Here is a 57,671-nt window from a genome sequence, read left to right as displayed (position 1 = left end):
TCTCGACGGGTCGTATATGAGGCTGTTCAACGCCCACCCCTACATTCAGGACGCGCTGGCCCGCGCCGATCTCGCGAATCGCAAGGTGTTCGTTCTCGACAATCCATACCTTTCCGAAGGGGATCGCCAGATTCCGGACCGGTACTGGATGGGTTGATGCTCGCATGGGTGCGTCCGGTGCCGGCATTCAGGATTTCCTGACGGTATATTCAGCAGAGCGGAAGTGGATTTTTCCGGGCTTCCTGACTGCGTGGTGCCACCGGCCTCCCTACGATGATTTATCGTCGTCTTTATCAGCGGGCTTTTGATGAGCGGTCATTCAGAAAACCACGAACGCGTGTTTGAACGCCTGAACGCCGCGTGTCAGCACCTGTTCGAGTCGTGGTGCGAAAGCAGAAGTGTCGTTCCGCTCGGCTACCTGTTGCACAGCTGGCCGTTGCCGGATAAGGGGCACGCCTCCGTGAAACGGTTGGCGGACGGCTTGCGCGAACTCGGCAGGTCGGATCCCGATGCGCTTGGCGGCCGCATCTGGCCGGTCCTCTGCGAGCTGGTTTCATGTATCGATGAGATCGTGCTGTATCCCCGGATCTATTTGCAGAAGGCGGTAGCCGATGCGCCGCCGGTGGTGCGGGTCCTGTACGGGATATAAACGCTCTTCTTCGGAGGAGTCAGCGCGCGTTTCATTCCGCGTGAGCGCTGCTAAAGCCCGGGGGAAAACCCCGAACGGGCTAACCATCGACTGGCCAGGCAGGCGCAAACATTGAATGCCACCTGCCGACGCGGCGCCCGACGTGTCGGTATTCCGCTGCGGCAACGAGTGCAGAATAGACGAAACTAGAACCGTAGCACTCGCGGGGATGTATGAAGCACAATCTGTTCGACACATGGTGGAGTTTGATCGGCCGCTTGCGGGGCAGCCTTGTGTTGCGGCTGCTCGTGACGGTGCTGCTGGTCAGCTGCGCCGTCACTGTGTTGTTGACCGGCTTGCAGTTGTACCGTGACTACCACCGCGGGGTCGAGCAGATCGAAAGCCGGCTGGCGGATATCGATCGCAGCAATCGCGACAGTCTCGCGGAAGCACTCTGGCGATTGGACCATGCCCAGCTGCAACTGGAACTGAACGGCATTCTGCGTCTCGCCGACATCCGCGCCGTGGAAATTCGCGAGGCGGGGGCCACGGGGCAAGCCGCCTACATGAGCGCCGGCCAGCGCTCGGCCGGTCCGGTCGTCGCCCGCAAGTTTCCGCTGGTCTACAAAGTACAGGGCAAAGAGCGGCAGATCGGCGAGCTCTACGTCGAGGCGACACTGCTCGATCTGTACGATGAGCTGCAGCGAACCGCCGCGATGATTCTGGTCACGCAAGCGGCCAATACCTTTCTCGTCTCGCTGTTCATCGTCTACATCCTGTCCCGTCTCGTGATGCGGCACGTCGCTGCGATTGCGCGCACGGTGGAAAACTACGACTTCCGTAAAACGCCCCAGCCATTCACGCTCCAGCGGCGCAAGCCCCGCGAGCCGGACGAACTCGACCGTGTGGCGGCCGCATTCAATGCGATGAGCGCGCGCTTGTACTACGCGTATCGCGACGAGCGCGATGCGGCGGCTGAACGCGAGGCCCGCAATCTGGCCGAAGCAGCCAACCGGGCCAAAGGCGAATTCCTGGCGAACATGAGTCATGAGTTACGCACACCGCTGAACGGTATTCTTGGCTATGCCCAGATCCTGGCGCGCGATGCCCTGCTGAGCGAGCGGCAGCGCGAACGCGTCGAGGCGATCCGCAAAAGCGGCGAACATCTGCTGACCCTGATCGAAGACACGCTCGATTTCGCGAGAATCGAAGCGGGCAAGCTGCGGGTCGAAATCTGCGACGTGCGTCTGGCCGGGTTTGTCGATGTGATTCGGGAAATCATTGGCGTGAAGGCGGAGCAAAAGCGTCTCGGCTTCGTCTGCGAGGTCGCCGGGGATGCGCCTGCCGGCGTGCGTGCCGATGAACGGCGATTGCGCCAGGTAGTGCTCAACCTGCTTGCAAACGCCGTGAAGTTCACCGATTCTGGTTACGTCGGCCTGTATATCTCGAGGTCCGCGTCGAGCCGTGTCTGTTTCGAGGTGCACGATACCGGGATCGGTATCGGTCCCGATCAGTTGAACACGATCTTCGAGCCCTTCGAGCAATTGGGCGCAGCGGAGCGGCGGGCCGGCGGGGCCGGCCTCGGTTTGGCGATCAGCCGGGAGTTCGTGAGTGCGATGGGCGGCCGGATCGAGGTCGAAAGCCGCATCGGGCAGGGCAGTGTTTTCCGCTTCGAACTGCCGGCGGCGAACGTGCTGCCGGTATCGCATACGGCCAAGGCGGCGGCGTCGCGCCCGGATGCCGTGCAGGGTTATGAGGGGCCGCGCCGCAAGGTGCTGGTGGTCGACGACGTCGAGATCAATCGCGCGATCGTGGTGGACCTGCTGGGCCGTCTCGGCTTTGCCACGGTCGAAGCGGAAAACGGTCGTGAAGGGTTTGAGAAGGCGCAGCACGAACACCCCGCACTCATTCTCACGGACATCGTGATGCCCGAAATGAATGGACTCGAGCTGACCCGCAAGCTGCGCCAACTGGAGGCGTTCGCCCAGCTCCCGATCATTGCCATGTCCGCCAGTCCTTCCGGAACCAACCGGGCGATGAGCATGGATGCGGGCGTGAACGCCTTCCTTTCCAAACCGCTCGATCTCGAAGCGCTGCTGACCCAGATCGCCATGTTGCTCGGACTGACGTGGGTTCAGGCGACGCCAGCAGCGTCCACCCGCCCTAATATGCCCGAGCTGAACCTGGCGGCCGTGCCCAGGCAGCAGATGGAAGAGCTGCATCATCTCGCCCGCCTTGGCGACATGCATGAAATCATTGTCTGGGCCGAGAGAATGGCGGCGCGCGACCCGCGTTACCACGCGTTCACCGCGCCGCTGCGTGCGCTCGCCCGGGACTATCAATCGAAGGCTATTCTTCAGTTGGTCGAACGATACCTGAATGTCGAGCCCAAGCCATGAACGAAGCCAACGCAGAGGCCGGCGAACGGCCGACGATCCTTATCGCGGACGACACACCCGCGAATTTCGGTGTGGTTGTCGATAGCCTGACAGAGCGCGGTTTTCGGGTACTCGTTGCACTCGATGGCGAAGAGGCGCTCGAACGCGCGCTGTTTTCACAGCCCGACCTGATCCTGCTCGACGTGAAGATGCCGGGTATCGACGGCTTCGAGACCTGCCGGCGGCTCAAGGCGAATGAGCGCACGCGCGATATCGCCGTGATCTTCATGACCTCGTTGACGGGCGGCGACGACATGGTCGAGGGCTTCTCGGCCGGTGGTGTCGATTATGTGGCGAAGCCCGTGCGTGTCAATGAAATGATGGCACGAATCGAAACCCACCTCGCGCTGCGTGTGATGCACCGGCAACTGGTCGCGCAGAACCGCCAGTTGCTCAAAGAGGTGGCGGTGCGCCAGCAGGCCGAGACCGAACTGTCGCTCGCGCGCGATGTCCTCGAACAGCAGGTCGAGCAGCGCACGAGGCAACTGGCGGAATCGAACGCGAGGCTGTCCGCCCAGGTCGACGAACGCCGCCGGGCGGAAGCGAAATTACAGGCAAGCGAAGCGCGTTTTCGCACGATTGTCGAAACCAGTCCCATCCCGTTGTGCATCACGTCGATGCCCGAAGGCGTCATTCTGTACGCGAATGAACCGCTGCGCGAACTGTTCGGTCTCGACGCGCGCGCGGGCATGCTGACCAATATCGTCGATCTCTACGTGGATGCCGACGATCGCGACCGGCTGGTCTCGCATCTGCGCAATGAAGGCAGCTTCAGCAACAGCGAAGTCCATATGCGGCGAGCGGACGGGTCGTCGTTCTGGGCCATGGCGACCGCGCGCGTGGCGACCTTCGACGATGCGCCGGCGATCTACGTGGGCCTGAACGACATCACGGCGCGCAAGCGTATCGAGCAGGAGCTGTTCGAATCGCGCAATCAGCTGCGCGAACTGTCCGCATACATGGAGGCGATTCGCGAGGAAGAGCGCAAGCGTATCGCGATGGAAATTCACGATGAACTGGGCCAACTGCTGACCGCCTTGAGGATGGATGTTTCGCTGCTTAAAATGCGCCTCGGCCACGATTCCGATGCGATGCGAAAAGCCGACGACATGCGTGAACTTGTCGAAAAAACGATCTGGATGGTCCGCAACGTCGCCAACCATCTGCGGCCGGTGGCGCTGAACTTCGGGGTGGTTTCGGCGCTGGAGTGGCTGGTTGAAGATTTTGTGCGCCGTAACGGCATTCCGTGCCAGTTGCACATCAACGGCGGCGAGCCGGTGTTGCCGGAGGCTTGCGCTACCGCCGTGTTTCGCATTGTTCAGGCATCGCTCACCAATGTTGGGCGCCATGCGAATGCGGCGCGAGTCGACGTAACGCTGACCAGCACCGCGGCCGCGCTCGACCTCCACGTGAGCGACGACGGCTGCGGTTTCGATCCGGTCGTGGCGAGCAGGGGCTATTCGTACGGTCTCCTTGGCATGCAGGAACGTGCCCGCCTGATCGGCGGCGTGATGACGATCGACAGCGCACCCGGCATGGGCACAGCCATTTCCATTCACATTCCGCTCACAGGCGGGGAAAACACATGATTAACGTTCTGATTGCTGACGACCATGCTGTCGTGCGGGGCGGCCTGAAACAGATTATCGCGACGACAACCGACATCGTTGTCGCCGCCGAGGCCGCGCAGGGTTCGGAAGTGCTCGAACGGCTGCGTACGAAGCGCTTCGATCTGGTGTTGCTGGACATGACGATGCCCGGGATCAGCGGGGTCGATCTGATCCGGCGCGTGCGTGCCGAGCAACCCCCTTTGCCCATCCTCGTGCTGAGTATCCACAACGAGGCGCAGGTCGTTTCGCGCGCGCTGCGAGCCGGGGCAACCGGCTATGTGACGAAAGACAGCGATCCCGACGTGCTTCTCGCGGCGATCCGCAAGCTGGCGGGAGGCGGCCGCTTCATCGATCCGAAACTGGTCGATGCGATGGTCTTCGAAACCCATTCCGGCGACGCGCCGCCGCACGAGGTTCTGTCCGACCGTGAATTCCAGGTATTGCAAATGCTGGCGGCCGGCCAGGCTATCAACGAGATCGCCGAATCGTGCTCGCTCAGTGCCAAGACCATCAGCACCCATAAGATGCGCTTGATGCAGAAGCTCGGCCTCAACAACAACGCCGAGCTGATCCGATATGCAATCAGGCACGGTTTGGTCACGGAGTAAGGCGCGCCATTCAGGAAATCCTGAGCCTCGAAGCAGAGTTTCCTGAATGCACAATCCATTGCTCCTGACGGAAAAAAATATCCCGTTAGCCCACGATTGTCATACGCGAACGAGTTGTGCGAGGGGCAGAAGTGATGGCAACGAAAGACTCATTGCGCGGCTTGCGCGAGAAATTGCAGGCAACCGCGGGCGCACTGCCGGCCCGTTTGCTCGCGCTGCATGGCTCGCACGATGGTACGAGCTGCCGGGTCTGCATCGAAGTCAGCCGGCCCGACGGTCCGCTCGTGTTGTTCTTCTACCGGCACGGCGACGGCACCTGGCATGTATTCCCGCCCGTGGACAATCTTGGCAGGATGGGCTTTGAGCGGCTCGTGGCGTGATCTGACGGCGCCGGACAAGGGAGATCGTGAATGAGCGCGGAGCACTCGGCGGAGTTGTCGAAGCACGAGACGGAATTGCGTGTGTGGATGAGCGAATGGTATGACCATGCGTTTTCGATCGGCTTCATCCGGCCACCTTTCATACTCGACGACGTGACCGCCTCGAGGCTGGAAGGCTATTTCAACGTAGGACTGACACCCGTGGAAGGGGTCAACGCAGTGTTCGGCGCGGTTCATTGACCACGCCGGCGCACTGAAGCGCCTGCTGCGGCAGCGGGAAAGCACGGTTTGCCAGTATGCGTTGCGCATGGCACGATGAAACACCGTTCAGGTGCGCACCTGAGCGGCGATGCGCCAATCCGGGCGCACCATTCCGTGTCGAGAAACCTTTCCATTCATGCATCGCAGGCGTTTTGTACTGGCCGCGCTGGGCGCCGCGGGCTTGACGCTTGGCACGCCTGCCGCGTCGGCCGGGCCTTTCCACATCGTCTATCCACGCATTCGTCCCGGCGGGGACGTGCACGCTGCGTTTGCACTCGCTGTCCTCGATCTGGCGATGAAAACGGCGCAAGCCGCCTATACGGCGCAGCAGACCGACATTGTCATGGAGCGTGGCCGCGCGCTGGCCGAACTGGCAAACGGCAACAATACGATCAATCTGCACTGGACGAGCATGGAGGCGAGCTCCGAACGCGGCCTGAACGTGGTGCGGATTCCGATCCATCGCGGGCTGATCGGCTATCGGATATTCATCATAAGAAAGGACCGGCAACGCGATTTCGACAGAGTCGAGCGCTTTTCGGATCTGAAAGCGTTCACGTGCTGTCAGGGGCTAGGATGGATCGATACCGACATCCTGCGGACAACCGGTCTGGATGTTCAAACGTCGACTTACGAGTCACTGTTCGAAATGACCCAGAGCGGGCGGGTCGACTATTTTCCAAGAGGCGTGGTTGAAGCGTTCGCCGAGCTGGAGGCTCGGCGGCATCTCGAACCTGACCTGGTTGTCGAGAACCGGTTGATGCTGAAGTACCGGTCCGATTTTATTTTCTACGTCGCGACGGGCCACGCGGCGCTCGCGGAGACGATCGAGAGGGGCCTCGTGCTGGCGTATCGCGACGGGACTTACATGAAACTGTTCAATTCGCATCCCTACATTCAGAATGCGCTGGTCCTCGCAAAACCCGCGTTGCGGAAGACCTTTCAACTGGATAATCCCTACCTCTCCGAAGCGGACCGCAGAATTCCAGACGAGTACTGGATGCTCTGAGAAATCGAGGTCGTGCGGGCGTGCCTTTAATGGATCGCTGTGCACCCGCTTACCCTGACCGGAGTTTTCGCTGCCAGAGATCGTTCTCGAGCTCGGCGTCCTCGCTATTGTTGCCGAGTGCTTCGTCGATCCAGCGCCGCGCCCATTCGAAGGCATATTGCTGGGCCGCCTCGCTGTTCCTGAAGCTTGGGCCAATCAGTCCGGAGCGGGCCATCCGCCGGGCATCCCGCACGATCTCGGCCCAGCCGCGGAAGCGGCCGTTGGCGACGGGATCGGCGACGAGATAAATGACGTAGCCGCGCGGATCGAGTTCGCATCGGCCGTTCGACGCAAGGCCCATCCAGGGCGAGACAGTCCGATGAATGCTCTGCGGGCGCTCGGCCGGCCCGCCGGAGGAGACATGCTCAGGCCGGGTGTGCGAAGCATTCGGCAACTGCTGTGCGATCCGGGTGAACGTATCCATCGTGAGACGTGGCCGCCGTGTGCCCTGCGGTGCCTGCCATGCCGCCTGATCTTTCCAGAATACCTGCCGAAGGCCCTCGTCCCTGGGTTGACGCTCAATGGTCCGCGGCGCGGCGTGGCGGAGTTCCGGCAGCCCGTCCGGGCCGCAGCGAAACTTGCGTCCGGCGTTCGAGAGAAGCCGGTGCATTTCCGCGAGGGCGCCGGTCGACCGCCATTTTTCGAGGCTGCGCCGGCATGTCGGCACGGACGGGAAGGTGCCCGGCAAGCGTGACCACGATTCGCCGGTGGTGAGGATCCACAGCACGGCATTGGCCACGAGTCGAACCCGCACACGAGGCCGGCCGCGTTGCCCATGAGCGATGATCGCATCCGACAGGATGGGCGCTAACTGCCGCCATTCCTCGTCGCTGATTTCGTTGAAATGCACGCTGTCCTCCCCCCACCTGTTGCCTGTTGCCTGGCCCGGCTTCTCCGGTCGCGCTACGCGTTGCCCGTCGCCCACGTCGACTGGGACGAGAGCGACGACAGTGACGAGAGGGCAAGCAGATCCTCGACGCAATCCGACAGTTCGCAGAGCTCCTCAAACGAGGCGCCCCTGGCATCGAACAGATGATGTCGTCGGAGATCGCGCAGCGCGGTGGCGAGACGCCGAAGGGCCTCGGGGTCGCTATTCGTCAACGGCCAACCGCTTAGCAGATGCCTCAACGGCACCACGCTTCTGCTTTCGCACCACACGTCGAAAAAATTCAGGCACATCGTGTTGATATGCTCGACGGAATTCTCGCGCTCGGACAGGTAAGGGAACATGACAGCCCCGGGCAAATGACGATAGACGATGCATGCATCGTATGCGGTCATTTATTCCGGGGCTGTCGGGACATCGAGAAAAAATGGACGGTCGATGCTGAACTTCGGGTCAGGAAATCCTTAAGGGTCGCTTCGTTGAAGCTGGCAAATGGCGGAATCGGCGACTAGAACAAAGGATGGCATAACGATCGTCAACACACGGAGGAATCCATGTCCGCGCTCACCGCCGATAACGGCATTGTCAACGTACCCACGCAACGCACGGTCGAGCAAGCCGCCGACGCGTTTGCGTCGCTGATCGAAGCGAAGCACATCATCCTGTTTGCCCGCATCGATTTCGCCGCGGATGCGCAGCGCGCGGGGCTGGCGATGCCGCCGTCGCAATTGCTGGTGTTCGGCAATCCGCGGGCCGGGACGCCGCTGATGCTGGCCGCGCCGAGCGTGGCGCTCGATCTGCCGCTCAAGGTGCTGGTGTGGCAGGACGAAGCCGGCCACGTGTGGTTCTCGTATAACGCTACGAGCTATCTGCAGGCGCGGCATGGCGCGCCTGCAGAGTTGATGAAAGCGATCGACGGCATCGGCGCGCTTGTGCAGGCCGCCGCGGCCACCTGAGCGTACGCGTTACTCGGCGCCGCGAACGATGCGCAGATCGCGCTCGGCGCCGTCGGCCAGGGCCTCAAGCGCTTTCTTGTAGGCGTCGCTTTCATAGGCGGCGATGGCCTGTTCGTAGGTCGGAAACTCGATCACGACAGTCCGCTCCTTCAAACCTTGCTCACGAACTTCTTCGGCCGCGCTGCGTACGATGAATTTGCCGTTGGCTGCGGCCACCGCGGGTGCTGCCAGCTGTGCGTACGCGGCCAGCTTCGACGGGTCCTTGATCGCGCGGTACGCGGTCACCCAATATCCCTTGCTCATCTGAATCTCCTGGTTTTGCGGCGTGAAAGTAGTGGTCGCGTTGCAAAGCAACGACGCGGGAATTATGTCACTTCGAGCAACCCCCTACCCGATAGCCACGTCACGCCAGCTGGTTTTGTCTCCCCCTACATCGGCTGCGTGATCGGTTGACTTAGAACTGATCGATTCAATCGTTTTCATGATTGATTCGAAAAAAATTCTTGCAAACGACTGAATCGATCATTATATTGACCGAATCGGTCGTTTGTATTGAGCGAAACGCTCACGTCAGCAGGCCTCGACCGTCTGCAAGTGGCCGAAGCGCCATGGCCTGCCATCAAGAAAAATCACGGAGACACAATTGAAGAAACGTTCCTTCCAGGTCCTGGCCACATTGGGCGTACTCGGTGCGGCCACGACCAGCGCGCACGCGCAAAGCAGCGTTACTCTGTATGGATTGATCGACACGTCGCTCGTCTATTCGAACAGCCAGAAAGGCCACTCGAATCTCCAGATGTCGAGCGGCACGTTGTCTGGCAGCCGCTGGGGATTGCGCGGTCAGGAGGATCTGGGCGGCGGCCTGAGCGCGCTGTTTGTCCTTGAGAATGGTTTCAGCAGCACGGCCGGCACGCTCGGTCAGAACGGCCGTGAGTTCGGGCGCGCCGCTTATGTGGGTTTGAGCGGCGGTTTCGGTAAGGTGACAGCGGGGCGGCAGAACGACACCTCCGCGGATTTTCTCGGTGCACTGACGGCGGCCAATCAGTGGGCGGGCGGTCTTGGCGCGCATCCGGGCAATACGGACAACCTTTACGTGAATGAACGGATTAGCAATAGTGTGAAGTTCACCAGTAACGACTATGCTGGCTTTCGCTTCAGCGGCTTGTACAGCTTTGGCGGCACCGCCGGCGACTTCTCGAATAACCGCGTCTGGGGGCTCGGCGCCACCTATGCGAACGGCCCGTTGGTGGTTGCGGCGTCCTATATGAACGCCACTACGCCGAACACCGGACTGTTCGACGGCACTGCCGGTACGGCGGCGATCTCGCCGAACAACACCCCGATCTACTCCGGCTACGCGTCCGCGCGTACGCTTCAGATCGCGGCGGTGGGCGGCGCGTACACGTTCGGGGCGGCCACCTTTGGGTTGATCTACTCGAATTCGAAGTTCAAGGATCTGGGGTCGGGCGCGGCGTCCGCACCCGTGGCGCGTTTTGCCGGCGATACCGCGACCTTCGATAACGTCGAAGCCAACTTTCGCTATCAGCTGACGCCGGCCACGCTGCTCGGTATGGCCTACAACTACACCCGTACGCACGGCGCCGGCGACGCGCACTACAACCAGGTGAACGCCGGCGCTGACTACTTCCTGTCGAAGCGTACCGACGTGTATCTCAGCGCCGGCTGGCAGGCGGCGAGCGGGATCGATTCGACGGGTCGCGCGGCAACCGCGGCGCTGTGGCCGATTACGGCGTCGAGTACCTCGCATCAGTTCGTCACGGCGCTGGGCTTGCGTCACAAGTTCTGAACGATTCGAGCAGTCTGATTAAACAGGAAGGCCTCGAGCCAGAACCTCGAGCCTTCCTTCGTAGAAGTGGAGTCGAGCATGACAGTCTTGTTCAAAGGGATCATTCCCGCCCTCATCACGCCGATGACGGCATCGGAAGAGGTCGATGAAGCGGGTTTGCGCGCACTGATCGAACGCCTGATCGAGGCAGGTGTGCATGCGCTGTTCGTGCTCGGCACCAACGGCGAATTCATCGCGTTGAACGAAGCGGAGAAACTGCGGATCGCGAAGATCGCCGTCGACCAGGCGCGCTCGCGCGTGCCGGTGATTGCTGGTACCGGCGCGTATGCCACGCGCGACGTGATCGATTTGAACAGCAAGATGCTTGATGTGGGCGTGGATGCGGTATCGGTGATCACGCCGTACTTCAACGGCGCGACGCAGCCGGAACTGTTCACCCACTATGAACGGATCGCGCGGGCCACCACCTTGCCGGTGATGCTCTACACGATCCCCGCGAAGGCCGGCATCACCTTGACCGTGGACACGGTACGCCGCCTGGCCGAGATCCCCAACATTCGCGGTATCAAGGATAGCGGTGGGGATTTCGACCGTTTGCTGCAACTGATCAATCTGCGCCGCGACGATTTCGCGGTGTTCACCGGCACCGACTCGATGATTCTGTGGACCCTGATCGCAGGCGGCGACGGCGCGGTGGCCGCGACCACGAATGCGGTACCGGATGTCGTCACGTCGATCTGGAAGCACTTTCAGGCTGGCGATATCGCGGCCGCACGCAAGGCGCAGGAATCGCTGCGCGCGCTGCGTGACGCCTTCGCGCTCGGCACGATGCCGGTGGTGCTGAAGACCGCGGCGCAAATGCTCGGCATGCCGGCCGGTCCGGCGCGTTCGCCCGCCCAGCCGCTCGATGCCAATGCCCGCGCCCGTCTCGAACAGGCACTCGCGGTGTACCGCGACGCGTCACGTTAAAACACCTCGGCCACGCCACTCTATCGCCAACGACCTACCGTCATGACCACGACCTATCACTTCCAGACCGTCAAGCACATCGTGCACGGCGCGCACAGCCTTGACCTGCTGGCTGACAAACTTGCCTTGCTCGACACTCCGGTCAAACGGATCGCCTTGATTACCCAGCCTGCGATGGAGCAACTCGGTGTGATCGATCGCGTGACGGCCGCACTTGCGCAGAAAGATGTCGAAGTGCTGATCGTGCGCGATGTCGAACCCGAGCCGACCATCGGCAACGTGGAAAGCGTGTTCAGCGAGCAGATCGCACCGTTCGCGCCGCACGCGATCCTGTCGATCGGCGGCGGCAGCGTGCTCGACGCAGCCAAACTGTTTGCCGTGCGCCTGACCAATGAGCAGCCGCTGCGCGAATGGCTCGGTATCGATCTGATCAGGAAACCGGGTGTGCCCTTGATCCTCGTACCGACCACCGCCGGCACCGGCTCGGAAGTCACGCCCAATGCAATCGTCACATTGCCGGACGAGGCCCTGAAGGTCGGCATCGTGAGCCGTCATCTGTTGCCGCAGCTCGTGATTCTCGATGCCGCGCTGACGCTGAAATTGCCGAAAGCGATTACTGCGGCGACCGGCATGGACGCGTTCGTGCATTCGCTCGAGTCGTATATCTCGACCAAGGCCAATCCGGTCAGCGATATGTTCGCGATGGAATCGATGCGGCTGATCGGCGCGAACATTATCGAAGCGTACGAGCACGGTGAATCGATCAAGGCGCGCGAGGCCATGATGCTTGGCTCGATGTACGGCGGCCTCGCGTTGACGGCGGCCGGCACGGCCGCGGTGCATGCGCTCGCGTATCCGCTCGGCGGCATGTTCAATATCACGCACGGCGTGGCGAACGCGATGCTGTTGCCGCATGTGATGGCCTTCAATATGGATGCCTGTGCGGGCCGGCTCGCCGACGTCGCGCATGCGCTCTCGCTCTGCGCGCACGACGACAACGAAGAGGCCGCCGCGCGCAAGCTGATCGAGCGGATCAACGAGTGGACGGCGGCGGTCGATATTCCCCAGGATCTGCGCAAGTTCGGCGTCAGCGAAGACGACCTCGATGCGCTCGCGGTGGCGGCGGCGAAAGTCAAACGGCTGCTCGGCAACAACCCGAAACCGCTTTCGCTCGACGACATGAAAGCGATCTATCGCCGTCTGCTGCCATGAAGCTTGCACGCGAACGCCGCTTGCGGCTCCTGATCATCGGCGACGATCTGTCGGGCACAGCCGACTGCGCCGTGACAGGCGCGCGCCTCGGCTTGCGCAGCGTCGTGATGCTGGATGCGCGCGCGTCTTCGGCGGCTGCAAGGCGCGAAGCGAACGACCCGCACGATGTGACCGACGCGGTCGACGTCCTGGCTGTCGACGCCGATTCGCGCCGGCTGGACGCTACGTCGGCGGCGCACCGTCATGCGGACCTGTGGCGCGAACTGGGCTGCGCGCAGACGAAGCTCTACAAGAAAGTCGATTCGACGCTGCGCGGCAACTTCGCGGCGGAGGTGGCCGCGCTTGTGCCGCTCGCCGGCATGGCGATCGTGGCGCCGGCGTTTCCGGCCGCCGGCCGCACGACACGCGACGCACGCCAGTGGCTGAACGGGCTGGCGGTGGAAGACACCGAGGTATGGCGTAACGAAGGGATCGGTGGCGAAGCGAATCTTCCCGCGATGCTCGGGCAATACGGCGTGCGCGCGGTTGCGCTCACGCTGGCCGAGGTTCGGGCGGACAGCGCCCTGCTGGCCGAACGGCTCGACACGCTGCGCCAGGCCGGGATTCAGGCCGTGGTGTGCGACAGCGAAACGGCGGACGACCTGCAACGGGTCGCCCGCGCGTCGGCAACGTTGCGCGGCGTGTTCTGGGTCGGCTCGGCAGGGCTCGCAGGTGATCTGATGTGCGCATTGAATCTGGCCGATGCGGTGCAGCTCGCCACACCGGCACAGCACACGCCGGGTCAGCCGGTACTGACCGTGGTCGGCAGCATGTCGAGCGTGTCCCATGCGCAGATCGAGCGGCTGAAAACAGAAGCGGGCAGCGCGCTTGTTGCGTTCGAAGTCGAGACGCGGACGCTGCTTGCCGAGCCGCCCACAGAAGCGAATGCGAATCTTCCGCGCAAGGTGAGCGCAGCGCTGCAACAGGGGCGCCACGTCGTCGTTTCGCTGAGCCAGTCCGATCGCAGCAGCGTCGCCGACGGCCTGCTGTTCGCCCAGCGTCTCGCAGCATTGCTTGCGCCCACGCTGCCGTTCGCCGGCAGCGTAATCGCCACCGGCGGCGAGACCGCGCGCGCGTTGCTGTCCGCTGCCGGCATCGGCCAGTTGCGGATTGTCGAAGAAATCGAAAGCGGTGTGCCGCTGCTGCACGCGGATCACAACGGGCGCCGCCTTTACGTCGTTACCAAAGCCGGCGGCTTCGGCCATCCCGGCACGCTTCATCTTGCCTGGCGAAAACTCGCCGGCGTTCAACGCGTTGCCCGGCCTATCGAGGCCACCCTCAAAGGACTTACCACCATGACCTATCGTCCAGTTATCGGCATCACCATGGGCGATGCTGCCGGCGTCGGCCCCGAAATCGTCATGAAGGCTCTGGCCCATGCCTCCGTCTACGAACAGTGCCGACCGCTCGTGATCGGCGACGCCGCGCGTTTGCGCGATGCGGGCCAGCGCGCGGGCGTCGCGCTCGAAGTGCGCTCGATCGACAGTCCCGCGGACGCCGGTTTCGAGTGCGGTGTGGTCGATTGCATCGATCTCGGCCTGATTCCGGCGGATCTGCCATACGGCAAGCTCTCGGCCATCGCAGGCGATGCGGCGTATCAGTACATCGCGCGTACCGTCAAACTGACCTCGGCCGGCGAACTGGACGCAATCTGCACGGCGCCGCTGAACAAGGAAGCGCTGCACGCAGGCGGCCACATTTTCCCCGGGCATACGGAGATGCTCGCGCATCTGACGGGTATCGACGAAGTGTCGATGATGCTCGTCGCGCCGAAGCTGCGCGTGATTCACGTGACGACGCACATCGGCCTGCTCGATGCGATTCGGCGCATTGAACCGGGTCTCGTGCAACGGACCATCGAGCGCGCGCATGAAACGTTAGTGCGCGCCGGAATCGACAACCCGCGCATCGGCGTCTGCGGGATCAATCCGCACGCGGGCGAGAACGGCTTGTTCGGCTACGGCGAGGAAGAGGAAAAGATCATTCCGGCGGTGCAGGTGCTGCAGGCGCGCGGCTGGGATGTCGAAGGTCCGTTGCCCGCCGACACGCTGTTTTTCCGCGCCGGCCGCGGGGACTTCGATGTGGTGGTCGCGATGTATCACGACCAGGGCCACGGCCCGGTCAAGGTGATGGGCCTCGAGGCCGGCGTCAACGTGACAGTCGGCCTGCCGGTGATCCGCACCTCGGTCGATCACGGGACGGCCTTCGACATCGCCGGCAAGGGGATCGCCGACGAACGCAGCATGCTCGAGGCGCTGAAGCAGGCACTCGATCTCGCGACGCGGCACTCCGAGCTGGAAGCCTGAGCGCGGGCCGCAAACCGGTAACAACCGGCAACACCTTGCCGCTCATGCGGTGGAAACAGATTCTCGGCCGGCGAGAAGGCGGGGACACGCCCGGCGGCCGAATTTTTCGATGCGAAGACGTCGTCAAAATACATTGGAGACACCATGGCAACTTTTAGCTACTGGGACACAGCGATCATCATCGGGATGGTCGTGCTCTACATCCTGCTGACCAGCTGGTTCAGCATCCGGCTGCGCAGCCGCAATTCCGAGCAGTTCATGGTGGCGTCGCGCTCGATGCCGGCCATGGTCGTCGCGGTATTGCTGATGTCGGAGTTCATCGGCGCGAAGTCGACGATCGGCACCTCGCAGGAAGCGTTCAGCGCGGGTATCGCGGCGTCGTGGTCGGTGATCGCCGCGTCGATCGGCTTTCTGTTCTTCGGCCTGTTCATGGCCAAACGCCTCTACAGTTCGGGTGAATTCACGATCTCCGGTTTCATCGCAATGAAGTACGGCAAGCGTGCAAAGCTGGTCGTCTCGGCGATCATGATCTATGCGCTGTTCCTCGTGAACGTGGGCAACTATGTGAGCGGCGCGGCGGCGATTTCAACGGTGATGCGCATCAATCTGCCCACTGCGGCGGTGATCACGGCGATTGTCAGTACCGTGTATTTCGCCTGGGGCGGCTTGAAGAGCGTCGCCTATCTGACCATCGTGCATAGCGCGGTCAAGCTGATCGGCATCGCGATTCTGGTGATCGTGGCGTGGCAAATGACCGGTGGCATCCAGCCGATGATGGCGCAGATGCCCGAGCATTACTTCACATGGAACGGCTCGCTGAGCAACGGTACGATCGGCGCGTGGATCATCGGCACGGCCGGCGCGATCTTCTCGACCCAGTTCATCATTCAGGCGATTTCCGCGACCCGTTCGCCGGCGGCGGCGCGCAATGCCTCGCTGCTTGCCGCGGCGTTATGCGTGCCGATCTCGATCGCGCTGGGTTTTCTCGGCGTGGCTGCCAAGTTTCTGTTTCCCCACATCAAGAGTCTCTATGCGCTGCCGGTGTTCCTGCAGCATATGAATCCGCTGCTGGCCGGCGTGGTGACGACTTCGCTGGTGGCGTCGATTTTCGTCAGCGTGTGCACGGTGGCGCTTGCGATCGCATCGCTGGTGGTAAAGGACTTCTATGTGCCGCGTTACAACCCGACGCCGGACGTCGAATTGCGCATGACGCGCTGGATTTCGCTGGGGGTCGGACTCGTGCCGCTCGTGTTCGTGCTGTTCGTTCCGCAGATTCTCGCGCTGTCCTTCTTCACGCGGGCGTTGCGGTTGACGGTCTCCGTGGTGGCCTTGATCGGCATCTATCTGCCATTCTTTAACAGCAGCCGTGGCGCAATGGCCGCGCTGATCATCGCAACGATCTCGACGACGGTCTGGTATCTGCTCGGCAATCCGTTCGGCATCGACAATATGTATGTGTCGCTGGTGACACCGGCTATCGTAATCGTGCTGGAAAAGCTGCTGTTTCCGTCGGGTTCCAAGCCTGTCGGCGCGAGCGGGGAGCGGCTTCAGCATCGTGAATCACATTGAAGTGACGTATTCAGGAGAACTCCGGATGACTTCCATCCTCGCAGAGACCCCGGCCTCGACGGCGTGGGACAGCCACGTACGCGTGACCTACGCCGACGCGCAACGCCGCGACGCGTATTTGCCGTCTCCATGCGTGCAGAATCACGCGGCCAATCTGCATGCGCTGCCTGATGGCGACCTGCTGTGTGTCTGGTTCGGCGGTACGCAGGAAGGAATTCCCGACGTGTCGGTCTACATGTCGCGCTTGCGTGCCGGTACCGGCGTCTGGTCCGAGCCCGAGAAACTGTCGAACGACCCGACGCGCTCCGAGCAGAATCCCGTGCTGTTCACCGCGCCCGATGGCCGCTTGTGGCTGACTTATACCGCGCAGTTGTCCGGACATCAGAACACGGCGATTGTGCGGCGGCGCATCTCGTCCGACGGCGGGGTGAGCTGGGGGCCGATCGAAACGTTGTTCGACCGTGCGGGCACCTTCGTGCGCCAGCCGATCGTCGTGCTGCCGGACGGCGCGTGGTTGTGTCCGGTGTTTATGTGCCGCACCGAACCCGGCGAGCGTTGGGTCGGCAACAACGATATCAGCGCCGTGCTGATTTCCGCGGACGAAGGACAGTCGTGGCGCGAATATGAGGTGCCCGATAGCGTGGGTTGTGTGCATATGAACGTCCAGGTGCTCGCAGACGGCTCGTTGCTTGCGCTGTTCCGCAGCCGCTGGGCGGACTTCATATACGCGAGCCGCTCGAAAGATGGCCGCACGTGGAGCGCGCCGCAAGCGACCACGTTGCCGAACAACAATTCGTCGATCCAGTTCGTGTCGCTGAAAAATGGCCATCTCGCGCTGGTGTACAACGAGAGCGACGCGTCGCATGCCACCGGGCGGCGCGCCTCGCTGTACGACGATATTGAAGACTCCGAAGACAGCGGCGCGTTGCGCGACCAGCGCGCGTCGGCACGCGGCAGCGCGTTCTGGGGCGCGCCGCGAAGCCCGATGTCACTGGCGATTTCCGAAGACGGCGGCCACAGTTGGACACGTCGGCGCACTCTGGAAATCGGCGATGGCTACTGCATGACGAACAACTCGGCCGAGCAGCGTAACCGCGAGTATTCGTATCCGTCGATTGTGCAATCGGCCGACGGTGCATTGCATATTGCTTTCACTTACTTCCGTCAACGGATCAAGTACGTGAGCGTCGACGAAACGTGGGTGCGCGGTTGAAGTCGTAAGTCAGGCAGCAGGGGGAGCAGCCGGTTTTGAGCGAACCGGAAAGGGACGCGGCGTACGAATGGAAATTCGCTACACTAGGCACACTTTTTCGCGCGCTGCTGGCGCGCTGTCGCTTAACCGGTTCCTCCGATCCAAGATCATGAAAGTTGCGAAACGCCGCGAGGCGATGCTTCACGCTGTACTGGGCGGGATGACAGATGTCGGTACGCTGTGCGAGCACTTCGGCATGTCCGAGGCGACCGTGCGGCGGGATTTGCGGGCACTCGCCGACGACCGCCAGATCCTGCGCACCTATGGCGGCGCGGCAGCGGTCAGTGCGCATGAACCGGAAGCGTCGCTCGACGAGCGCAGCGAGAGCTTTCGCGAGCAGAAGGATGCGATCGCGCGCGCCGCGCTCCTGCATGTCCAGGAGGACGACACGCTGTTTCTCGACGGCGGGACGACCACGGCAGCGCTGGCGCGGCAATTGATCGGGCATCGTTCGATTCACGTCGTGACCAATAACCTGCTGGTGGTCGGCGCGCTCGCCGCCAGCAAGGTGCGGGTGACGCTGATCGGCGGCGATATCCGCTCGTCGAGCATGAGTACGCTCGGGCCGCTCGCACAGCTTGCGCTGAGCCGCCTGAGTTTCGACAAGGCGTTTCTCGGCGCGGACGGCGTGACAGCAACGCGTGGCCTGTGTGAGGCGACGGCCGAGCAGGCGTATCTGAAGGAATGCGTGATCCGTCAGGCGGCCAGCGTGTTCGTGCTCGTCACCGCCGACAAGCTCGGCCGCGCCAGCCAGCAGCATTGGACGCCGCTCGAGCGCGACTGGACCTTGATCACCGATAACGCGGCTCAGCCGCAGGAACTGGCCTTGTTCGACGAACGGGGCGAGGTGACGGTGGAGACCGTGGCGGTTCGATAGGCATTCGCGACGTCTCTCCGTGACCGATTCTCAAGGAGAAGCGGAGTGACAGCGAAAGCAGGTGAGCAACGGCATGCGGTGGTGACGGGTGCGTCGTCGGGAATCGGCGAGGCGATCGTTCAACGTCTGCTGGAGGATGGGTGGCGTGTAACCGGCCTGTGCCGGACACCGGCAACGCATCAGGTCGAGCGCCTGACCATCGTCTCCGTCGACGTAACCGATTTTGCCGCGCTGGGGCCAGTGGTCGACGCTATCGGCGCTTGTGACGCGTTCGTGCATGCGGCAGGGTTCATGCGCACGGCGCCGCTCGGCGAACTCGCCGCCGAAGACGGCGCGGCGATGTGGCGAATTCATGTCGACGCAGCGGCATATCTCGCCAATGCGTTGTTGCCGAACCTGGCTGCAGGCGGCCGCATCGTGCTGGTCGGCAGCCGGACCGCGAACGGCGCCGTCACCCGCAGCCAATACGCGGCGACCAAAGCGGCGCTGGTCGGCATGGCCCGCTCCTGGGCCGCCGAACTTGCTCCGCGCGGCATCACCGTTAATGTGGTGGCGCCAGGCGCCACCGATACGCCGCTGCTCAGCCATCCCGCGCGGGCCGGTACCCCGCCTAAATTGCCGCCGATCGGCCGCTTCGTCAAACCGTCGGAAGTGGCGGCGCTGACCGCCTTTCTGCTCGGCGCCGAAGCGGGCGCGATTACCGGGCAACAGATCGTGATGTGCGGAGGAGCGTCGCTCTAAGCGCGCATGACGTCGATCGAAGGCGCGTTGCCGGCCGGATTCGCACCGTGCCCGGTCATCCCATGCCCGCCGGCGCTAATTGACAAGCATCGCAGTCGTTTCTTCCGCACGGATCCCCTTGCGATACCGTCCAAGCCCCACGATTCCAATCAGCGACACGGCCGAAAGCGCCGTGAAGAATAGCGCCAGCGGCAGCCACTCGCCCTTGTAATTCTGCGCGAGCATCGTGCCGATCAAAGGCGTCGTGCCGCCGGCAATCGTCGCGCACAGTTGATAGGCGATCGAAATGCCGGAGTACCGGACCTGCGTGGGAAATGCCGGCGTCATGAAGCCGGCGATGACGGCGTAGGTCGCGGACAGCACCACCACGGCAAGTGAGATACCTGCCACGATCGCGGCGGGGTTTTGCGTCTTGACGAGCAGGAACATCGGGTAAGGCGTGAACATGGACACCAGGGCGGCCCAGGTCAGAAAGCGGGTTTCTCCAACGCGTTGGGCCAGCAGGGCTGAAATCGGTTGCGATGCCAACTGGATGAGGGTGACGACAAACAGGCAATCGAGAATGAACGATTTCGACATGCCGAGATAACCGGTGACATACGAAATCATGAACGTGTTGGTGAAGAAGAATCCGGCGGAGCCAATCGTCGTGGCCATCGCCGCCATCACGATCGGATACCACGCGGTGCGCAGCACTTCCTTGACGGGCGACTTCAGCACCTCGCGATTCTTGCGAAGCTGCTCGAACTCGGGCGACTCCTTGACGCCGAGACGGATCGCCATGCCTATCAGCAGCAGCACGAAGCTGGCCAGAAACGGCAGGCGCCAGCCCCAGGCCACGAAGCTGTCGTGATCGAGCGAGGTGACGAGCCTGAATGACACCAGCGAAAGAATCAAACCGACCGGGCTGCCCATCTGCGGCATGGACGCGAAGAACGTCTTGCGTCCCGCAGGCGCGTGCTCGCTTGCCATCAGCACCGCGCCGCCCCATTCGCCGCCCACGGCAATTCCCTGGAGAATCCGCAGCAGCACCAGCGAAACCGGTGCCCAGATGCCGATGCTGCTATAGCCCGGCAGCAGGCCGATGCCGGTCGTGGCGATCCCCATCAGGAACATGGTCAGCAGCAGCATCTTCTTGCGGCCGAGCTTGTCGCCGAGATGACCGAAGACGGCGCCGCTCAATGGGCGCGCAATGAAGCCGACGAAGAACGTGCCGAACGAGGCCATCGTACTGAGGAAGTGATTGCTGCTCGGGAAGAACACGTCGCCGAGAACGAGCGCGGCGGCAGTCGCATAGGTGTAGTAGTCATAATATTCGACGGCCGTGCCGATAAAAGCGGCGGTGGCGGCGCGCACAGGCTGATGCGTCTGTTCAGAATGGGACATGGGGAATCCTGTTGATGGACGGCAGCGTTGGTTTGATTAGCGTTCTTATCGGTCGCCGAAATGCGCGTGCCAAATTCGGATTTTTAATCTTCACTATCAGAATGACTAATGTTGGCCGGCCCTACCCGTTGCGGCTGTCGTCGAAGGCGCGCAGCAGGGCGTCACGGGCGATCAGGCGTTGCGCGTTATTGCGCTCCGGGTAGTCGATCCATATCGACCCATCAGCGGCAGGCGGGTTCGCCTGCTGGGCGGTATGCGCGTCGATGAGCGCATGCGCCGCCCGCACGTCTTCCATGGAGGGTGTCAGCGCACGGTGAATCGCCGGCACATGTTCGGCAAACACGACGCTTTTCGAAGCGAAGCCGAGTTGCGTGGAGATGTCCAGGTCCTGCTCGAGTACCTGCGCTGAGCGGTACGTACAGGGAAGGTCGATCGGCACGCAACCGGCCGCAACGCACTCGATCAGAAAGCGGCTGCGTGCGTAAAGCAGTTCGTTGCCGCCAGGCGTGCGGCGTGCGCCGAGATTCGCCGCGAGGTCTTCGACCGCGAGCATGCAGCACTTTATGCGTGCTCCCACGAGCAGTAGCGCGCCCAGATTGACCAGACCCTGCGCGGATTCGATAACTGGAACCACCTCCGTCGAGCCCGCCGGAATGCCCAGCTTGCGCTCGATGACGGCGAGCGCATCGTCGAGCGCGGCCAGTTGGGCCGTGCTTTGCGCGTGCGGCAGAAAGATTGCCCGTGGCTTGCCGGGCATGATGCCTTCGAGATCGGCATGGCCGTCGTGTTCCAGTGTGTTGATCCGTACCGAGCCGAATGTGCCGGCGCCGGCTGCTTCGCGCAGCAGCGTGACAATGCGCTCGCGTGCTTGAGGCCGCTCTTGTGGCGAGGTCATCTCTTCCAGGTCGGCGACCACGGCGTCGGCGCCGCTGCGCAGCGCAGCGGCGTGGGCTGCCGCATTGTTGCCGGGTACGAAGAGCCATGTGCGCCGGACGCCTGGCGCACGCACCGTTTGACGGGCGTTCATGCGGCTTGTCCGGCGCGTGCCAGCATCGCGTGAAGCAGTACGTCCGTGCCCCGTCTGACGTCTTCCGGCAACGCGTCTTCGGCTTCGTTATGACTCAGGCCGTCGACACAGGGAATAAAGATCATCGCCGTCGGACAATGTTTGGCGAGATGGATCGCATCGTGCCCGGCGCCGCTGATGATGCGCTGATGCGGATAATCCAGCGCCTCCACCGCGTTGCTGACAGCCGCAATGCACTGCGGGTCGAATGGCGTGGCAGGGCTGACCCAGTGCTGTCCAATTTCGACCGTGAGGCGGCGGCGCTTCGCAATCGCGTCGAAGCGTTCGCGCAGCGCTGTTTCCATGTTGCCGATGAGTGCGTCGTCCGGGTGACGCAGGTCCACCGTGAAGGTCAGGTCGGCGGCGATGGTGTTGCGCGAGGCATTGCGTATGTGCAGTTCGCCGATGGTGGCGAGGCCCAGCGGGAAGAATTCCGCTGCGATGCGCTCCAGTTCCGCAGCCATTTCCGCGCTCGCGAACAGCGCATCGCGGCGGTACTGCATCGGCGTCGTGCCCGCGTGCGCAGCCTGCCCACGCACGTGCACGTCGAGCCAGCGAATCGCCTGGCCACCTGTCACGACGCCGATCGGTACGCCGCTTTCCTCGAGCACGGGCCCCTGTTCGATGTGCGCTTCGAAATAGGCGTCGAAGACGATGCCGGGCACGGCGCGCGTGCCGGCGTAGCCGGTGGTTTGCAATGCCTGTTCGACCGAGGTGCCGCTGGCGTCACGCGTGTTCAACGCCTGGGCGAGCGGCATGACGCCGGTGAAGGCCGCCGATCCGAGCATGGCCGGCGTGAAGCGCGCGCCTTCCTCGTTGGTCCATACGACGATCTCGATCGGCTTCTCGGTTTGAATGCCCGCATCGTTCAGCGTGCGTACGACTTCGAGCGCGGCGAGCACGCCGTAGACTCCGTCGAAGCGGCCACCTTCCGGCTGGGTGTCGAGGTGGCTTCCACTCGCGACGGGTGCCGCGTCGTTCTGTTTGCCGGCGCGCCGCGCGAAGAGATTGCCCACCTGGTCGACCGACAACGTGAGCCCGGCCTCGACGCACCATTGCGAAAAAAGCGCCCGGCCGGCCGCGTCCTGCTCAGTCAGCGCGAGGCGCCGCACACCGCCCGCGGGCGTGGCGCCGACAGCGGCCATGTTCATCAGGCTCGTCCAGAGCCGCTCACCATTGATTTTTAGCATCACATACTCCTGAAGCCGCGGCGCAATTGCCACGTCGGGTTCGTCGTGATGCCTTTATCGGTAATCAAAAATGATAAGTCTAATTTCTAATTCTAATCCTCAGTATAATTTTCGTGGATGATGTGAACAGTGAGGCTCATCGTGAGCAAAGACCGCCCGGACACTTACCTGAACGACCGCCTTGACTGGAACCTGCTGCGCACTTTTCTCGCCATTGCGAAAGAGGGCAGCGTGAGTCGCGCGGCGACGCGTTTGCATCTGACGCAGCCCGCCGTGAGCCAGGCGTTGCGCCGTCTTGAGGAGCAGTTGGGGTTGCGCCTCGTAGACCGCCACGGTCCGCGTATCGAGGTCACGCAGGCCGGTATCGAAGTGAAACAGATTGCTGAAGACGTGTACGGCACGATCTCGCGCCTGTCGCTTGCCGAGGTGGATCGCGATCACGATATCTCCGGCATGGTGCGCGTGAGTACCGTCAGCGGCATCGATTTTCCGGCTTACGACACGTTTCTTGCGGAGTTCCATCGCACGTATCCGCGCATCGAACTCGAAAGCCAGGAAATGCGCAGCGCCGACGTGGTGAACAGCCTCCAGCAAAAGTCCGCAACGCTTGGACTGACGCCGCGGCGCGCGTTACCCAAACGGCTCGACAGCCGCGTGTTTTTGCGGCAACGGTATGCGCTTTTCTGCGGGCGTCATCATCCGCTCTTTGGACGCAGCGACATTCAGGTGGCCGACCTGGCCGGCGAAAAATTCGTCTCTTTCACCGGCGACAAGGTGGGCGACCACATGTCGCCACTCACATTCTTTCGTGACGAGATGGGTTTTACGGGGCGCGTGGTCGGCTCATCGTCGAGCATGACCGAGGTGCGGCGTTTCATCTTCGCGGGCTTCGGCATTGGTTGCCTGCCGGAACACGTGGTGCGCGACGACATCGCTCAGGGCCGCTTGCAAAGGCTGCCGCCGGACGGCGGCGTGGCCGACCTCGATATCTACATGCTGTGGTCGCAGGACCGCAAGCTGAGCATGGCCGAAGCCGCGTTTATCGATGCGTTGAATGTGTTCATAGACGGCCAGACGGAAGGCGCCGAACTTTAGCGCCTCGTCTGGCAGCCGAACTCAATAACCGCGCTCGACAACCGTGCTCAATAACCGCGCGTGACGTCGACCAGGTTATGCAGCGGTTCGCCGTGGATCAGCCTGCGTGCATTGTGCGCCACCTGCGTGCCGATCGTCGCCGAGCTTGCGACCGACGCCATGTGAGGCGTTACGATCAGATTCGGCGCGCGCCATAAATGATCTTCGGGCGGTAACGGTTCGGTCGGGAACACGTCGACGATCGCACCGCCGATCTGTCCGCCCGTGAGTGCCGCGATCAGATCCGCTGGCACCAGATGCTCGCCGCGCCCAACGTGAATCAGTTTCGCACCCGGCCGCAGGTGTTCGAAGGTATTCGCGTTGAGAATCCAGCGGGTTTCGGGCGTGAGCGGCAGGAGGCACACGAGGATGTCGGTCCCCTGCAGAAATGGCTTGAATTGCTCGGGACCGGCGAAGGTCGTTACGCCGGGCAGCTCACGGGGCTTACGCGCCCAGCCGCGCACCGCGAAACCGAAACGCTGCAGGTCCGTCGCGACGCGGCTGCCGATTTCGCCCAGTCCCATGATGCCGACCGCGCATTCGGACGCATCGCGCTGGTCGTGGCGAAACCAGCGGTCGAGGCGCTGATTGGCGAGTACGCGGTCGAGTTGACGATGAAAGTGCAGCACCCCCCACGTAACGAATTCGCTCATTCCGCGTGCGTGTTGGGGATCGACGACCCGGCATAACGGTACGGCAGGCAGGGCAGGGTCCGAGAGAATGTTGTCGACGCCCGCGGCGATGCTATGCACGAGCCGTAGTTTCGGCAGCGCTGCCAGCGCACCGGCCGGTGGATTCCAGCACACGGCGATTTCCGCATCGCCGGCGGATTGCTCGCCGTGCATCACGACGTCGAGGTCAGGCGCAGCGTCCTGAATCGGCTGCACCAGATGTGACATGTCGTAGTCACGGCTCATCAGAACAAGTTTGGTCATTGCATTGAATCGGAAAGCGGGCCTAGTTGCGGTAGTCGGATTGCGGATCGTCGATCAGCCGTAATGCCGCGCGCCACGCCAGCTCCGCAATTTCCGCGGAGTCTCCGCGGGAAAACTGGCTCGCGGTCAACTCGCACACTTCTCGCGGCGGAATGCGCAGCGCGCTGCCGCCGGCCAGCGCCTGGATTTGCGCCTGACAGGCCCGTTCGAGGAAATAGATCTCATGGAAGGCTTCGGCTGCCGTGGCGCCGGCCGCCAGCAGGCCGTGATTGCGCAGAATCATCGCCTTGCAGGAGCCGAGATCGCGCACCAGACGCTCGCGTTCGCCGAGTTCGAGCGCGATGCCTTCGTAATCGTGGTAAGCGAGCTTGCCGTAGAACTTCAACGCATGCTGACTGATCGGCAGCAGCCCCTGTTCTTGCGCCGATACCGCTGTGCCGGCAGCCGTATGCGTATGGATCACGAAATGCAGGTCGTCGCGCGCCGCGTGAATGGCGGAATGAATCGTGAACCCGGCGGCGTTCACGCGAAACAGCGCGGGCTCGCTGTGCGCGCGTTCGTCGATGACCTTGCCGAGATGATCGATCTTCACGAGGTCCGACGCGCGCATCTCATGGAACAGCACGCCATAGCGGTTGATCAGAAATGCCGGTGGCTCGCCCGGCGAGCCGGGCAGGCGCGCCGTGATATGCGTGTCGATCATGTCGGTCATGCGGAAATGCGCGGCCAGCCGGTACAGCGCCGCCAGTTCCTCCCGTACCTGCTGTTCGGCGCCCAGCGGCGCCTGATTGTCGCTTATGCGATCGGATGTTGGCGTGGATTGCATTGCAGAAGTCTCCGAGAGTCTCACTTACTGTATGTAGCTGGATGTCGCTATATGTCGCGCACGTAGTGTTCTAGTGTTCGTTAGCGTGCCAGTATCCGTCAATTTCATTGTTCTAATGCTGATCATTAGCGGCGCGAATATTTGACGGCATGAAGCATTGCAGAACCGCGTGAACCGGTTCTTTGGCGTTAAGCCGGGCAAGGATCGCGGGCTCCGCGCGATCGGACGCGAGCGCGAGGTCGATCACCGCGGCGAGGGCCGGTGCCGGCGCGAACAGCACGCCGTTGTCGTCGGCCAGCACGATGTCGCCCGGGCGCACCACGATCCCGCCGCACACCACCGGTTCGTTGAACAGACTCGACGCCGTGTCGCGTTTCTTGGTCGTCAGTAACGAGGTGCCTCGCGCGAACACCGGCAGCCCCGTGCCGCGTAGTTCGATGAGATCGGTCACCACGCCGTCGACAATCACGCCGCGCGCGCCGGCGTTGAGCGCCGCGCATGCCGTGACCGCGCCGACCGGCGCATGCGTGTGGTCACCGTTCATGTCGATCACCAGCACGTCGCCGGGTTTGAGTTGCGACAGCGCGCGGTTCACGGGAATGGCGTCGGGCGACAGCAGCTTGAGCGTCACCGCGCGGCCGATCACCTTCACGTTGGGGACCATCGCGCGCAGGCGATGATCCGCGAAGCCGTTCTCCAGGAAATGCCCGAGCGTCGGGAAGCTGACGGCTTCAAGGCTGCGCAGCAAGGGTGATTCCGCGGTGGCTGGCATGAGCGAGATCTTTTCCGTTTCCATATCAGGCCTTCACGAAAGGCTCGCCGTGGCGGCACGGGCGCGCGCCGTCGATGAGATATCGCGGCGCAGCGTCTCCGTGAGCAGCAGGAGCGCGAGTACCGAGACGGCCGCCGAGCCCATCATGTACCACGCTACCGACGAACCGCGGCCGGTGGCGGACAACAGCGCGGTGGTGACAATCGGCGTAGCCGCGCTGCCGAGCAGCCCGGACAGCATATAGCTCACCGAGAGACCGGAGTAGCGCACCTCGGTACCGAACAACTCTGCGAGGAAGGTGGCGATAGGGCCGTAGTTCGCGGCAAAGGCGGTCATCATCAGCAGATAGCCGAGCAATGCAAACGAAAATTCGCGCGTATCCAGCAGCCAGAAAAGCGGAAAAGCGAGCAGGGCTTCCGCGACAATGCCGCCGATAATCACCGGCTTGCGGCCCACGATATCGGAGAGCTTGCCGAACGCCGGCAACAACACGATACAGAGCGCGCAGGCAATCAAGGCAATCGAGAGCATCGCGTTACGCGAAAAGCCCAGCGTCTGCGTGCCATAGGTAAGCCCGAAGGCAACGATCAGGTTAAACGAGGTACCCGTCGACATGGTCGCGATGCCGCCGAGCAGAACCTGCTTCCAGTAGCGCGTGAGTACTTCGGCGATCGGCAGCTTGACCTGAGCGTCCGCTTCCTTGACCTTGCGAAAAGACGGCGTCTCCGATGTATTCAGGCGGATATACAGACCGACCCCCACGAGCAACGCGCTCGCGAGAAACGGAATACGCCAGCCCCAGGAGAGCAGGGCTTCGTTCGACAGCATGGCATTGCTGACCAGAAACGCCAGATTGGCGATCAGGGTGCCGGCGGGCACACCGATCTGCACCCACGAACCATACAGTCCACGCTTGTTGGCCGGGGCGTGTTCCACCGCCATCAGCACGGCGCCGCCCCACTCGCCGCCGAGCGCGAGCCCCTGGATGACGCGCAAGGTGAGCAGCAGAATGGGCGCCCAGATTCCGATCGACGCGTAGTTCGGCAGCAGGCCAATCGAGAACGTCGCAACGCCCATGATGATCAGCGAGACCAGCAGCATGGCCTTGCGTCCGAGACGGTCGCCGAAATGCCCGAACAGCGCGGCGCCGACAATTCGCGCCAGATAGGCCGAGGCGAACGTGCCGAACGCCAGCAAGGTGCCGACGAGAGGCACAAAGCCGGGAAAGAACACCTTGTTGAAGACGAGTGCCGAGGCGGTGGCGAAAACGAACAGGTCATACCACTCGACGGTCGTGCCGATCACACTCGCTACGGCGATCCTGTTCATGTTGGCAGGGGCGCTGTCCGAAGGCGGTGGTGGCTCCGCGGGGCGATAGGACGTCATGGGTTTCTCCTTGGGGCATGGCGGTTGCAGTGGATGAACGCAGCCATTGCGCGCATGGCCTGGTGCCTTTATCGGAAGCCAAAAACAATAAGTAAAAGTCTGTTTTCTAATCCTTTGTATTAATGCCGCGAATGATCGCAGGGTGGTCTCGTCCTGTGCATAGAACGGTACCTTGCATTAAACAATACTGGGTGCTAGAGTTCGTTCATCATTTGGCGGACAGGTGCGTTCAGCACCAGTGCATAGCAAGGTACTGTGCTATGCACACTAATATGTAATGGAACTGAATGAAAACGCAGCTCAAGAAGGGAACCCTCGACATGTGCGTGTTGGCTGTCCTCGCCGGCGGCGACAGCTACGCCTACGAGCTCGTCTCGACGCTCTCGGAAACCATGGAAATCAGCGAGGGCACGATCTACCCGCTGATGCGCCGCTTGCAAGCCGAGGCATGGGTGTCGACGTATTTCGTGGAGTCCAGTTCGGGGCCGCCGCGCAAGTATTACTCGCTGACAGCGGCGGGCCGCAACAGTCTGGCGGAGATGCGAAGCGAATGGCGCAGTTTTGTCGATGAAGTCAATGGCGTGCTGGCCTTGTCCGGTACGTCCTCAGGAACAGGGGAAAAGTGATGACGCAGGACGCATTCATCCAGCAATTGCGCCACGAACTGCGGAGTCTGCCGAAGCAGGTGGTCGACGAAATCGTCGCCGACTATCGCGAGTACTTCGGCGACGCGCTCGCAGCGGGCCGCAGTGAGGCGGAAGTGGTTGCGGCGCTTGGCGACCCGGTCAAGCTCGCCCGCGAACTGAGGGCGCAGGCTACTTTCCGCCAATGGGAAACGCGGCGCTCGTTCGGCAATCTGTTGCAGGTGATCGTCTCGATCGCGGGGCTCGGCTTGTTGCAATTGCTGCTGCTGATCCCGTTCATGGTCTATCTGCTGATGCTGACGATCGGCTATGTGGTTTCGAGTGGGCTGACCGTTGCCGGGCTCGTGACGGTGATCGCGCTCGGGAGTCACCACGTGTTCGGGTGGCCGCCGTTTCATTCGGTGCCGTTCAGCTTCGAGAGCAGCGACGTGAGAACGGATCAGCCGGCGAGCGGCAACGCAAACAGCGGCGGGGCGAAAGACGATGGCGGCGCGCGCCTCGCCATCGCCAACATGAAAGCATTTCAGGTGGACGGTGACCATTTTGTGCTGCGGCCCGATGCAGCCAGGCGGATTTCCATCGTGACGCTTGCCGGTCCGATCGACATCAGGAATGACGACGGCAAACTCAAAATCGATTCTGTCGGCGGCGCGCGCGATCTGTTCAAAGTCGGCCCGGACGGTACGTGGTCCATTGCTTCCGCCGACATCATTGCGCTCGATCTGAGAGATGACGAAGGGGATAAAGTTTCGGTCGCCCGCATCGGAGCCGGTGCGAAGTCGATGGCGTGGGATATCAGGAACCATGGCGACCATGTGTCCTTCGTGCAGGGCGCGGACGGCAGCGGTAAGAGTCTGGTGGTCCGCAGCGGCTCGGAATCGGTGGTGATCGATCGCGACCACCTTGCGATCCGGGGCGGTTCGGACGGCGCCGTGATTGTCGGCTCGCATGGCTCGGGCATCGGCGCGATGATCTACGGATTCGCGATGCTGGTGGCGGGCATCGTTGGCTTGTGGCTGTGCTTGTGGTTGACGCGCATGACATGGCGCGGTCTCGTCCACTACGTTCAGCGGCAACTCCATCTGATCACGGCAAGACTCGACGAAGGGCACGCCGCCTGAATCATGGCGCGGATTGGCTGACGTCTCTATTCCCATTCGATACCACGTTCGATGCACTTTCGTGAAAAGGAAGCGGTCATGAACATGCGCTATTCAGGCAGTACGGCAATTCCGGCACACCCGCGACATGCGTCCGGGCTGACCTGTCCAGACAGCCACGCGGTCAGTGTCCGGAGTGCGGCCGGCTGGCTTGCGGAAGGATTCCGTATCGCTCGCACAAATCCGGTGCTGTGGCTCGCGGCGGTTCTCGCGTGCGCCGATTTCGCAACGCTGTTCGACCTGGTGCCGCCGTTGCGCGTGCTCGCCGCGCTCGTCGCATCGATTCTCGCCGCAGCGCTGGTGCTGATGCAGGAACGATCGAGCAATGCGCGCCCGTGGGCGATTCGCGAGACGCTCGAAGCCGTCAACGTGCATCGCAATGCGTTGATCGCGATCGGGGTATGCGGCGCGGCCGCTGCGTGTGCGGGCCAACTGATTTCGTTCGCGGTGTTCCACGTATCCATGAAGGCATCCGTTACGACCAACGGCATGCATGATTTGACGATTGTCTACGGCGCGAGCAACGGTGCGGCTAATGCGCTGGAGCCGCTACTCAATTTTCTCGGCTACGCGCTTGCGGTTTCGCTTGTCTGGTTTGCGCCGACGCTGGTTGTGCTGAACAACCTTTCGCCACTGGGCGCGATGGCGGCAAGTTTGCGTGCTGTCATGCGCAACTGGCGGATTGCGTCGCTATACGGAATCGTGATCGCGGCGGTGCTCGCGGGTACCGCCTTGCTGGCCAACCCGGCGGAGATGCTCGTGCGTGCCCTGGTGGCGATGCCGCTGATCAGTGCGTTGATCGTTCTGTCGAGGTACGGCGCGTATCGCGGCATATTCGAGCAAACCTGAGAGAGAGGGTTTTGCGCGGCAGTGAAAAAGATAGTGGCCCGTTCGATCGCCGAGACCCACATCGCACGGGTCGGAAGGCCGACACTCCGGGTCAACCCGAATTGCCACGTGGCGTTTCCATCTCTATCTTTCTACATCATACGTATGACTTAGAGAGCAAATCGTGGCAACGTTGCACAGGCAGGTCCTGAATCAGATGGGTGAACAGATTTGCTCCGGCAAATTCCTGCCCGGCGACATTCTTCCTGCCGAGCCGGTGCTGGCCGAGCAGATGCAGGTGAGCCGCATCACTATCCGCGAGACGATGAAGTCGCTCTCGGCGAAGGGCATGCTGCAGGTGCGCCGCCGCTACGGCACGGTTGTGCTGCCGCGCGCGCAGTGGCAGTTGTTCGACCCGGACGTGATCATGTGGCGCGCGCGGGCGGGCGCTGCCGAGCCTGGTCTTATCGAAGATCTGATGGAGTTGCGTCTGATCATCGAGCCGAACGCCGCGAGGCTTGCCGCAAAACGCGCGACCGACGAAGACCGCATAGCAGTCCGGCGCGCGTTCAAGGCCATGGAACGTGCGGTCGCCGGCCATGGCGAGTACGTGCCCGCCGACCTCGCGTTTCACGGCGCGATCCTTGCCGCGTGCCACAATCAGTTCGTTCAGCAGATGCAGAACGCGCTGTCGGCGATCCTGCGCACCAGTTTCGAACTCAGCTCCGAAATCGCCGGCGGCCCGGCCCGTTCGCTGCCGATGCACGAGGCACTGTGCGTGGCGATCGAACAGGGCGACCCCGAGGCGGCGGAGCAGGCGGTGCTTACACTCATCAAGCGCGCCGAGCAGGATTTCGAAGACCGCGCCGCACTGAACCGGACCGCAAACGAGCAGGCCTTGTAGCGACTACGTAGCGACTATGTAGCGATCAACGTAACCCATTTCATCGCGACCGCCGTCGGGATCGCGAGGGGCGCACTCGCGCCTCGTTTCTGAACATCGAGAGGACACACATGACACAGCTATTCGATCTGAGCGGCCGCACGGCGCTCGTTACCGGCTCGGCGCGCGGCATCGGCTTCGCGCTGGCCGAGGGGCTGGCCGCAGCCGGTGCGAACGTCATTCTGAATGGCACGCGCGCCGATACGGTTGCGCAGGCGGCCACCCGTCTGAGCGACAAGGGTTTCAATGCGCAAGGCCGCGCGTTCGACGTGACGGACGAACAGGCGGTTGCCGAGGCATTCGCGCAGTGGGATAAGGACGGCGTGCAGATCGATATCGTAATCAACAACGCCGGTATCCAGTTTCGCAAGCCGCTTGTCGAACTGGAGTTGAGCGACTGGCAGCGCGTGATCGACACCAATCTGACGAGCGCCTTTATCGTTGCCAAGCAGGCCGCACGCCGCATGATTGCGCGCGGCGCGGGCGGCAAGATCATCAATATCGGCTCACTCACGAGCGAGGCCGGACGCGCGACAGTCGGCGCCTATACGGCGGCGAAGGGCGGCATCAAGATGCTGACCCGTGCCATGAGCGCCGAGTGGGCGGCCTCGAACATTCAGGCGAACGCGATCGGGCCGGGCTACATCCTGACCGACATGAACAAGCCGCTGATCGAGAATGCCGCTTTCGACGCATGGGTCAAGAGCAGCAATCCTTCGCAACGCTGGGGCAAGCCGGAAGAGCTCGTCGGCACGGCGGTGTATCTGGCTTCGGCGGCGTCGAGCTATGTGAACGGGCAGATCATTTACGTCGACGGTGGCTGGCTGGCCGTTCTTTAGATACCGATTCGCGCAAGTAGAGAAAATCGGATCGTCATTCGAACTGGATTGTTCGTACACCGTATCGATGCGGAGACATCATGGAAAGCGTCAAACCCGTAGCAACTCAAAGATGGTGGTATCTCATGCCCATCATCTTCATCACGTATAGCCTCGCCTACCTCGATCGGGCGAACTATGGTTTTGCCGCTGCCGCGGGAATTGACCGCGATCTTGGGATCTCGCACGGCACCTCGTCGCTGATCGGTTCGCTGTTCTTTCTCGGTTACTGTCTGTTTCAGGTGCCCGGCGCGATTTACGCACAACGCAATAGCGTCAAGAAGCTGATCTTCTTCAGTCTGATTCTGTGGGGCTTGTGCGCGGCGGCAACCGGCATGGTCAGCAATATTCCGATGCTGATGGTGTTGCGCTTCGTGCTTGGCGTGGTGGAGGCCGCGGTGATGCCCTCGATGCTGATGTATATCAGCCGCTGGTTCACACGCAGCGAACGCTCGCGTGCCAACACTTTTCTGATTCTCGGTAACCCGGTCACGGTGCTGTGGATGTCGGTGGTGTCCGGTTATCTGGTGCGTAGCTTCGGCTGGCGCGAGATGTTCATTCTCGAAGGCCTGCCCGCGCTTGCGTGGGCGGTGGTCTGGTGGTTCACCGTGAAGGATCGCCCGGCCGACGCCCCCTGGATGAGCGCCGCTGAAAAGACCGAACTCGAAGCGCGTCTGACGGCCGAGCAGGCCCACATTGCGCCGGTACGCAATTACAAGGCTGCGTTCCGTTCGTCGATCGTGATCAAGTTCTGCTCGATTCACGCGTTATGGAGCATCGGTTTGTACGGCTTCATCATGTGGCTGCCGTCGATCCTCAAAGCCGCCTCGACAATCGACATCGTGTCGGTGGGCTGGCTCGCCGCCGTCCCGTATCTCGCTGCGATCATCCTGATGCTGCTCGCGTCGTGGCTCTCGGACAAGACCCGCAATCGCAAGCTGTTCGTCTGGCCGCTGCTGCTCGTCGGGACCATTGCGTTTGTCGCGTCCTATCTGATCGGCGGCTCGCATTTCTGGATCTCGTTCGCGCTGCTGGTGGTCGCAGGGGCAACGATGTACGCGCCGTATGGCCCGTTCTTCGCACTCGTGCCGGAACTGATTCCGAGCAACGTGCTGGGTGGCGCGATCGGCCTCATCAACGCGTGCGGCGCCTTGGGTGCGTTCGCGGGATCGTGGGTGGTGGGCTATCTGAACGGCGCGACCGGTAGCCCGGCGGCTTCGTACATTTTCATGGCGGCCGGTTTGCTGCTCTCGGTGATCCTGATGATGACCGTGCCCGCGAACGCGGACGAGAGCGCAAAGCGTGACGCTTCGCTGGCGCTACGCCGTACGTGATGCAAGGGGGAACGGCGCGTACCGATCCGATTTTCCCCACGTTGGACATTACGTTTGGACGTCACGTTTTGACGAAGACGCACGCAATCCGGCTTCGTTCGATTGATTCGATTTTGGCAGATGGACCATGGCAACCCTGATTACCGATGTAAAAGTCATCCTGACCGCGCCGGAAGGCATCAACCTGATTGTCGTGAAGATCGAGACCAATCAGCCCGGCTTGTACGGCCTCGGATGCGCGACGTTCGCCTACCGGCACGTGGCGGTGAAATGCCTGATCGAGGAATATCTGCGGCCGTTGCTGATCGGCCGTGACGCCGAGGCGATCGAGGAACTATGGCAATTGATGCATCAGAACGCCTACTGGCGCAATGGTCCGATCGAGAACAACGCGATCTCCGGTGTGGATATGGCGCTGTGGGACATCAAGGGCAAGATGGCGAACATGCCGCTCTATCAACTCTTCGGCGGTAAGTGCCGCGCAGGTGTGCCGATTTATCGCCATGCGGACGGGCGCGACCTGAACGAGTTATGCGAGAACATCCAGAAGTATCGCGAGCAGGGCATCACGCATATTCGTTGCCAGAGCGGCGGCTATGGCGGAGGCGGTTTCGGCAAGGCGCCCGCGAGCGCGCCGGAAGGCGCCGCGGATGGCGTCTATCTCGACAGCAGAAAATACATGCGGGAGACACTCAAGCTGTTCGACGGCATCCGTAGCAAGATCGGTTTCGACGTCGCGCTATGCCATGACGTGCATGAACGGCTGAAGCCGGTGGAGGCGATCCGCTTTGCGTGCGAACTGGAACCGTACGAACTGTTCTTTCTCGAAGACGCAATTGCGCTCGAGGAAGGCGAATGGATGCGTCAGCTACGCGCCAAAACCACCACGCCGTTGGCGCAAGGCGAACTGTTCAACAACCCATACGAATGGCGATTTCTGATCACTGAGCGCCTGATCGATTTCATCCGCGTGCATCTCAGCCAGATCGGCGGCATCACGGCAGGACGCAAGCTGCAGATATTTGCCGAGCAGTTTGGGGTGAGGACCGCATGGCACGGCCCGGGCGATATGTCGCCATTGGCGCACGCGGCGAACATTCATATCGATCTTGCGGCGCGCAATTTCGGCGTGCAGGAATGGTCGGGCACCGAGCCGCCGAATTTCGTGATCCAGGAACTCAAGGGGCCACATGAGGCCTTGCTGGATGTTTTCCCAGGCTTGCCCGAGTTCAGGAACGGGCACGTTTATGCTAACGACAAACCGGGTCTCGGCGTCGACCTCGATGAAACCGAGGCCGCGAAATATCCGTGCGAAAACACGGTGACGACGTGGACGCAAACGCGCCTGAAAGATGGCACGCTGCAGACGCCGTGATGGAACGGGGGGAGTTCCGGCGTCGGAAACGGGTACAACTTACCCGTGTCCGACAAACCGCAGGCATTCAGTGAAACATGAACGCCTGACGCACCGTGTCCTCAGTCATTACAGCGAGGGTCCCATCGAGGCTCGCGAGTTGCCTCGCTCCTGGGCAAATACTCCCCTGTTTCCGCAAATCGGTACGGAGAATACCCTGCCTGGAACCACCTCATCGTCGACTGACTGTGAAGCGATTCCAGTTCGTCACGCGTATGGTGCCAATGCGGCGGGATCAAGGCAAAGAACAGGTCATTGCCGACTCGCCTGGTACGAAGTGGCAGCGCCGCCGCCATATGCTTCAGCGTTCCACGCGGTGCTGCCAGATCTACATCGGGATGCGTAAGCAGAAAGCGCAATCCTTGTACTGCCTGGCCAAGATTGAGCGCGGAATGCTTAAGATATTCCTCTAAAAACAAGCGCATTTGATACCTCGAAATGATCAATTGGATGGTTCGATTTCAAATGGTCATTTCGGCGCATGGGTATTCTCCCGGGTGGACAGCACGGCTGCTCACGTGCAGCCGGTGAAGCGCATGATACCAAACGTAAAACAGCGCCTAGCCCGCGATATGTACCTGGAGCATGGCTGGCAGGCTCGCACTGAGTTCGGACACGCCGAGCAGCAGCAAGGCCCCGCAAAGTAATAGAAGCAGCGGGTTGATTCGGGTGCTGAGCAGCGTTACGACTGAGACAATCGCAATCGCTTTGGCCGGAAGGCCGCCGTCGAGCGACTTCAGTAGAACCCATCCGGCGGCGAGAATCATGCCGGAGGCGACGGGGCGCAACCCACGCTCGAGCGCCAGTTGCCAGGCCGCGCCCTGATAGCGTGCCCAGATGTGGGTTACCCCGTAGATCAGGAAGCCGGTCGGCGCGAGCAAGGCCAGCGTGGCCACCACGGCGCCCCAGAACCCGGCGATCTGCCAGCCGATCAACGTGGCCAGCAGCGAGCCCGGGCCTGGCGCCATGCGCGAAATCGCGAAGTCGACACCGAACTGCGCATGTGTCATCCATCCGTGCACGTCGACAACTTGCCGTTGAATATCGGCGATGATGGCCTGCCCGCCGCCGATCGTTACCAACGACAAGGGCGCAAAAACTGCGGCAAGCTGTAGAAGAACGCGATTCGACATGGCTATGCTTTGCGTAGTTTGATGTATTCGACCAGCACGCTCAGACCGCCTGCGCCTATCACGACCCATACCAGCGGCAGGCGCAATATGCCGACCGCGACGAAGGTGCCCGCGAGAAAGAGCAGAGGGAGGAGTTTGCGTGGCACCCGCAGCGCGGTCGTCACGCCCATCGACAACGACAGGCCAGTGGCCGCCGCGGCCGCACCTGCGAGCAGGATGTGAGCGAGCGGGAAGTGCAGCAGATGCTCGAAAACCGTGCCGAGAACAATAATCAGAATGGCGGGCGGAACGATGATGCCGGTGACGGCCAGCAACGCGCCGCGCCAGCCGAGCAGACGGTGGCCGATCCAGATTGCCATATTCTTGACGTTGATGCCAGGCAGCGCCTGCGAGATGGCCAGGCCGTTCAGAAAGTCTTCTTCGCTGATCCAGTCGCGATCCTGGACGAATTCGCGCAGCAGCCAGCCGCTCAGCCCGCCACCGAAACTGGTGAGCCCGATACGGCTGAATATAAGGAAAAGCCCGGTGAGGGTGGGCGGTCGACTCGTGTTAGCAATTTGTTGGGACATCGAATCTTCCAGTCAGATTGACGGTTGACGGGCGAAATGGATGTTTTGCCAAGGCATGCCCGTTGCCGTACGCGCTGAAAAATTATATCAACGGCCAGTCTCTTTCTGGACGGCATCTTGAGGGCGAATCAATCCAGGTCTCGCAGTGGCCGAGAGTCCGCAGGCAATCCCGCAACCACCGGAGCGATCAATCAGGCGCGCTTGCAGCGATAACCTGAGGTGATCGCTGTATCGAAACAATTCATTAGTCAGATATCGCCTCCGTTCAGATAATGGGCCCACAAACATAACGCCGTATTCAAGCCATCCCGGCCGGCGGACGGAGACATTCATCATGCCATTCATCTACCGCGCAGAAGGCGGCAGCCTCGCCCCTCGCGCTTCGTACAGCGTTTGCGCCGGGTTGCCGATGATCGTGCGGGCCGATTGGCTGTCGGATTGAATGGCGAGGGCGTGCATGAACTCGCGAGACACGGAGCGTGTCGATTCTCTCTACATCGTCGATGCCCATCATCATCTTTGGGATTTGCAGAGCGGTCACTATCCGTGGTTGCAGGATGAATACCTCGGTGCGGGTTTTTTCCTTGGTGAGTATGACAAGCTCCGGCAGAACTACTTTGACGACGCTTACCGCAGGGATACGGCGCACTACCGGGTAGTGGCGACCGTTCACATCGAGGCCGAACGCTCGCGCACGCAGCAAGTCGATGAAACACGCTGGCTCCACGACCTGGGCGCGCGCACCGGCTTGCCATCGGTGATCGTGCCGCATGTCTGCTTCACGCAACCGGACCTCGACGCCGTGCTTGCGGCTCACGTGCGATTCCCCGCGGTTCGTGGGATCCGCTCCAAACCGGTCACCGCTGCGGACCCGCACAGCGAGGTGGCCGGCCAGCCCGGTACGCTGCAAGACCCTGCGTGGCTCGACGGGCTCGCACACCTCGAAGGCTACGGGTTGTCGTGGGATTTGCGTGTGCCCTTCTGGCATTTGTGCGAAGCGGCGGAGGTCGCGAAGCTGTTTCCCGGTCTTGCCATCGTGCTCAACCACACCGGCTTGCCGCTCGATCGTTCGGAAGAAGGCCTGTCGATCTGGCGCAAGGGCCTGGCCGCTCTCGCGGACGCGCCGAATGTCTTCATCAAACTCTCCGAGCTCGGGCTGCGTGGCGGGCAGTGGGACCCAATCAGCAATCGCCGCGTGTTGCGCGACGCGGTGTCGATCTTTGGCGCAAAGCGGGCGATCTTCGCGAGCAATCTGCCGGTGTCGGGATTGAGCGCGAGCTTCGAACAGATTGTCGACGGCGTACTCGATGCGGTCGCGGATCTGGGTGACGAGGCCGTTCAGGACATCTTCGCCAACAACGCCCGCCGGTTTTATCGCATGAATGACACGTTCCCGAAGCACGAGCAACTTTGAGGCGCACCGATATGAATACCACGCAGAGTCTCTCCGCACCCGCCGCGGTACTCGGAGCGGCGACCGAAGCAGAAAACCGGCTGTTCCGGAAAGTAGCGCTGCATATCCTGCCGGTTCTCATGCTCGGCTATCTGGCGGCATCGGTCGACCGGGTCAATATCGGTTTCGCCAAGCTGCATATGGCAGCGGATCTCAACTTCAGCGATGCGGTATACGGCTTCGGCGCCGGGATATTCTTTCTCGGATACTTCATTTTCGAGGTGCCGAGTAATGTCATTCTTCATCGCGTCGGGGCCCGAATGTGGATCGCCCGCATCATGGCGACCTGGGGCATTGTCTCGGCGTTGACGATGTTCGTCAGCACGCCACTGCAGTTTTACGCCGTGCGCTTTCTGTTGGGCGTGGCCGAGGCCGGCTTCATTCCTGGCGTGATCTACTATCTGAGCAACTGGTTTCCCGCTCAAAGACGCGGCCGCGTGATGGGCGTGTTCTATATTGCGCTCGCTCTTTCGGGTTTTATCGGCGGTCCCGTGTCGGGCCTGATTCTGCAAACGCTTTCGGGTGCCGGTGGCATGGCGGGCTGGAAATGGCTGTTCCTGATCGAGGCGCTGCCGACTCTCGTGATCGCCGTGCTGGTGTACGCGACGCTCGACAAGGACATTGCCTCTGCCCGTTGGCTGGACGATAGCGAGCGCGCCACGCTGCAAGGCATGATCGACGCGGAGAGCCGGAGTAAAACGCATCTTTCGTTGCGCTCGATGATGTTCAATCGCCATGTGCAGATCATGAGCGTGATTTTCTTCTGCGGCATCTTCGCGATGTACGGACTCGGTTTCTGGATGCCCACTCTGATCAAGAACATGGGCGTCAAAAGCGATCTGTCGATCGGCCTGATGTCGGCCGTGCCCAGCCTGTTTGCAATCGCCAGCATGGTGGGGTTTGGCCGCAGCGCCGACCGGATGCGAGAGCGACGCTGGCACCTGGCGACCCTGTATTTGCTGGGCGCCGTGGGCCTCGCCCTTTCCGTGCTCTGGGAACATGATCCTTTGCTCGGTATTGTCGCGCTGTGCATCGCCAATATGGGCATTCTCGCCATTCCGCCGCTGTTCTGGAGCCTGCCGACCGCCATCCTCGGCGGCGCTGCCGCTGCGGCGGGCATTGCCTGGATCAATTCGTTCGCGAATCTGGCGGGCTTTCTCGGGCCGTATGTCGTGGGCTACGTGAAGCAGTCGACAGGAACGACGGAAGCCGCTGTGTGGTTGCTGGCCATCGTATTGATTGCCGGTGCGGCCTTGATTCTGACGTTGCCGCGGCGCATGGTGAACCGTTAGCCGCCGGCACCTGATAAGCGAAACCGCAAACTTGCCCATACCCACAGTGACAGGGTGAATAGAGGCAAAAATGGAGGAGACAATGTTCCATCGACCGAAAGTCAGCCGGGCGATTCTCGCGATCATGTGCGCGATGTCGTTCATCATGTATCTCGACCGCGTCAACCTGTCGGCGGCTGCGGGTCTGATCCGCGATGACCTGCATCTCACCAATACCGACGTCGGCCTCGTATTCGCCGCGTTTGCCTACACGTACGCCATTTGCCAGGTGATCGGCGGCTGGGTCAGCGACCGCTTCGGCGCGAAATTTACATTGATCACCTGTGCGAGCATCTGGATCGTCGCCACAGTTGCGACCGGTCTCGCGGGCGGTATCGTGTCGCTGTTCTGCGCGCGAATGCTGCTCGGTATCGGCGAGGGTGCGGCTTTGCCGGCGCAGGCGCGGGCGCTCACCAACTGGTTTCCGTCCAGCAAGCGCGGCTTCGTGCAAGGACTCACGCATTCTTTCTCGCGCCTCGGCAATGCCATCACGCCGCCGTTTGTCGCCTTGCTCGTGGCGTTCTCGTCGTGGCGCGCTTCGTTCCTCGTGGTCGGCGCATTGACGGCGGTGTGGGTCGTGGTCTACGCATGGTATTTCGCCGACAACCCACGCAAGCATCGTCACATGACGGCGCAAGAAGAGGCCGAACTGCCGCCGGCCGGCAAGGTGGTCGTCGAGAAGACGCGCGAGCCGACGCCGTGGCGGCGGTTGCTCAAGCGTATCGGGCCGACCATGCTGGTGTACTTCTGCTATGGCTGGACGGGCTGGCTGTTCTTTACGTGGTTGCCGACTTTCTTCATGCATGGCCGGGGTCTCGATCTGAAAAGCTCGGCGCTGTTTTCGGCCGGCGTGTTTCTGTCCGGCGTGGTCGGTAATACAGCGGGCGGCGTGATCAGCGATCGCGTGCTCAAGCGGACCCATAACGTGGTTGCCGCGCGGCGTAACGTGATCATCTGCGCGTTTCTCGGCGCGCTCGTGTTCCTCGCACCGGTGATGGTCGTGAAGTCGTTGCCGGTCATGGCGGCCTGCATGAGTCTTTCGTTCTTCTTCCTCGAAATGACGATTGGACCCATCTGGGCGGTGCCGATGGACATCACGCCGAAGCACGTGGGCGTGGCGAGCGGGCTCGTGAACGCGGGATCCGCGGTGGCGGGAATTTTTACGCCGATCGTATTCGGTCTCGTCGTGGATCGTACCGGGAGCTGGACGCTGCCGTTTGCCGGTTCGCTGGCGCTGCTCGCGCTCGGCATTGTCGCGACGTTCTTCATGCGGCCGGATATCCCGCTCGACGCGGCGATCTCGCCTGCCGATGCGGCAAACACCAACGATCTGAAGCTCGCCGAACGGCCGGGCCGCTAAGGCACACTATCGCCGCAAGCCGCCGAAACACGGCAGGCAGCCGCTGCATGGCTCACGCTGCCGCGCGGATCGAGTCGATGACGAGTTGCGTGGCCGGCGTAATGCGGCGATTCTTTCGCAGGATCAACCCGTACGGCGCAAGCCGTCCACGCAGCGGCGTGGACACCGCCGCGATGGCGTTGAGCGCGACGTAATATTGCGCCACCGAATTGGGCAGCACGGCGAGCATGTCCGAGTCGCGCAGCAGCGACAACGTAGTCAGAATCGACGACGTTTCAACCGTGCTGACCGGCGCCGCCACACGCGATTCGCGAAAGGTCTGGTCGATCACTTGCCGCATCGGACTCGGATGCGGCTGGACAATCCACGGGTAACGCGCGAGATCCGCAAGCTTTGGCCGAACCGTTGCGTGCGCAACCGGATGGTCCGGTCGCACGACGATCGACAAGGCTTCTTCCGACAAGGTCTCGAAGCTCAGGTCGAGCGCCGGAAAGCCGTCCGGAATCCGCCCGATCACGATATCCAGCTGATCCTGCTGCAGGGCCTGCACGAGCACGTCGCTGGTGTCGATCGTTACTGTCATTTGCAGGCGTGGATGCGCCTCTTTCAAAGTCACGATGGTATGCGTCAGCAGCTCGGGCGACGGCGCCATCACCGCGCCGATGCGTACCTTGCCGATGTCGCCGGCTTCGATGGCGGCCAGCTCCTCGCGCAATTCGTCGAGATCCTCGAACACCACCCGGGCGTAGCGCATGACGGCCTCGCCAAAAATCGTCGGCTCCATGCCGCGCGCGTGCCGCACGAACAGCGAAACACCGATCGTGTCCTCCAGTTCCTGCAGTGCTTTGGTGGCGGCGGGCTGGGTCATGGCCAGGTCGTCGGCGGCGCGCCGCAACGACTCGGTCTCCGAGAGCGCCACCATCAGTTGCAGGTGGCGCAGACGCAGACGTTTGCGAATGGTGGAAGCGGGCGCGATCATGTGAGCGATAACTCCAGGGAATCAGCCGATTCGATTTATTCAGTGGTCAGTTATTGCATAGTTTCGCACACTAGAGGCTATCGAACGACACTGGAGACACGTCAAATCATGAAGATCAAGCACATCCGCACGCGCGTTTTTGAATGGAAAGGCAAGGTCGTGCCACCGCAGGCGCATTTCTGCACGAACGCGGTGGATATTCTTTACGAGCGTGGCGACGCGATGGGCTCGTTCCGTTTCCACGGCTGGCTGGTGGTGGAAATCGAATGCGACGACGGCACGGTCGGTATCGGCAACTGCGCGCTCGCGCCGCGTGTCGCCAAGCAGATCATCGACGACTATCTCGCGCCGATCGCGATCGGTGAAGATCCGTTCGACAACGAATACATCTGGCAGAAAATGTATCGCCGCACGCTCGCGTGGGGCCGCAAGGGTATCGGCATGGCGGCGATCTCCGCGGTGGACATCGCGCTGTGGGACATCATGGGCAAGGCCGTGAAGAAGCCGGTGTTCAAGCTGCTGGGCGGCCGGACGAAAGAGAAAATCTGGTGTTACGCCTCGAAGCTTTACAACAACGACGATCGCGACGCGTTCCTCGGCGAGGCCCAGGGTTACCTGGACGAAGGTTTCACGGCGATGAAAATGCGCTTCGGCTATGGTCCCAAAGACGGCCCGAAAGGCATGGCGAAAAATATCGAGCAGGTGCGCCTGTTGCGTGAACTGGTCGGCGACGAGGTCGATATCATGCTCGAATGTTATATGGGCTGGACCCTCGAGTACGCGCGGCGAATGCTGCCGCGTCTGGCCGAATTCAATCCGCGCTGGATCGAGGAACCTGTAATCGGCGATGACGTCGAGGGTTATCAGGAACTGAAGAAGATGAACCTCATGCCGGTATCGGGCGGTGAGCACGAATTCACGAGCTACGGGTTCAAGGATCTGCTCGAACGTCGTGCGCTCGATGTCATTCAGTACGACACGAACCGCGTCGGCGGCATAACGGCGGCCCGCAAGATCAACGCGATGGCCGAGGCGTGGTCGGTACCGGTGATTCCGCATGCGGGGCAGATGCACAACTATCATCTGACCATGTCGAGCACCGCGAGCCCGATGTCCGAATTCTTTCCGGTGTTCGACGTCGAAGTCGGCAACGAACTGTTCTACTACATCTTCGAAGGCGAGCCGCGCCCCGAGAACGGTTTCCTGCAACTCTCCGACGAGACGCCAGGCCTCGGCATCACGCTGAGCGACAAGCATCTCGACGACTTCAATATCATCGAATAGAACGTCCCGCCATCGAAGCGGGCGCCAGAATAACTCAGGAGACAAGCATGCAGACGCGTATCGAAGCACGCGAGCCGTCGCGCAATCCGGCATACGCCGGACAGGCGAGCAGTGTGCGCTGGCGTATCTTCGGTGTGGTGTTCCTGATTACGCTGATCAATCTGGTCGACCGGATTTCGCTGTCGATCGCCATGCCCACCATCGCCCGCGAGTTTGCGCTGTCGCCCACCATGCAGGGCTTGATCCTGAGTAGTTTCTTCTGGTCGTACGCGCTATTGCAGATTCCCGGCGGCTGGCTGATTGACCGTTTCGGGCCGCGTCGCGTGGTGGCCGGCGCAACCTTGCTGTGGGGCGTGTTTCAGACGCTGCTAGGCGTCGCCTCAGGTGGCCTGTCGCTGTTGTTGTTACGCGTGGGTCTCGGCGGTGCCGAAGCGCCGTTGTTTCCCGCCGGCAGCAAGCTCAATGCATTGTGGCTCTCGCGGCACGAGCGGGCTCGCGGCGCGGTGCTGATGGACGCGGGCTCGCCGCTTGGCGCCGCGATCGGCGGGCTCGCGATCTCCAACCTGATCCTCGCGTTCGGCTCATGGCGCATGGCCTTCATTGTGGCCGGCCTCGCGACGATTGCCTGCGGCTGGCTCGCCTGGCATTATCTTCGCGACAACCCCGCACTGCATCCGGGCGTGAATGCGGCCGAGCTCGAGCATATTCGTGAGCGTGGCGCACCGCTCGCGAGTGCTGCCGCGATGAGCGTCCCCGAAGCGAAACCGTCCACGCGCTCAACGGTTGCAATGTGTATTGGCCGCATGAGCTGGGCCATGATTTTTTTCGGTCTGCTCACCTGGGGGCCAAGCTATCTGACGCAGGCACGCGGGCTGAGTTTGCAGCAGATCGGCACGTCGACCTTCTTCATCTTTCTGTGCGGTGCTTTGGGCTCGCTGGCGGGCGGATTCCTGTGTGACGCGCTGTGCCATCGCGGTCTGGCGCGCGGCAGGGTGGTGAAGGGCATGATTATCGTATCGGGCCTCGCGACACTGGCCGTGCTGGCCGCGTTGCCGTCGATTTCCTCGGCGTTCGAGGCAGTGGCGGTGCTGTGTCTCGCCGCTTTCTTCCTGATGTGGGGCAGCCTTTACTGGAGCCTGCCTTCCTTGCTCGCCACACCGCAACGAGTCGGCCTGCTGGGTGCGCTGATGAACTGCGCGGGCAGCGTCGGCGGAATTTCCATTCCGCTGATAACCGGTTTTCTGCTGCAGCGCACCGGCTCGTTCGACGTGGTTCTGCATTTCTACAGCGCCTGCGCGCTTGTCTATATCATCGGCTCAGTCGCCATCGATCTGCGCCGGACTTTCTGAACCCGAATTGCCTGCTTACTGGATGAACACCATGAACCCACGCATTGCAGTCCTCCTCGGCGATCCCGCCGGTATCGGTCCCGAGTTGATCGCACGTTTGCTCGCGAAAGCTGAGAATCGGGCTCGCGCCGAGCTTCTGATCATCGGCGATCGGCGCGAGCTCGAAACCGGTATGGAGATCGCGGGCCAACGCTTCGAGTATCAGGTGGTCAAAGACGCGGACGAGGCGTTCCGTCAAGCGGGCGTGCCGTCGCTGATCGACTTCCGCTTACCCGGCGACGCACTGTACGAGCGTGCCGTTTCCACCGAGCGCGGCGGACGCTACAGTCTGGATGCGTTCAAACAGGCGCTGGCGTTGACGCGCAATAATGTCACGCAGGGCATGCTGTTCGCGCCCGTGAACAAGACGTCGCTCCATATGGCCGGCATGGAAACCGGCGACGAGATGGAATGGTTCGCGAAGCAGCTCGACTACACCGGCAGCTTCTGCGAATTCAACGTGCTCGACGAACTGTGGACGTCGCGCGTCACGTCCCATATGGCGTTGAAGGACGTCAGCGCGAAGCTCTCGGAAGAACGGATCGTCGGCGCCGTGCAACTGATCCACGACGGTCTGAAACGCGCCGGCAATCCGAAGCCGCGCATCGCGGTGTGCGGTTTCAACCCGCATAACGGCGACAACGGTGCATTCGGCCGCGAGGAAATCGACGTCATCGCGCCCGCGGTGGAGGTGGCTCGCCAGCGCGGTTACGACGCACAGGGGCCGTTCCCCGCCGATACGATTTTTGTGCGGGCGCGCGACCAGAAAGCGTTCGACGGTGTCGTCACGATGTATCACGACCAAGGCCAGATTGCGATGAAGCTGATGGGCTTCTGGCGCGGCGTGACCGTGCACGGCGGTTTGCCGGTACCGATCGCCACGCCGGCGCACGGCACGGCGTTCGATATCCACGGTAAAGGCAACGCAGACGTTGGCGCGACGCAGAAGGCCTTCGACATCGTCACGCAGATGGCACTCGACCGGCTGGGCTGAGCGCATGCCGACCGATATCGACGCCGCGCGTGAACGTTTCCTCGCCAGCGGCGACGACGGCGAGTTGCCGATTGTCGACGCGCATCATCACTTCTGGGATCTGGCGCATAACTATCATCCGTGGCTGTGCGACCGCCCGCGCATTGCGTTTCGATATGGCGATTACGAAGCCATCTGCCGCGATTTTCTGCCCGGCGACTACTTTGCGCTCGCCGCGCCGCACCAGGTAGTTGGAACCGTCATGATGGAAGGCGAGTGGGACCCGCGCGACCCCATCGGCGAAGCGCGTTGGGCGACGGCGCTACACGCGCGCTGCGGCGTTCCGAATGCGATAGTCGGGCAAATATGGCTCGACCGCGCGGACGTTGCCGACGTGCTGCACGCGTTTCAGCCGATGCCGCTGGTGCGCAGCGTGCGCCATAAACCCAAGGCGGTGCCGCGTGACGAGTACCGTGCGTCGTTTGCGGCTGCGGGCTCGATGCGATGCGACCGGTGGCGCAGCGGCTATGCGTTGCTGGCCAGAACCGGTTTGATGTTCGAACTGCAAACGCCGTGGTGGCATTTCCCGGAAGCAGCGGAACTGGCGCGCGATTTTCCCGGTGTCACTATCGTAGTCAACCATACAGGTTTGCCCGCCGACCGTAGCGATGACGGCCTGCGTGGCTGGCGCATGGCGATGGAGACGCTGGCGGCATGCCCGAATGTGCACCTGAAAATTTCGGGGCTCGGAGAAGCCGGTATGCGCTGGACGGTGGAACGCAACGCATCGATTGTCCGCGACGCATTGAATATTTTTGGGGTCGAGCGTTGCATGTTCGCGAGCAATTTCCCCGTGGACAGTGTGGTGGTGTCGCTCGATGCACTGTTCTCAGGCTTCAAACAGATGGTCGCAAAGCGTTCGCCGCGTGAGCGGCTCGCGCTGTTTCACGACAATGCGACCGCACTTTACCGGCTCTGAGCTGCCTCCTCAGTCGCGGTCCGGCCCCGATTATCCTGATTATTCCGATGATTCAACCTGCCGAGGGCATTTTTGACCAAGACGGCCTCCCGCGAGACTGAGTATGCTGGGCGTCATCAGTCATTTCCTGCGGGGGACTTCAAGGTGGCGCACTATCTTTGCCATGAGCAGCCGGACCTGCTCGAATTCGAAACGAGCGTGATCGCCTCGCGCCCCGGCGCGGTCGTGCTGGGTCGCACGGCCTTGCATCCGGGCGGCGGCGGCCAGGTGTCGGACGCGGCGATGCTGACGCACGCGCAAGGCGTCGCGCACATTACCGGCGTGGCGCCGGAAGGCGGCATGCTGTGGCATCTGCTCGACGAGCCGCTCGAACTGAATGGCAACGTGCACGTGGCCGTCGACGCGGCTCGGCGTGCCACCGTCGCCCAGCTTCATACCGCCACGCATATTCTTAACGCTCTCGTCTATCAGCGCTTCGCCGGGGCGCTCGTGACCGGCGCGCAGATCAATGCCGACGGCACTGCCCGGATGGATTTCGATCTGCCCGAAGCGGACAACGACGCGCTGCGCCTGCTGGAGGAACCTGTCAACGAGGTGATCCGCAGCGCCATGGATGTGCGAACCTATTACGTCAGCGCAGCGGAAGCGAAGTCGACGCAGGGTCTGATTCGCAGCCTCTCGGTGGCGCCCCCGCCGACCTCCGACGGCACCGTGCGAATCGTCGAAATCGGCGACCTGGACCGGCAGGCCTGCGGCGGCACGCATCTGACCAATACGGCGCAATCGAGACCGATCCGCATCGTGAAGATCGAGAACAAGGGGCGTCGCAATCGCCGGGTCAGAATAGAATTGGTTTAACAGGCATCCCGGAGAGTTGAGAGCGGCCATGGATACATCGGATAAAGGCGAACCGGAGGTAGTGTGCTGGCGGGACGGCGCGCTGGACGGCGCCTGTCTCGCGATCGCCCGCTACGGCGATCACAAATTCGACCGGCATCTGCATGACGAGCTCGTGATCGTCATGACGCAAACCGGTGCGGGGCAATGTCATACGCGTACCGGCACCGACGTCGCCGGACCTGGCAGCGTGCTCGTGTTCGGCCCCGGCGAGTATCACAGCGGGGAAGTATGGGAAGGCCGCGAATGGAACTATCGCGCCATCTATCTCGACATGGAAGGGCTGGGGGCACTAGGCGCGGTGTTCTCGCCCGATTCGCGTGACGACACACCGCTGCTGATTCCACCAGGGCTCTACCAGGACGCGCATCTTGCCGGTCTGCTGACCAAGGCGCATGCCAGTCTCGACGAACACGGTTCGGTCCCGATGATGGAGCGGCAGGCAAACTGGTGGGCCGCGATGGGAATGCTGGTCGGGCGCTATGGGCAATCGCGGCACGAACTCCGCGAGGGTCGCCGCGAAGCCCGCAAGATGGCGCAAGTGCGCGAATACGTCGCCGCCAACTATGAGCGCGATATCCCGGTCGACGAACTGGCGGAACTGGTGGGGCTAAGCCGTTATTACCTCACGCGCGCCTTCTGCAAGGAGTTTGGACTGCCACCGCATGCCTATGCGACGCAGGTGCGGCTGCTCGCCGCCAGACGCATGCTTGCGGCGGGGCAGAACGCGGCAACGGCCGCGGCGGCCGTGGGGTTTTACGATCAAAGCCACCTCAACCGGCTTTTCAAACGGGCCTATGGGATCACGCCGGGGACATACGCGGCGCTAAAGCCTGGGCATTAGGCCAGGTGTGCGTTGCCGGCATTCGGTGCCGCAAGCTTTAATCAGGAAGCGCGACGTCTTCGATCAGCGCCGACTGTACGGCGCGAATCCTGCGATCGACGAAGTAGCCGCCGCCTTCCGTGTAGCGCAGATAAAGCCGGCTGCACAACGTGCACTGCCAGACAGCGCAGCGGTTGTACGGGAAGTACCGCGGCGCGATGGGAGCGTCGGCCGACCAGTAGTTCGTCTTGCCGGGCAAGTACTCGCTGAACGTGGGTTCCGGATCGTCTTGCGGTGCAAGCGTGCCGACTTCCTCGAACTGCGTTTCGTCGAGTGACAGCGGCTGCGATTGCCAGCCGTCCAGCGGTGTCCTGGTACACGAGCATGACGCGGCAGCGCGCTGTTCTGCACGTTGTGCGAGTTCAAGGAGCGTTGCAGCGTTCAGATATTCCGCCATGGAGTACACAATTCCTGCAGGGTTGAGCCGATATTGAATTCTTCCGCCAGAATCACAAAGCACTGTAAAGCCCGAAGATTCATACAGGTCTCATCTCGGTGTCGGCCGACGGCCGATGGAACAGGGTGTATATCACGTCGAGGAGCCATGCAATGCCCGGGTCCGCCGCGAATTGCGAGTGCGAATGGACCTGAATTTCGATCGGCGGCAGCGAGAACGGCAACGGCAGAATGCGAAAAGCCTTGTTGCGGTTAAAACGCTGCGCGATGCTCCTCGGGAAAATGACCGCGAGATCGGTATGTTGAACGATTTCGGGCGCCACCACAAAATGCGGCAGGCGCAAGACGATATCCCGGCGCAGATTCAGCTCTTCCAGCCATTGCTCGACCATTCTGTGCCCGGTCGCGTTGGTGCTGGCGTAGACGTAGCGCAAGCCCGCGAGGTCCTCCTTGGTCGGCTTCTGTTTGCGTAGCGGGTGGCCTGCCCGCACCACGCAGACATGTTCGTCGACGAAGAGCGTCCTGCTTACGCAACCTGGATCGAGACCCGGCACATAGCCGAGCGCCAGATCGATCTTACCGCTGCGCATGGCGGCGCTGACCGAGTCCACCGGGAAGTTCGCGATCTCGATGCGGATGCCGCGCGCGTTCTGTTCGAGCATCGTGAGAAGCGGCGGCAGGAAATAGAACTCCGACATGTCCGACATGGAAACGTGGAAGACCCGTTGCGCTGTCGCGGGATCGAATTTCGCGAGTTGCTGGACCGCTTCGTTGATGATGCCGAACGCCTGCGTGAGAGGCGCGTGCAGGCGCAAGGCGGCGTCGGTCGGCACCATGCCGGTGGGCGTTCGAACGAACAGCGGGTCGTCGAACAGGACACGCAATCGGCGCAGCGCATGGCTGACCGCTGGTTGCGTCAGGCTGAGTCGCTCGCCCGCGGCGGTCAGGCTGCGCAGATCGGAGATGGCCAGAAACACGCGCAGCAAGTTCAAATCCGTAATGCCGGGATGCGACTTTGTCATGACGTTCCGAGCGCGGCGATGAGGGGCGTTTATGTCGATTCCAGATTACCGTAAATGCTGCGCATAGGGAAATGCGGGGTGGCTCCGCTATACGGGGGAAATGCGTTGAAATCCTGCTTCATGCTGGCGCGGATCGGCGACGCCAATGCCGCGGCGAGTGCAACGGGATCGTCGAAGACGACCTTGTTACGCTGCATGGCGGTGGCGCGCGGAATCGTCAGGCCGGAGCGGAAATCGAGCCGCGTGTAGATTTCCAGTTCGCGAATCGCGGGCAATTGCGCCATCAGCGGGGGATGATGCGTGAGGTAGTGCGTCAGCCATAGGTTGAAATTTTCCGCTTCGCCTTCGTAGCTGACGAGGTAGGTGCATCGTTCGGTGTGCCGGCCCATGTCGCTGTCACCGGGATGCGGTGTGGCGAACGCTCTGACCGCCATGGCTTGCTGGGCGAACGTGAGGTTGGCGCCCGCAGTGTTCGCTATGCGATCCACGATGTTTTGCGTTACGCCGTCGGTTTGAAGCGCGGTTTCGAGCAGGCCGAGATCGTCGAAATACCACTGCAGCGCGAAGCGGGGGCTCGAAGCATGGGTCTTCGGCAGAGGGGCACTATCAGGCGCCTCCACAGGCAGATGGATCGCGAAACGCTTCAAGCCCTGTACTTCACGCGATACCGTTTCGAGCCAAGATGGGTTGATAAGCGGCTGCGTTTTGTGTGCGTATTCGCAGTGAGCAAGAAGAAAGAAACAGACTTCCACGTTTACCTCGCGGTATGCGCGTGAGTACCCGGCGTTATGGCAGCCGGCCGCGTCAGGCGATGAAACTGCCGCCCGAAATAGATCAGCCCGTCGCCGTCGGATCGCAGCGCAATGTGCTGGATCTGCACGAACATCACGGAGTGCGAGCCGACCGTCTTGATGTCGACGATTTCGCCTTCCAGACTGGCAATCGCATCCGAGAGAACGGGCGCCGAAGTCTGTCCGCTCGCCCATGCATGACGTTCGAACCGCTCGTCCATCGAGCCCGCTGTCATGCCGGCGAAATCGCGCGCGAGTTCCTGGTACTCGGCGGCGAGCACGTTGATGCACACGTTGCGGTTGCGATGAAGGATATCGTGGGCGTAGCTGGCCTGATTGATACACACGAGCATGGTCGGCGGCGCGTCCGTCACTGAGCACACGGCGCTTGCGGTGATACCGCAGCGGCCGCCTGGCCCGTCCGTGGTGATGACGTTGACGGCGGCGGGCAGGCACGCCATGGCGTCGCGGAAACGCTTTCTGGTGTCTTCGATCGTCATGTTGTCTGCCTCATGGCGGGGGAGTGCGATTGGTGTCAGGGGCATCGAGGGATCACGGCATCACGGCGTCACGGATAAGGCGTGACCGGCGGTACGCCTGCGAACAATGCACCGGATGCGTCGTAAGTCCCTTCGCCCAAAAACGCGTGCTGGGTCACAACGATCGAATCCCGCACCAGACGCTGCAGCCGGTTCTCGCGATAGATCGCCGCGACGCCAGCCATCTGATAGGCCTGCATCACGACCTCGGCGCAGACTTGCGCAGCGTGGGTCGCGCTGAGACGCAGCAGGTTGGCCTGTTCTTGCGTGACGGGGTCGCCGGCGATGATCGTTTGCCATGCTGCCTCTGCGGATTCGTAGAAAAACGCGCGGGCACTGCGCCAGTTGGCTTCGGCTTTCGCAAGACCGGAGCGGTAGTAAGCGCGGTCCGCGAGACGCGGTGCACCCGTGGTAGTTTTTGTCGAACCGGACATGCCGGTCAGCAGATCGAGCGCCGCGCGCGCGAGGCCGATATTGACGGCGGCGTGTACCTGCGCCTGATAAGGGACGGCGGGATAGCGGTAGAGCGGTTCATCGATCAATGGCTGGCCGCCGCGTACGAACGTCCATTGTGTGTCGACGAATTTGTCGTGCAGCCGCAAGTCATGGCTGCCGGTGCCCTGCATGCCGACAACGTTCCAGTTCTCGACGATCTCGACCTCGTGCGCGGGAAATACTGCGGTGAACGGCTTGCCGGCATTCGCATCGCCCGAATTGGCCGGCGTGCCGCCAATCCCCACGCCGATCCAGTCCGCACCCTTGCAGCCGCTGGCAAAGCGCCATTGGCCGCTGACCGTGAAGCCGCCGGATACGCGTGTGGCCGGTTGCAGCGGATAGAGGCCGCCGGAGAAGACCTGGTCCGGGCCGGTGGCGTAAATGTGACGCTGCGTTTCGATCGGTAGTGAGGCGAGATAGGTGTTGGCCGAGCCGAACGCGGCGACCCAGGCGGTTGAACCGTCGGCGCTGGCAATGCGTTCGAGAATGCGCAGGAATTGCGGCGGCGGCAACGCGTCGCCGCCGAAACGTTGTGGCGTGCTCGCGCGAAAAATGCCCGCACGTTTCATCTTGGCGACCATGTCGCGCGGCACATGCGAAATCTGATCGAATTCGTCGCGGCGCCGCTCGATCTCGACGATCAGCGCGTCGAGTGTGATCGGGCCTGCATACTCAGGATAAGGATGCACGTGATCGATCGCGTGAGGTTCGTAGGCGTACGTCGAAAGGCTATTGCTTTGAAGGCTTTGCATGATGACAACGTAGGAAGAGAGATGAGGGGGGATGGCGCGCCGCCGGTTGCACGTTCAGGTGTGGTCCTGTTCTTTGCGTTGCGCTTGAAGCCGCAGTGCTTTGGGAAAGGTCTCGGGTGCGAGACACGTCGCGAGCACGGTGATCAAACCAAGCACGACGAGGTAAATAGCGACCGGCGCGGCACTCCGGTAATGGGCGAGCAGAGCGGTCGCCACCATCGGCGAGAGGCCGCCGCCGAGCACCGACGAGATCTCGCGTCCGATCCCCAGGCCCGAGAAGCGCAGATGCACCGGCAGCAATTCGCTGATGAAGGCAGGCTGTGCGCCTTCGAGAATGCCCAGCGTGATGCTGTTGGCAAGCACGAGTGCCGCGATGACTTTCCACAGCACACCGGAGCCGAGCAAGGTGAAGTACGGATACGCGACCAGCACCATCGCGATTGCGCCGGCGAGATAGACGGGCTTGCGGCCGATTTTGTCGGTGAGGCGTCCCATCAGCAGCGAAACGGGGATCATCAGCAACATCGACAAGGTCAGGCCACCGAGTACCCAGCTTGATTTGATGCCGACGAACTGGCTATAGGCGATCGAGAACGCGAAGAAGATATAGGACGCGGCGCCTTCGCCGAAGCGCAGGCCGAATACCGTCAGCACTTCGCGAGGACATTGACGCAGCACCTCGACGACCGGCATGCGGCTGTCGCGGCGCGTGGCCTTCACTTCGGCGAACTCAGCGCTTTCGTCGACGGAGCGGCGCATCCATAGACCGAGCGCCACCAGCACGGCGCTGCAGAGAAACGGCACGCGCCAGCCCCAGCTGTGGAAGTCGGCAGGCGACAGCGTCTGCGCGAACAGGAAGGCAGCGGTCGAGAGCACAAAGCCGAACGCCGCACCGCACGGACTCCATGCTGCCAGCCCGCCGCGTTTCGAGGCCGGGGCGTTCTCGTGAATCAGCAGAATGCTGCCGCTCCATTCGCCGCCTGCCGCCAGGCCTTGCAGAATGCGCAGCAGCACGAGCATGACGGGCGCGGCGATGCCGATTTGCTGATAGGTCGGCAGCAGGCCCATGCAGACGGTTGCGGTGCCCATGACCAGCAGCGTGAGCATCATCACGGTCTTGCGGCCGTAGCGGTCGCCAATATGGCCGCACAGCACGCCGCCGATGGGCCGCGCGATGAAGCCCACCGTAAAGCCGCCGAACGCTGCGATCGTGCCGGTCAGCGGATCGCTGCCGACCGGAAAGAACAGCTTGCCGAACACCAGTGCGGCGGCGGTTCCATAGAGAAAGAAGTCATACCATTCGAGAATCTGACCCAGCACGGCGGTCGTCACGGCGCGACGAACCTTGCTGGTTGGCAGAGCAGCGGGCAGAGGAGAGAGAGCGGCGGTTGCGTCGGCGTTCATGGCATGGACAGGTCACGGTGTTGAGAGTCCGCATCCCGGCCTTGCTGAGTGGAGGGAGCGGCGCTACGAATCCGGCAGGCATGGCCGAACCATAGAACCGCGAGAAAACCCGGTCAAATTAGGGACAAAAATGAGCGTCATGAATGGGGTTCATGACGAGAAGAGGGAGAGGGCGGGTGCTGACTTGACGCTCACGCCCCGCGTGAAGCGAGGCGTGATGTCGGATGGGATGGCGCGTAACGTGCAGGAAGCCGCAGGAACCTGTTAATCCAAACCGCCCTGACACATGTACTTGATCGACATGTAATCGTCGAGCCCGTACTTCGAACCTTCGCGACCATAACCCGATTCCTTTACACCGCCGAACGGCGCGGCCTCGCTCGACACCGCGCCTTCGTTGATGCCGATGACGCCTGCTTCGAGCTGACTCGCAACGCGATTAATGCGCCGTACGTCCTGCGTATAGAAATACGCCGCGAGGCCGAACGGCGTGTCGTTCGCGAGGCGGATCGCTTCGGCTTCGTCATCGAAGCGGAACAGCGGGGCGACCGGACCAAAGGTTTCTTCGCAGCAAACGAGCATGCTGTCCTGTGCCTCGGTCAGCACGGTCGGCGCATAGTAGTTCGGGCCGAGTTCGGCCAGGCGCTTGCCGCCTGTCAGCACTTTTGCACCGTGTTTGACGGCGTCTTCTACATGGCGGGCAATCTTGTCGATGGCGCGTTCGTTGATCATCGGGCCGATCTGCGCGTCCGGATCGGTTGCGGGTGCAACTTTCAACGCGCCGACGCGCTTCGCGAGCAGATCGGCGAAACGCGCGTACACGCCGGATTGCACATAGACCCGGTTCGGACACACGCAGGTCTGGCCGCCGTTGCGGAACTTGGCCGCCATCAGGCCGGTGACCGCGGCGTCGAGGTCGGCGTCGTCGAAGACGATGAAGGGCGCATTGCCGCCCAATTCCAGCGACAGCTTCTTCAACGTGCCGGCCGATTCGCGGGCGAGATGCTTGCCGACCGGCGTGGAGCCGGTGAACGTGATCTTGCGCACGCGCGCGTCGGCAAGCCAATCGGCGACCGCCGCAATGCCCTGTTCGCGCGAAGCCGACAGCATGTTCAGCACACCGTCCGGCAAGCCCGCTTCCTGAGCAAGTGCTGCCAGCGCGAGCGCGGTGAGCGGCGTGTCTTCCGCTGGTTTGGCCACGACCGTGCAACCGGCGGCGAGCGCGGGCGCGATCTTGCGCGCGATCATCGCCAGCGGGAAATTCCATGGCGTGATCGCCGCCACCACGCCGACCGGTTCCTTCACGGCGCTCATGCGTTTGCCGCGTTGTTGCTGAGGGATCAGATCGCCGTAAATGCGGGTCGCTTCGTCGGCGAACCAGGCGACGTACGACGCACCGTAGGCGACTTCGCCACGGCTTTCCGCGAGCGGCTTGCCTTGTTCGGTCGACATCAGTTTCGCAAGGTCTTCCGTATTGGCGACGATTAGCGCGTGCCAGCGGCGCAGAATCTCGGCGCGTTCGCGCGGCAGCTTATCGCGCCAGGCGGGGAAGGCGCGGGCGGCGGCGTCGGTGGCGGCGCGCGCGTCCGCGGCGCTGCTGTTGGCGACTTCGACGATCAATTCGCCGGTGGCCGGGTTGGTGACGGTAAAGCGGGCGTGATCGGCGGCGTCGATCCACTTGCCGTCGATCAGGTTGTGCGGGTGAATCAGGTCGTGACGAGTCAAAGCGAGAGACATATCGGGTTGCTCCTTCGAGGGCTTCTGGACGAGGCGAGGGCGGCTCGTCGATGCGGCGGCGCGGCCGCGCACGTACGGTCGATTCTGGTCGACTGGCCGATTGATGCTACGCGTACGCCGCAGTGGATGAAATCATCCCATGGGGGCGTTGACGGTGCGCAGAGCGTTATTTTCGGGCTGCCACAGCATTTTCTGCTGTGGCAGTGGTGGAGCAGGTCAATTCGTCTCGGCGCCCGGCACGAGATGAATGCGCTTCTCGGTGGCGGCCTCGACGGCCGCACGCGAATAAAGCAGCGGGAAGTACTGGCCGTCGAGCCACATCTGCGCAAGGTCGCGGTAGTGCGGGCTGTACGGATCGCCGGATTCGCCCGGCACGTTCACTGCGCGCGAGTTGTCCCAGTTGCCGACGTCGACGATTACCCGGAAAGAGGGCCCGTTGGTCTGCCGGAAGTCGCTCGCGCGATACGTCGACTGATTCGGCGTGTAGGCGCTACCGCCTTTACCAAACGGTCCGACGTTCAGCCTGGCGCGCATGTCGGCATCGACGAGATCGGCAAACGGATGCGCGTTCAGGTTGGTTTGCAGCTTGCCCCACTGCCAGCGGCCCGCATCCGCGCCTTGCAGTTGCACCATTTCGCGGTAGGCGTCATGCAGGCTCGCGAGCAGCACCGCGTCGCGTTTCGCCTCGCTGTTTTCGCCAAAGCGTGCCTGAAGATGTTCGAGGGAGTCCAGCATCACGGCGGTATCGGGCGCACCGAACGACGCAGCGGCGGCTTTCGTCAAGACAGCGTTCTTGAACGCGCTGCCGAGATGCCGGCTTAGCCACACCTCTTCGAGCGCGGCCTGCGCGGAATCGGCCCGCATCTGCGCGTCCCAGCCCTTCAGCATGGCGAGTGCGGCGCGCGTGTCCGGGTCGTCGCTCGTGAGCGGCGTGAGGAGAGCGACGAGGCGCCGGGCCGGGATCGATTCAACATCGTTCTGCAGTCGTTCGGAGTCTTCGATCGACACCTTGGGCAGCGCCTTGAGCACTTCGTCGATACGTTGATGCCGCGAATCGTTGGTCCATTCGAAGCCGAGTTTTCGCTCGGCATTGGGATAGTCCGCAGGCAGGTTCATCTCGTTGGACGTCGTGAAGTAACCGGCTTTCGGGTTGTAGGCCGAAGGCATGTCGTCGCGCGGCCAGAAGCCGGCCCATTCGTAACGGCCGTCGCCTGGCACGGGCATCAGGCCGTCCCAGTTCGGACGCTTCGGCGCGAGGCCGCTCGGCACCCAGCCGATGTCGCCATGCGTATCCGCGTACACCTGATTGACGGTCGGCGCGCCCCACGTCGATAACGCCTCCTTGAACTGCGCAAAATTTTTGGCGCGCATGTAACGTACCGAATCGAAATACGGCGACATGCCGGGCGCGAGCCATGCGGTACGCACGGCGAATGCGCGGTGCTTTGCTTCCTCGGTGTAGATCACCGGACCGTGCCGGGTGAACGCCAGATCGGCGACAATCGGTGCGCCCCCGCGCACGGCGATGGTCTCCCGCACGATATGCATCGGCTCCCAATGACCCCGGTAGCGATATTCACGCGGATTGGCTGGGTTCAGTTCGTAGACGTAGAGGTCTTCCTGATCGATGTTGAAGATCGTCAGGCCGAACGCGATCGCGCCGTTATGCCCGATCGACACGCCAGGCGCCGAGGGTTCGCCACCGCCGATGATGTCGAGCGTAGGCGTGCTGATCTGCTGGATATAGCGCAGGCTCGGCGCTGCATACGCACGGTGCGGATCGTTCGCCATGATCGCGCGGCCCGTGGCCGATTTGTCCGGCG

The 57,671-nt window shown here is 62.2% G+C and carries 55 protein-coding genes (2 of these 55 only partly in view); 34 read left to right on the top strand and 21 right to left on the bottom strand.

The window, feature by feature from the left end; translation table 11 throughout:
• The 8 genes from GH665_RS34610 to GH665_RS34575 all read left to right on the top strand — a co-directional run.
• Positions 1-157 carry the end of a hypothetical protein gene (locus GH665_RS34610; RefSeq protein ID WP_343038780.1) on the top strand. The gene continues 848 nt to the left of window position 1, outside the view, so the window shows 157 of its 1,005 coding nt (coding positions 849-1,005); its start codon lies beyond the left edge, outside the window; the stop codon is at positions 155-157.
• A gap of 150 nt (positions 158-307) precedes the next feature.
• Positions 308-649 (top strand): hypothetical protein, encoded by a 342-nt coding sequence (locus tag GH665_RS34605; protein ID WP_153141568.1) that lies wholly within the window; start codon positions 308-310, stop codon positions 647-649.
• Positions 650-861: 212 nt separating this feature from the next.
• Positions 862-3,027: an ATP-binding protein gene (locus GH665_RS34600; RefSeq protein ID WP_153141567.1), complete on the top strand. Its 2,166-nt coding sequence runs from the start codon at positions 862-864 to the stop codon at positions 3,025-3,027.
• The gene (locus tag GH665_RS34595) at positions 3,024-4,655 is read left to right on the top strand and encodes a response regulator (RefSeq protein WP_153141566.1); all 1,632 of its coding nucleotides are present in this window, start codon (positions 3,024-3,026) and stop codon (positions 4,653-4,655) included. The genes GH665_RS34600 and GH665_RS34595 overlap by 4 nt, the downstream gene beginning before the upstream one ends.
• Entirely contained in the window at positions 4,652-5,284 is a 633-nt protein-coding gene (locus GH665_RS34590) for a response regulator (RefSeq protein ID WP_153141565.1), read from the top strand. The genes GH665_RS34595 and GH665_RS34590 overlap by 4 nt, the downstream gene beginning before the upstream one ends.
• A 134-nt stretch (positions 5,285-5,418) precedes the next feature.
• The gene (locus tag GH665_RS34585; protein ID WP_153141564.1) at positions 5,419-5,664 is read left to right on the top strand and encodes a hypothetical protein; all 246 of its coding nucleotides are present in this window, start codon (positions 5,419-5,421) and stop codon (positions 5,662-5,664) included.
• A gap of 30 nt (positions 5,665-5,694) precedes the next feature.
• Positions 5,695-5,904 (top strand): hypothetical protein, encoded by a 210-nt coding sequence (locus tag GH665_RS34580; RefSeq protein WP_153141563.1) that lies wholly within the window; start codon positions 5,695-5,697, stop codon positions 5,902-5,904.
• Between the two features lie 157 nt (positions 5,905-6,061).
• On the top strand, positions 6,062-6,934 hold the full coding sequence (locus tag GH665_RS34575; protein WP_153141562.1) for an ABC transporter substrate-binding protein: 873 nt from the start codon (positions 6,062-6,064) through the stop codon (positions 6,932-6,934).
• 49 nt (positions 6,935-6,983) lie between these two features.
• Here the strand turns inward: GH665_RS34575 and GH665_RS34570 are convergent, their stop codons facing one another.
• Both GH665_RS34570 and GH665_RS34565 read right to left on the bottom strand, forming a co-directional pair.
• The gene (locus tag GH665_RS34570; RefSeq protein WP_167531042.1) at positions 6,984-7,823 is read right to left on the bottom strand and encodes a transposase; all 840 of its coding nucleotides are present in this window, start codon (positions 7,821-7,823) and stop codon (positions 6,984-6,986) included.
• 53 nt (positions 7,824-7,876) lie between these two features.
• Entirely contained in the window at positions 7,877-8,254 is a 378-nt protein-coding gene (locus GH665_RS34565) for a hypothetical protein (RefSeq protein ID WP_246216461.1), read from the bottom strand.
• A 159-nt stretch (positions 8,255-8,413) separates the two neighbouring features.
• On the opposite strand from GH665_RS34565, the gene GH665_RS34560 reads away from it, so the two are divergent.
• Positions 8,414-8,815, top strand: coding sequence for a DUF302 domain-containing protein (locus tag GH665_RS34560; RefSeq protein WP_153141560.1), 402 nt, complete (start codon positions 8,414-8,416; stop codon positions 8,813-8,815).
• 9 nt (positions 8,816-8,824) lie between these two features.
• On the opposite strand, the gene GH665_RS34555 is transcribed toward GH665_RS34560, so the two are convergent.
• Positions 8,825-9,118 (bottom strand): DUF1330 domain-containing protein, encoded by a 294-nt coding sequence (locus GH665_RS34555; protein WP_153141559.1) that lies wholly within the window; start codon positions 9,116-9,118, stop codon positions 8,825-8,827.
• A 340-nt stretch (positions 9,119-9,458) separates the two neighbouring features.
• Here GH665_RS34555 and GH665_RS34550 point away from each other — a divergent pair, with 340 nt between their 5' ends.
• The 8 genes from GH665_RS34550 to GH665_RS34515 all read left to right on the top strand — a co-directional run bounded on the left by GH665_RS34550 (position 9,459) and on the right by GH665_RS34515 (position 19,587).
• The gene (locus tag GH665_RS34550) at positions 9,459-10,622 is read left to right on the top strand and encodes a porin (RefSeq protein WP_153141558.1); all 1,164 of its coding nucleotides are present in this window, start codon (positions 9,459-9,461) and stop codon (positions 10,620-10,622) included.
• A 78-nt stretch (positions 10,623-10,700) separates the two neighbouring features.
• Positions 10,701-11,591: a 4-hydroxy-tetrahydrodipicolinate synthase gene (gene dapA / locus GH665_RS34545; protein ID WP_106353019.1), complete on the top strand. Its 891-nt coding sequence runs from the start codon at positions 10,701-10,703 to the stop codon at positions 11,589-11,591.
• Positions 11,592-11,633: 42 nt separating this feature from the next.
• A complete protein-coding gene (locus GH665_RS34540; protein WP_153141557.1) occupies positions 11,634-12,803 on the top strand; it encodes an iron-containing alcohol dehydrogenase in 1,170 nt (389 codons plus the stop codon).
• A complete protein-coding gene (pdxA, locus tag GH665_RS34535) occupies positions 12,800-15,148 on the top strand; it encodes a 4-hydroxythreonine-4-phosphate dehydrogenase PdxA (protein ID WP_153141556.1) in 2,349 nt (782 codons plus the stop codon). Before GH665_RS34540 ends, pdxA begins: the two co-directional genes overlap by 4 nt.
• Positions 15,149-15,292: 144 nt before the next feature.
• Positions 15,293-16,717, top strand: coding sequence for a sodium:solute symporter family protein (locus GH665_RS34530; protein WP_153141555.1), 1,425 nt, complete (start codon positions 15,293-15,295; stop codon positions 16,715-16,717).
• A 34-nt stretch (positions 16,718-16,751) separates the two neighbouring features.
• Positions 16,752-17,930, top strand: coding sequence for a sialidase family protein (locus GH665_RS34525; protein WP_425496073.1), 1,179 nt, complete (start codon positions 16,752-16,754; stop codon positions 17,928-17,930).
• Positions 17,931-18,078: 148 nt separating this feature from the next.
• Positions 18,079-18,846: a DeoR/GlpR family DNA-binding transcription regulator gene (locus GH665_RS34520; protein ID WP_028194035.1), complete on the top strand. Its 768-nt coding sequence runs from the start codon at positions 18,079-18,081 to the stop codon at positions 18,844-18,846.
• Positions 18,847-18,891: 45 nt separating this feature from the next.
• Positions 18,892-19,587 carry an SDR family NAD(P)-dependent oxidoreductase gene (locus GH665_RS34515; protein WP_153141553.1) on the top strand — a complete coding sequence of 232 codons (696 nt, stop codon included), beginning with the start codon at positions 18,892-18,894 and terminating at the stop codon, positions 19,585-19,587.
• A gap of 75 nt (positions 19,588-19,662) precedes the next feature.
• Here the strand turns inward: GH665_RS34515 and GH665_RS34510 are convergent, their stop codons facing one another.
• The 3 genes from GH665_RS34510 to GH665_RS34500 form a co-directional block, all read right to left on the bottom strand.
• The gene (locus tag GH665_RS34510) at positions 19,663-20,973 is read right to left on the bottom strand and encodes an MFS transporter (RefSeq protein ID WP_153141552.1); all 1,311 of its coding nucleotides are present in this window, start codon (positions 20,971-20,973) and stop codon (positions 19,663-19,665) included.
• Between the two features lie 121 nt (positions 20,974-21,094).
• On the bottom strand, positions 21,095-22,000 hold the full coding sequence (locus GH665_RS34505) for an HpcH/HpaI aldolase/citrate lyase family protein (protein ID WP_153141551.1): 906 nt from the start codon (positions 21,998-22,000) through the stop codon (positions 21,095-21,097).
• The gene (locus tag GH665_RS34500) at positions 21,997-23,229 is read right to left on the bottom strand and encodes a Zn-dependent hydrolase (protein WP_153141550.1); all 1,233 of its coding nucleotides are present in this window, start codon (positions 23,227-23,229) and stop codon (positions 21,997-21,999) included. The genes GH665_RS34505 and GH665_RS34500 overlap by 4 nt, the downstream gene beginning before the upstream one ends.
• A gap of 141 nt (positions 23,230-23,370) precedes the next feature.
• On the opposite strand from GH665_RS34500, the gene GH665_RS34495 reads away from it, so the two are divergent.
• A complete protein-coding gene (locus tag GH665_RS34495) occupies positions 23,371-24,324 on the top strand; it encodes a LysR family transcriptional regulator (protein ID WP_153141549.1) in 954 nt (317 codons plus the stop codon).
• A 47-nt stretch (positions 24,325-24,371) separates the two neighbouring features.
• Here the strand turns inward: GH665_RS34495 and GH665_RS34490 are convergent, their stop codons facing one another.
• The 4 genes from GH665_RS34490 to GH665_RS34475 form a co-directional block, all read right to left on the bottom strand.
• Positions 24,372-25,298, bottom strand: coding sequence for a 2-hydroxyacid dehydrogenase (locus GH665_RS34490; RefSeq protein WP_167531041.1), 927 nt, complete (start codon positions 25,296-25,298; stop codon positions 24,372-24,374).
• A 22-nt stretch (positions 25,299-25,320) separates the two neighbouring features.
• The gene (locus tag GH665_RS34485; protein ID WP_174771775.1) at positions 25,321-26,124 is read right to left on the bottom strand and encodes a class II aldolase/adducin family protein; all 804 of its coding nucleotides are present in this window, start codon (positions 26,122-26,124) and stop codon (positions 25,321-25,323) included.
• A 112-nt stretch (positions 26,125-26,236) separates the two neighbouring features.
• Positions 26,237-26,896: an RraA family protein gene (locus GH665_RS34480; RefSeq protein ID WP_153141548.1), complete on the bottom strand. Its 660-nt coding sequence runs from the start codon at positions 26,894-26,896 to the stop codon at positions 26,237-26,239.
• Positions 26,897-26,929: 33 nt separating this feature from the next.
• On the bottom strand, positions 26,930-28,282 hold the full coding sequence (locus GH665_RS34475) for an MFS transporter (RefSeq protein WP_153141547.1): 1,353 nt from the start codon (positions 28,280-28,282) through the stop codon (positions 26,930-26,932).
• A gap of 287 nt (positions 28,283-28,569) precedes the next feature.
• On the opposite strand from GH665_RS34475, the gene GH665_RS34470 reads away from it, so the two are divergent.
• The 7 genes from GH665_RS34470 (at position 28,570) to GH665_RS34440 (ending at position 35,444) form a co-directional block, all read left to right on the top strand.
• Positions 28,570-28,908 carry a PadR family transcriptional regulator gene (locus GH665_RS34470; RefSeq protein ID WP_153141546.1) on the top strand — a complete coding sequence of 113 codons (339 nt, stop codon included), beginning with the start codon at positions 28,570-28,572 and terminating at the stop codon, positions 28,906-28,908.
• Positions 28,908-30,047: a DUF1700 domain-containing protein gene (locus GH665_RS34465; RefSeq protein WP_153141545.1), complete on the top strand. Its 1,140-nt coding sequence runs from the start codon at positions 28,908-28,910 to the stop codon at positions 30,045-30,047. Before GH665_RS34470 ends, GH665_RS34465 begins: the two co-directional genes overlap by 1 nt.
• A 78-nt stretch (positions 30,048-30,125) precedes the next feature.
• Complete coding sequence (locus tag GH665_RS34460) at positions 30,126-30,935, top strand: BPSS1780 family membrane protein (RefSeq protein ID WP_153141544.1); 810 nt, start codon at positions 30,126-30,128, stop codon at positions 30,933-30,935.
• Positions 30,936-31,098: 163 nt separating this feature from the next.
• On the top strand, positions 31,099-31,818 hold the full coding sequence (locus tag GH665_RS34455; RefSeq protein ID WP_153141543.1) for a FadR/GntR family transcriptional regulator: 720 nt from the start codon (positions 31,099-31,101) through the stop codon (positions 31,816-31,818).
• 110 nt (positions 31,819-31,928) lie between these two features.
• The gene (locus tag GH665_RS34450) at positions 31,929-32,696 is read left to right on the top strand and encodes an SDR family oxidoreductase (RefSeq protein ID WP_153141542.1); all 768 of its coding nucleotides are present in this window, start codon (positions 31,929-31,931) and stop codon (positions 32,694-32,696) included.
• An 80-nt stretch (positions 32,697-32,776) separates the two neighbouring features.
• Positions 32,777-34,069, top strand: coding sequence for an MFS transporter (locus tag GH665_RS34445; protein WP_153141541.1), 1,293 nt, complete (start codon positions 32,777-32,779; stop codon positions 34,067-34,069).
• A 127-nt stretch (positions 34,070-34,196) separates the two neighbouring features.
• The gene (locus GH665_RS34440) at positions 34,197-35,444 is read left to right on the top strand and encodes an enolase C-terminal domain-like protein (protein ID WP_153141540.1); all 1,248 of its coding nucleotides are present in this window, start codon (positions 34,197-34,199) and stop codon (positions 35,442-35,444) included.
• 599 nt (positions 35,445-36,043) lie between these two features.
• Here GH665_RS34440 and GH665_RS34435 read toward each other — a convergent pair.
• Both GH665_RS34435 and GH665_RS34430 read right to left on the bottom strand, forming a co-directional pair.
• Complete coding sequence (locus GH665_RS34435) at positions 36,044-36,616, bottom strand: chromate transporter (protein WP_153141539.1); 573 nt, start codon at positions 36,614-36,616, stop codon at positions 36,044-36,046.
• A 2-nt stretch (positions 36,617-36,618) separates the two neighbouring features.
• Positions 36,619-37,185: a chromate transporter gene (locus GH665_RS34430; RefSeq protein ID WP_153141538.1), complete on the bottom strand. Its 567-nt coding sequence runs from the start codon at positions 37,183-37,185 to the stop codon at positions 36,619-36,621.
• A gap of 457 nt (positions 37,186-37,642) precedes the next feature.
• Here GH665_RS34430 and GH665_RS34425 point away from each other — a divergent pair, with 457 nt between their 5' ends.
• From GH665_RS34425 to GH665_RS34415, 3 genes are all read left to right on the top strand, one after another.
• A complete protein-coding gene (locus GH665_RS34425; RefSeq protein WP_153141537.1) occupies positions 37,643-38,599 on the top strand; it encodes an amidohydrolase family protein in 957 nt (318 codons plus the stop codon).
• Positions 38,600-38,610: 11 nt separating this feature from the next.
• The gene (locus GH665_RS34420) at positions 38,611-39,930 is read left to right on the top strand and encodes an MFS transporter (RefSeq protein ID WP_153141536.1); all 1,320 of its coding nucleotides are present in this window, start codon (positions 38,611-38,613) and stop codon (positions 39,928-39,930) included.
• Between the two features lie 82 nt (positions 39,931-40,012).
• Positions 40,013-41,329: an MFS transporter gene (locus GH665_RS34415; protein ID WP_153141535.1), complete on the top strand. Its 1,317-nt coding sequence runs from the start codon at positions 40,013-40,015 to the stop codon at positions 41,327-41,329.
• Between the two features lie 52 nt (positions 41,330-41,381).
• Here GH665_RS34415 and GH665_RS34410 read toward each other — a convergent pair whose 3' ends face one another.
• A complete protein-coding gene (locus GH665_RS34410) occupies positions 41,382-42,308 on the bottom strand; it encodes a LysR family transcriptional regulator (RefSeq protein ID WP_153141534.1) in 927 nt (308 codons plus the stop codon).
• 108 nt (positions 42,309-42,416) lie between these two features.
• Between GH665_RS34410 and GH665_RS34405 the strand changes: the two genes are divergently transcribed.
• The 6 genes from GH665_RS34405 (at position 42,417) to GH665_RS34380 (ending at position 48,673) form a co-directional block, all read left to right on the top strand.
• A complete protein-coding gene (locus GH665_RS34405; RefSeq protein WP_153141533.1) occupies positions 42,417-43,592 on the top strand; it encodes an L-rhamnonate dehydratase in 1,176 nt (391 codons plus the stop codon).
• 47 nt (positions 43,593-43,639) lie between these two features.
• Positions 43,640-44,941, top strand: a complete 1,302-nt coding sequence (locus GH665_RS34400) for an MFS transporter (protein WP_153141532.1) — start codon at positions 43,640-43,642, stop codon at positions 44,939-44,941.
• A gap of 31 nt (positions 44,942-44,972) precedes the next feature.
• On the top strand, positions 44,973-45,974 hold the full coding sequence (locus tag GH665_RS34395; protein ID WP_217361927.1) for a 4-hydroxythreonine-4-phosphate dehydrogenase PdxA: 1,002 nt from the start codon (positions 44,973-44,975) through the stop codon (positions 45,972-45,974).
• Positions 45,975-45,978: 4 nt separating this feature from the next.
• A complete protein-coding gene (locus GH665_RS34390; RefSeq protein WP_153141530.1) occupies positions 45,979-46,932 on the top strand; it encodes an amidohydrolase family protein in 954 nt (317 codons plus the stop codon).
• 144 nt (positions 46,933-47,076) lie between these two features.
• Positions 47,077-47,790 carry an alanyl-tRNA editing protein gene (locus GH665_RS34385; RefSeq protein WP_153141529.1) on the top strand — a complete coding sequence of 238 codons (714 nt, stop codon included), beginning with the start codon at positions 47,077-47,079 and terminating at the stop codon, positions 47,788-47,790.
• Positions 47,791-47,818: 28 nt separating this feature from the next.
• Positions 47,819-48,673, top strand: a complete 855-nt coding sequence (locus tag GH665_RS34380; protein ID WP_153141528.1) for an AraC family transcriptional regulator — start codon at positions 47,819-47,821, stop codon at positions 48,671-48,673.
• Between the two features lie 37 nt (positions 48,674-48,710).
• Here GH665_RS34380 and GH665_RS34375 read toward each other — a convergent pair whose 3' ends face one another.
• The 8 genes from GH665_RS34375 to GH665_RS34340 form a co-directional block, all read right to left on the bottom strand.
• Entirely contained in the window at positions 48,711-49,109 is a 399-nt protein-coding gene (locus GH665_RS34375; RefSeq protein WP_153141527.1) for a hypothetical protein, read from the bottom strand.
• 79 nt (positions 49,110-49,188) lie between these two features.
• Positions 49,189-50,130, bottom strand: coding sequence for a LysR family transcriptional regulator (locus GH665_RS34370; protein ID WP_153141526.1), 942 nt, complete (start codon positions 50,128-50,130; stop codon positions 49,189-49,191).
• Positions 50,131-50,159: 29 nt separating this feature from the next.
• Positions 50,160-50,882, bottom strand: coding sequence for an ethyl tert-butyl ether degradation protein EthD (locus GH665_RS34365; RefSeq protein ID WP_153141525.1), 723 nt, complete (start codon positions 50,880-50,882; stop codon positions 50,160-50,162).
• Between the two features lie 2 nt (positions 50,883-50,884).
• Positions 50,885-51,421 carry a 4-hydroxyphenylacetate 3-monooxygenase, reductase component gene (hpaC, locus tag GH665_RS34360; RefSeq protein ID WP_153141524.1) on the bottom strand — a complete coding sequence of 179 codons (537 nt, stop codon included), beginning with the start codon at positions 51,419-51,421 and terminating at the stop codon, positions 50,885-50,887.
• 68 nt (positions 51,422-51,489) lie between these two features.
• Positions 51,490-52,707 (bottom strand): acyl-CoA dehydrogenase family protein, encoded by a 1,218-nt coding sequence (locus GH665_RS34355; RefSeq protein ID WP_153141523.1) that lies wholly within the window; start codon positions 52,705-52,707, stop codon positions 51,490-51,492.
• A gap of 54 nt (positions 52,708-52,761) precedes the next feature.
• On the bottom strand, positions 52,762-54,111 hold the full coding sequence (locus tag GH665_RS34350; protein WP_153141522.1) for an MFS transporter: 1,350 nt from the start codon (positions 54,109-54,111) through the stop codon (positions 52,762-52,764).
• Positions 54,112-54,375: 264 nt separating this feature from the next.
• Positions 54,376-55,848, bottom strand: coding sequence for an NAD-dependent succinate-semialdehyde dehydrogenase (locus tag GH665_RS34345; protein ID WP_153141521.1), 1,473 nt, complete (start codon positions 55,846-55,848; stop codon positions 54,376-54,378).
• 216 nt (positions 55,849-56,064) lie between these two features.
• Positions 56,065-57,671, bottom strand: the 3' portion of a protein-coding gene (locus GH665_RS34340; RefSeq protein ID WP_153142443.1) for a penicillin acylase family protein. The gene runs 781 nt beyond the window's last position; only the last 1,607 of its 2,388 coding nucleotides appear in the window; its start codon lies beyond the right edge, outside the window — the gene reads right to left on this strand; it ends in the stop codon at positions 56,065-56,067.

Origin of the sequence: Paraburkholderia agricolaris, from assembly GCF_009455635.1 — a bacterium.
Taxonomy (GTDB): Bacteria; Pseudomonadota; Gammaproteobacteria; order Burkholderiales; family Burkholderiaceae; genus Paraburkholderia; species Paraburkholderia agricolaris.
The sequence above is the reverse complement of the archived record's forward strand: the minus strand, read 5'-3'. Positions and strand labels throughout refer to the sequence as shown.

Coding starts and splice junctions, on each gene's coding strand:
- GH665_RS34605 (WP_153141568.1), top strand. CDS start 308: ATGAGCGGTCATTCAGAAAACCACGAACGCGTGTTTGAACGCCTGAAC.
- GH665_RS34600 (WP_153141567.1), top strand. CDS start 862: ATGAAGCACAATCTGTTCGACACATGGTGGAGTTTGATCGGCCGCTTG.
- GH665_RS34595 (WP_153141566.1), top strand. CDS start 3,024: ATGAACGAAGCCAACGCAGAGGCCGGCGAACGGCCGACGATCCTTATC.
- GH665_RS34590 (WP_153141565.1), top strand. CDS start 4,652: ATGATTAACGTTCTGATTGCTGACGACCATGCTGTCGTGCGGGGCGGC.
- GH665_RS34585 (WP_153141564.1), top strand. CDS start 5,419: ATGGCAACGAAAGACTCATTGCGCGGCTTGCGCGAGAAATTGCAGGCA.
- GH665_RS34580 (WP_153141563.1), top strand. CDS start 5,695: ATGAGCGCGGAGCACTCGGCGGAGTTGTCGAAGCACGAGACGGAATTG.
- GH665_RS34575 (WP_153141562.1), top strand. CDS start 6,062: ATGCATCGCAGGCGTTTTGTACTGGCCGCGCTGGGCGCCGCGGGCTTG.
- GH665_RS34565 (WP_246216461.1), bottom strand. CDS start 8,254: ATGACCGCATACGATGCATGCATCGTCTATCGTCATTTGCCCGGGGCT.
- GH665_RS34560 (WP_153141560.1), top strand. CDS start 8,414: ATGTCCGCGCTCACCGCCGATAACGGCATTGTCAACGTACCCACGCAA.
- GH665_RS34555 (WP_153141559.1), bottom strand. CDS start 9,118: ATGAGCAAGGGATATTGGGTGACCGCGTACCGCGCGATCAAGGACCCG.
- dapA (WP_106353019.1), top strand. CDS start 10,701: ATGACAGTCTTGTTCAAAGGGATCATTCCCGCCCTCATCACGCCGATG.
- GH665_RS34540 (WP_153141557.1), top strand. CDS start 11,634: ATGACCACGACCTATCACTTCCAGACCGTCAAGCACATCGTGCACGGC.
- pdxA (WP_153141556.1), top strand. CDS start 12,800: ATGAAGCTTGCACGCGAACGCCGCTTGCGGCTCCTGATCATCGGCGAC.
- GH665_RS34530 (WP_153141555.1), top strand. CDS start 15,293: ATGGCAACTTTTAGCTACTGGGACACAGCGATCATCATCGGGATGGTC.
- GH665_RS34520 (WP_028194035.1), top strand. CDS start 18,079: ATGAAAGTTGCGAAACGCCGCGAGGCGATGCTTCACGCTGTACTGGGC.
- GH665_RS34510 (WP_153141552.1), bottom strand. CDS start 20,973: ATGTCCCATTCTGAACAGACGCATCAGCCTGTGCGCGCCGCCACCGCC.
- GH665_RS34505 (WP_153141551.1), bottom strand. CDS start 22,000: ATGAACGCCCGTCAAACGGTGCGTGCGCCAGGCGTCCGGCGCACATGG.
- GH665_RS34500 (WP_153141550.1), bottom strand. CDS start 23,229: ATGCTAAAAATCAATGGTGAGCGGCTCTGGACGAGCCTGATGAACATG.
- GH665_RS34490 (WP_167531041.1), bottom strand. CDS start 25,298: ATGACCAAACTTGTTCTGATGAGCCGTGACTACGACATGTCACATCTG.
- GH665_RS34485 (WP_174771775.1), bottom strand. CDS start 26,124: ATGCAATCCACGCCAACATCCGATCGCATAAGCGACAATCAGGCGCCG.
- GH665_RS34480 (WP_153141548.1), bottom strand. CDS start 26,896: ATGCCAGCCACCGCGGAATCACCCTTGCTGCGCAGCCTTGAAGCCGTC.
- GH665_RS34475 (WP_153141547.1), bottom strand. CDS start 28,282: ATGACGTCCTATCGCCCCGCGGAGCCACCACCGCCTTCGGACAGCGCC.
- GH665_RS34470 (WP_153141546.1), top strand. CDS start 28,570: ATGAAAACGCAGCTCAAGAAGGGAACCCTCGACATGTGCGTGTTGGCT.
- GH665_RS34465 (WP_153141545.1), top strand. CDS start 28,908: ATGACGCAGGACGCATTCATCCAGCAATTGCGCCACGAACTGCGGAGT.
- GH665_RS34460 (WP_153141544.1), top strand. CDS start 30,126: ATGAACATGCGCTATTCAGGCAGTACGGCAATTCCGGCACACCCGCGA.
- GH665_RS34450 (WP_153141542.1), top strand. CDS start 31,929: ATGACACAGCTATTCGATCTGAGCGGCCGCACGGCGCTCGTTACCGGC.
- GH665_RS34445 (WP_153141541.1), top strand. CDS start 32,777: ATGGAAAGCGTCAAACCCGTAGCAACTCAAAGATGGTGGTATCTCATG.
- GH665_RS34440 (WP_153141540.1), top strand. CDS start 34,197: ATGGCAACCCTGATTACCGATGTAAAAGTCATCCTGACCGCGCCGGAA.
- GH665_RS34435 (WP_153141539.1), bottom strand. CDS start 36,616: ATGTCGAATCGCGTTCTTCTACAGCTTGCCGCAGTTTTTGCGCCCTTG.
- GH665_RS34430 (WP_153141538.1), bottom strand. CDS start 37,185: ATGTCCCAACAAATTGCTAACACGAGTCGACCGCCCACCCTCACCGGG.
- GH665_RS34425 (WP_153141537.1), top strand. CDS start 37,643: ATGAACTCGCGAGACACGGAGCGTGTCGATTCTCTCTACATCGTCGAT.
- GH665_RS34420 (WP_153141536.1), top strand. CDS start 38,611: ATGAATACCACGCAGAGTCTCTCCGCACCCGCCGCGGTACTCGGAGCG.
- GH665_RS34415 (WP_153141535.1), top strand. CDS start 40,013: ATGTTCCATCGACCGAAAGTCAGCCGGGCGATTCTCGCGATCATGTGC.
- GH665_RS34410 (WP_153141534.1), bottom strand. CDS start 42,308: ATGATCGCGCCCGCTTCCACCATTCGCAAACGTCTGCGTCTGCGCCAC.
- GH665_RS34405 (WP_153141533.1), top strand. CDS start 42,417: ATGAAGATCAAGCACATCCGCACGCGCGTTTTTGAATGGAAAGGCAAG.
- GH665_RS34400 (WP_153141532.1), top strand. CDS start 43,640: ATGCAGACGCGTATCGAAGCACGCGAGCCGTCGCGCAATCCGGCATAC.
- GH665_RS34395 (WP_217361927.1), top strand. CDS start 44,973: ATGAACCCACGCATTGCAGTCCTCCTCGGCGATCCCGCCGGTATCGGT.
- GH665_RS34390 (WP_153141530.1), top strand. CDS start 45,979: ATGCCGACCGATATCGACGCCGCGCGTGAACGTTTCCTCGCCAGCGGC.
- GH665_RS34380 (WP_153141528.1), top strand. CDS start 47,819: ATGGATACATCGGATAAAGGCGAACCGGAGGTAGTGTGCTGGCGGGAC.
- GH665_RS34375 (WP_153141527.1), bottom strand. CDS start 49,109: ATGGCGGAATATCTGAACGCTGCAACGCTCCTTGAACTCGCACAACGT.
- GH665_RS34370 (WP_153141526.1), bottom strand. CDS start 50,130: ATGACAAAGTCGCATCCCGGCATTACGGATTTGAACTTGCTGCGCGTG.
- hpaC (WP_153141524.1), bottom strand. CDS start 51,421: ATGACGATCGAAGACACCAGAAAGCGTTTCCGCGACGCCATGGCGTGC.
- GH665_RS34355 (WP_153141523.1), bottom strand. CDS start 52,707: ATGCAAAGCCTTCAAAGCAATAGCCTTTCGACGTACGCCTACGAACCT.
- GH665_RS34350 (WP_153141522.1), bottom strand. CDS start 54,111: ATGAACGCCGACGCAACCGCCGCTCTCTCTCCTCTGCCCGCTGCTCTG.
- GH665_RS34345 (WP_153141521.1), bottom strand. CDS start 55,848: ATGTCTCTCGCTTTGACTCGTCACGACCTGATTCACCCGCACAACCTG.